We start from the raw sequence: 57,207 nt of genomic DNA, 5'->3' as shown, positions 1-57,207 counted from the left end.
GATGCCCGCGAACGGAGGCAGGTAGGCGAGAACGGGGATATCGGCAGTCGCCGTCAGATTCGACTTGGCGACCTTGATGAAAAGGCGATCGTTAGCGAGCGCGAGTCCAAACCCCAGATGCCAGTCGGCGTCTGCGTCATCCTGCCAGTGGAGAGTGATCTGAAGCGTGTACCCATCGGGATCGTCCTCACCCTTCTGAGAGCGTAGGTCGCTCCAGAGATGTTTGAGCGAGGGGATGTTGATCGGCGAGAACTCGTCGTCGCCCAGCCCAAACCCCTGAGAGCTCTCGCGATCCTCGCGCAACCGAGACGAGCCGCGTTGCGCAACTGTGGCTACTTTGCAGAACTCCCATACTGCGAGTCCCTGTAGCAACGAAGACTTGCCAGAGTTGTTCCCCCCGGCCACGATCGTCAATCCCTCCCGAAACGCAATGCTCGCCTCACGGAATTGCTTGAACCGCTGAAATTCAACCTTGGTGATACGCAACCTGACTCCAGCGGTGCTTGGGCGACGTCGGCGCTCTTGTGCGCGTATGACGTGCGATTTCTATGACCCTGCGAGCGGAGCCCGCATGAACATCGGTATCACGACGCCCTCTCGGCAGCTGCTCAATAGCCGAGTGTGTCGAGGAGACGAGACCCTTAACCACCCAGATTGGGCACGATTGCCGGCTGAACGCGGTGTCGCGGCGTTGGACCTTTGGTCGATACAGGCGACTGTTGGACGGCCGCATCCCGCCATACGCCGCGCGACCGCACCAATGCCGGAGGCTCCGCCCGTGAGACGGTCCCTCGGGCCAACGAGCGAGAGAGTTTGTAGGCGAGGGCGAACGCGCGCTGATTGTGACCGAAGAGCCCGCCCGAGTCTTTCGTCGTTGAGCGCTCTGCCACCGAGCGCCTCTACATCCCGATCCCGCGCCCCGCACCCGGAGCCCCGACCACCGGCCCCGTAGCCATCGCCGCCTGCCGGTTCCTCGCCGCGCGACGCATCTCCGCCTGGGCCGCGCGCACGGCGTCCTGCATCGTCAACTCCGAAGCGCCGCGCTGCATCGACTCGGCGAGGCACTCGCGGGCCGCGGCATCCGTCCGCGCGACGACGATCGCGACGTTGTGCACGCGCCCGCGGGTGAGGCCCACGTAAAGTCCCGCGGCATCCACATCCGGCCCGACCACCGACGCGTCGGCGGTGTCGCCCTGCACACCGTGCACCGTGGAGGCGTAGGCGAGCTGCAGGTGCTCGCGCGCGTACTCGGGCGTCACACGCGCCACCTCGCCGCTGTCACCCACCGACACAAGATCGACGAACGATTCACGGATGCCGCGCACGATCCACTGCGCGCGATTCTCGACGCCCGTGAGCCGGTCGTTGCGACGAGTTTGGACGGTGTCCCCGACGAGGATCCGCTGCTCTCCCATCCCCAACGCGACCGCGCAAAGATCCAGCTCGCCCCGATCGACCCGCCGCTGCTGGATGGCGTCGTTGATCGCATCCGCCTCAGCATTGGTACCGGAAACCAACACCGCCCGCTTGCCGCGCGCGTGCCACTGGAAGTACGCGCCGATCATCCGCTCACGCGCCGCGTCGTGATGATCAACCCGATCGACGTGACCGTGCTCGGCAAGCTCGCCCGCAACCACCAGCGCACGCTCGCGATGGCCCGCATCCCGCAGCCGCAACGTGAGCGCCGCGTAGTCGGGATCACGGAACCGGTGCACCGTGTCGAGCTCGACCGCAGCGTTCGCGTGCCGGATCGCAGAACCCATCGCGCCAGCATGTCCAACTGGCAACGCCTGATGCGTGTCGCCCACGAACGCCAGCCCGACACCCTGCTCGATCGCGAGCTCGACGAGGACGTTCGCCGTCTGCACGTCGACCATGCCGGCTTCGTCGACGACGATCCGATCGCGAGAGCGCAGCACGTACTCCGTTGGTCCGCCGTACACGGCGCCCGTGCTGGGATCGACCTCTCCCACTCGCAGCCTGGTCCACACCTTCGCACCGGCCTCGTCGGTGCCCCATCGGTAGCCATGATCCGAAAGCAGCGCATGAGTACTGGATGCCGCGGCCCCGACCTCGCGAGAGGCCACCGATGCCGCCTTCCGCGTGGGGGCAACAACGAGCATCCGTCGCCGCTGCGACGTGAGCGCCGCGAACGCAGCGCGCAGCATCGTCGTCTTGCCCGCGCCGGCGGGGCCGGTCACAGTCACGAGCCCGTCCGTGCCGGCGATGGCGCACGCCGCAACGCCTTGCGAGGCATCCAACATCGACAGATCTTGGTTCGGCGTGAGCCGGTGCAACTCGCGGGGGAGCAGCGAGCGCCCCGGCCGGGCGAGCACGTCCAAGAGGCCGGCGAGACGCACCTTGGCACGCACGGTATCGGTCGCCATGAACGCCTTGACGTGCGCGGGCGGATCATCCGCAACGAGCCGATAGACGGAACGCGTGGCGCGCTCCGTGATCTCGGCGATCACGCCGTCGAGCCGGTCGCGCTCCGCAACGACGCCCGTGCGCGAGAGCGCGCGAATTGCGCCCGCGCGGAGGTCGAAGATGCTGAATCGCCCGCCACATGAGGTGGACCGTTCATCCGCGTCGACGACCGCCTGTGCCGCAAGCAGATCTAGGTCGACGGCATGCGGATCTACTGGAGCAACCGGAATGGGTGCGCGAGGGGTGGCGAGACTCGGATCGATCGCTGCGATCTCGTCGCGGACGCGCGCCTCCCACGAGGCCTCATCGAGCTCGGCAGGATTGTTCGGACGTGACACCGCCCACGCGCGCCGATCGATCTGATGCAGCACCTCCACGCTCGGCGCCGATCCTCCGTGCGCTGCCGACCACTCCGCGATCAGGCGCGCACGGTTGGCTTCGATCTGTGCCGACCGACGTGAGACGGGGCGGACGGCGCCGGCGAGTTCGGCGATCTCGCCCGTGTCGTCGAGCGTGTATCCGTGCTGGGCGAGCGCGGCGATCCAGGCAGGATCGGTGCGGGCGGCGAGCTCGCCCTCGGCGTTCACCACGGTGTGCATCTTCATGGCGACGCGCGAGTCGAGGTTCGACCACTTGCCGTCCACACCGAGCACCTTGATGTTCAGCCAGAGGTGACGGTGGATGTGCGGGTCGAGCGCGCGCGAGCGCCGATGCTGCAGCTCGACGACCTCGATGCGGGTGACGTCTTCGCGGATAAGCCCGCCATGCCCGCGCCGCGCGTTGAGCTCCGTCTGCCACGTGAGCAGGATGCGGTCACGCAGCCGGTCCTGGAGCGCTTCGAACTCGGCGGCGAGTTCGGGATGTAGCAGCGCGGCGATGCTGTACGACTTCGGGTGGTTGATCGTTCCGTCGAGGAGAAGGTCGGCGTCGGGGCTCAGCCGCTGAAGGCCGCGCTCTTCGCCGGTGACCGGGTCGTGTCCGGTGAGCCAGACGCGAAGGCCGCCGGCGGTGAGCTCGTCTTTGCCGATCCTGCCGCTCGCGACGATGAATCGCGAGACGGTCGAATCGGATGCCGCACTGTACGCTTCGAGCGCGTCAACGCCGGGGGAGTGGTGCAGGTGGGCGTCGCAGGTGCCGATGAGCGCGTAGCCGATCGCCTGTCGAACCCCTCTGGAGTCGACACCTCGCTTCCAGCGCTCGAGGCCTCCTCGCATGGCGCCAGAGTAGAGTGTGTTTTGCCACTTATCCAGGTATTTTTCTGGGATGCAGGTAACTGCAGGTGGCTGGTATCAAATGGTGTCGCCCACCCAGGGTGCCTGCGTGCATTGCAGTTAGTCTCGCGGGTCGTGCGCTGGGTCGGAGTATCTCTCCGTCGAGCGCTCAGCGATGATTCGCGTTGAACTCGCTAGTCTTCGGGAGTGGCTACGGAGCTCGTCCAATCGCTTGGGTCTGCCTACTGGGCCGCCATCGCGCAGATCGTTCCTGTATTGGCCATACCGCTTGTGATCGAAGCTCGTCTGGTAGCACATCGTCTTTCGGAATCGGAAGAGAGCTTCAACCGGCGCGCGCGCCGAGCGGGGTGGGGCCTAGTGTTCACTGTGCTCGGTATCTCGATGCTCGGACTTGAGATACTGGCGCTCAGCGCAATCCCGCTCGGCACTGTCAATGCGTTCGATTATTGGTTCTCCATCGTGGTTGTCGTGGCCGCCCTATCCACGGTGTTCGCTATTCCGCTCGCGGGGATCGCCAACAGCTTGCTTACGGACATTGCATGGATTCTGCGAGCCCGGCTGCCCTGGGGTTACTTGAAGAGGACTCGGCGAGAGCTCCGCGTGATACTCGATCGACTCGAGACGCAGGTTCGCGGATCTCGTAGCCAGCGTCTCCAACTCAAGACCGGGCTCGCCGATGCGTGGCTCATGCGCTCGCAAGCGCGAGCCGTCATTTCTCGTGCGACGCCTGCTGCCATCTCAGAGGATCCCGCACTACTCAGTGCATGGAACGATGCGCTCGCCAAGGCGACTGCATCCATACCTGATCCGGCGGAGCTTGTGGCGAACTACGAATCTGCGATTGCGGATGTCGACGACACGGTGACTCTAGGCGAGCTCGCAGTCCAGCTAGCTCGGAGATCGCTCGACGAACTCGAAAGCCTTATTCACTCAGGAGCAACGCAAGCGCAGATCACCGAGCTACGCATCCGGACAGCCGCGCTCGCGCAAGCGGGTTCGGCTCAAGATAACCGGGTTCCTGTCGAGGCGCCACAACGCAGTCCGTGAGAACACCGCCAACACCCGCCCGTTCGTTGTCTCCAGCCGTCACATCACACATGGCATCGTAAAGTGGCAACGATCGGTGGACGAACGATGGTCCGCAATTGGTGCCCTGGCTAGTGGGCGTAAGACGGCTGAACATCAAGCGTCACAACCAAGGATTGGATCTTCTGTGGCCCCGACTCTCTACCGCGACACCGGTTACTCGCTGACTCACCTCGTGGAGGACATCAAGCACGGCAACATCGCACTGCCTGATATCCAGCGGCCGTTCGTCTGGTCATCGGCGAAGACGCGCGATCTGTTCGACTCGCTTTACCGGGGCTATCCCGTCGGGACACTCATGTTCTGGGAGACCGGAGCTGAGGTCGGAACGCGACAGGTTGGGGGCGGAGACAATGCAAGAGTGGCGAAGCTCCTTATCGTGGATGGCCAGCAGCGCCTGACGTCGCTCTATGCAGTTCTCACCGGCAAACCTGTCCTGACCAAGTCGTTCGAAGAGAAGCGCATCCGCGTTGCGTTCCGTCCCGCCGACGAGACGTTCGAGGTGACCGACGCTGCGATCGAGAAAGACCCTGAGTTCCTCCCCGACATCACGGCGCTATGGCATGGCGGCTATCGGCCGACCGTTCGGAGCTTTCTTTCACGACTCGCGGAGAGTAGGCGCGTTGAGCTTACGCAAGAAGAAGAGGACGCGCTCGAGGACAGGATCGACCGCGTCTACGACCTGCAGAACTTCCGATTTCAGGTCGTCGAGCTGAACTCTGGCGCCGACGAAGAACAGGTTGCCGACATCTTCGTCCGCATCAACTCCGAGGGCGTACAGCTCAAACAAGCCGACTTCATCCTCACACTGATGTCAGTGCATTGGGAGGCGGGGCGGAGAGAGCTCGAAAGGTTCTGCCGCAATGTGGTCGACGCCAAGGTGAGTGGTGCCTCGCCCAAGAACGCCTTCATCGACCCGAGCCCTGACCAACTACTCCGAGCGAGTGTTGGCTTGGCGTTCCGCCGAGGACGGTTGCAGCACGTTTACAACATCCTGCGTGGAAAGGACCTGGAGACAGGCGACGTCTCGCCCGAGCGTCGTACCGCCCAATTCGAGGCACTACGACGGGCGCAGGACGAGGTGATAGACCTCACCAACTGGCATGAGTTTCTCAAGTGCCTGACCCACGCAGGTTTCCGTAGCCGCCGCATGGTGACATCGGAGAACGCTCTGATCTACACGTACGTTCTGTGGCTTATCGGAAAGCGAGACTTTGGCCTCGACCTCAAGACGCTCCGATCAGTAATCGCTCGGTGGTTCTTCATGGCCCACACGACTGGTCGCTACACGTCATCGCCGGAGAGCGCCATCGAGGCTGACCTGGGCCGTATCGCCGACTTGGCACCCGGGGATGGTCATGCGTTCTGCGAGGAGCTCGACCGGATCGTGCGCTCGAACTTCACTGGCGACTACTGGGAGATCTCCCTGCCGAACCGCCTCGACACTTCGTCAGCGCGGTCCCCGGTCCTGTTTGCGTACTGGGCAGCGCTGAACTTGTTGGATGCCGAGTTGCTGTTTAGCGATCTGCGGATCAGGGAGTTGCTCGATCCCACAGTTGCGGCGCCACGTTCGATCGAACGTCACCACCTCTTCCCAAAGGCCTTCCTTTCGGCCACAGGCGTGACAAACACGCGTCAAGTGAACGCGATCGCGAACATGGCCTTCCTGGACTGGCCCGAGAACGCCACCATCAGCGCCGACGATCCAAGGGACTATTGGCATGCGATGACTGCGACCACCGACCCTGAAAGACTGAAGAGGCAAGCTCATTGGCACGCCCTCCCGATCGGCTGGGAACAACTGGACTATCCGACCTTCCTTGAGCGGCGTCGCGACCTAATCGCGAAAGTAGTGCGGGATGGCTTCGCTCGACTGGAGGAAAAGGGGACTCCGCACGGCAGGTCGGCCGCTCTCGCGGATCTCCTAGCTGTCGGTGAATCTCAAACTGTGGAATACAAGTCCACGGCGCGGTGGAATCTTCACTCGGGCCAGCCCGACAAGAAGATGGAGCACGTGATTACAAAGACCGTCTGCGGATTTCTCAATGCAGAAGGCGGATCGCTTTTGATCGGAGTCGATGACGACGCGAACGTCCTGGGACTTAGTGCGGACCTGCAGACTCTTGGGAGCAAGGCCAATCGGGATGGCTACGAACTCTTCCTGCGACAGCAACTTGACAACGGCCTCTCGATCCAGACCGCAGGGATTGTCCGGATCCGGTATGAGCGAGCAGGTGATGACGACGTATGCGTCGTTTCGGTGGCCGCCTCCGGCAAGCCCGTGTTCGCCAAGCCGTTGGAAGGAGGCGCAGGTGCGACGGACTTCTGGGTCCGCATAGGCAATGCCACCAAGCAGCTCCACGGAGACGACATGATCGGCTACCAGGCAGATCACTGGGGGTGACGCTGCGCCGTGGGGCGCAAGTATATGCCGGGGTCCTGGGTCAGGCACTCTTTCGGTACGTCGCGCGGAAGACCGCGTTCTCGAACCACTTCTTGAAGTCCTCGTTGTCCGAGTACTCCTTGAAGAGTTGCGTCTCGTCCTGGACAAGGCTCAACATTACTTTGCCGAGTGCATCGACCATCGCCACCTTGGCATTCGCTTCGTCGTTGTTGGCCATCGCGGTCTGGTAGACCGGGTCTTCGGCGACCTTGGCTGGGACCTCCTCCGTCACCCTCTGCCGAATGCGCTCCTCGTCCTGCCAGGAGATGTTGCCGAAGAGCGCATTGAACGAGGCCAGGATCTCGGTCAGGCGCTCCATTTCGGGCTCGGGACGGCCCGCGCCGCCGGAGCCCGGAACAGGGTCGATCTCGGCTTCACCATCCGCGAGCGCGATCGCCATCGCGGTGCGCTTCTCCACCCGGAACGAGTCGAGATCGATGGTCTCCAGCACGCCCGCCGAGAGATCTTCGCCTTCGGGCGAAGGCAGTTTCGGCACGAGAAAGCCTAGGTAGATCGAGAGCTTCTCCCACCAGACGTTCGAGTAAGGGAGGATTGCCGACAGAAACCCATACGTGCGCACGAAGGATTTCGCAGCGCCCTTGAACTCGATCTGTTCGTCTTCGTCCATGGTCTCGACGTACTCGGCCACCGAAGCGTCGAGTAGTGCGTGCAGCTCGTTGATCGGGGCGTCGGCCAGGTAGCGCTCGACGAAGTAGTCGACGCGCTCTTGCGTGAATACCGCAGCCTTGACGAGATCTGCGGCGAGGTCGTTGAGCTTGTCAGGATCGGTCTCGTCGGCGAGCACTGTGGTCTGGTAGTAGTCCTGGAACGCAAACTGGATGGTGTCGACATCGTTTGCGAAGTCGAGCACGGCGCAGTCATGCTTCTGCGGGTGCGCGCGATTGAGTCTTGACAATGTCTGCACGGCCTTCACCCCGGACAGTGTCTTGTCGACGTACATCGTGTGCAGTAGTGGCTCGTCATAGCCGGTCTGGAACTTGTCCGCGCAGATCAGGACCCGGTACGGATCCTCCTGGATGCGCGTAGCGATCTCTGAGCTCGGGAAACCGTTGTAATTGGCCTCGGTAATCTTGGCACCTTCGGCGTTGGTAAAGTCCGAGAACGCGACGATCGCCTTGTACGGCCGGTTCGTCTCGACGAGGTATGCACTTACCGCCTCGAAGTAGTCGATGGCCCGCGCGATCGAACCGGCAACTACCATCGCGCGCGCCTGCCCGCCGATCTTGCGGGGCTTCACCACCTGCGCGTCGAAGTGGTCCACCATGATCTCGGCCTTCTGCCTGATCGCGTGCTTCTGGCCCTCCACGTAGGTTCGCAGCTTCTTTGAGGCGCGCTTCGCGTCGAACTCTGGGTCGTCCTCTACAGTCTTTACGAGCTTGTAGTAGGTGTCTACTGGGATGTAGTTGGCGAGCACGTCGAGGATGAATTTCTCTTCGATTGCCTGCCGCATGGTGTAGCTGTGGAATGGGCGATGCTTCACAACACCGTCGACGGTGAACGGGTGCCCGAAGGTCTCGAGCGTTTTGTTCTTTGGCGTCGCGGTGAAGGCGAAGTAGGACGCGTTCGGCAGCATCTTTTTCGACTCCATGAGCCGATTGAGCGCATCTTCGGTGTCTTCCACTCCTGCATCCAACCCATCCTTCGATAGGGCCTGTGCGAGCGCCGCCGACACCTTGCCACCCTGGCTGGAGTGTGCTTCGTCGATGATGATCGCGAAGCGCTTCTCGCGCTGCGCACCCTGCAGACCCTCGACGATGTATGGGAATTTCTGCACGGTTGTGATGATGATCTTCTTGCCCGCCTCGATCGCGTTGCGCAAGTCTTTCGAGCTGTCTGCGTGTTGCACGGTGGACTTGACCTGCGTGAAGCCCTTGATGGTGTCGCGGATCTGACTGTCGAGGATTACCCGGTCGGTCACCACGATGACGGAGTCGAATGCACGCACGCCCTCGTGCTCGACGCCTGTGAGTTGATGGGCGAGCCAAGCGATCGAGTTGGACTTGCCAGAGCCTGCCGAGTGCTGAATCAGATAGCGGATGCCGGAGCCTCGGGCTTCAACGTCGGCCAGTAGCTTCCGTACCGCGTCGAGCTGGTGGAACCGGGGGAAGATCGCGGACGAAGTCTTCTTGCCGGTCTTGGGGTCCTTCGTCGTGACGATCGCCGCGAAGTTCTCGATGATGCCGGCGAGGCTACGTGGCTCGAGCACCTGCTTCCAGAGGTAGTCGGTCATTATGCCGTCCGGGTTCGGCGGGTTGCCTGCGCCGCCGTTATTGCCCAGGTCGAACGGAAGAAACCACGACGACGTGCCGGAGAGTTTGGGGCTGAAGCGCACGTGCTGGTCGTCGACGGCAAAGTGCGCCATGCAGCGCCCGAAGGCGAAGATCGGCTCCCGCGGGTCGCGATCGGTCTTGTACTGCTTGATTGCGTCTTCGACCGTTTGGTTGGTGATCTGGTTCTTGAGCTCGAACGTCACGATCGGCAGCCCGTTGATGAACGCGACGAGATCGAGCGATTTGCCCGTCTCCTTCGAGCTGTAGTGCACCTGTCGCGTAACAGTCAGCCGATTCTGAGCGAACTGGACCGCGGCTTTGGCGTTCTGCACCGTCGGAGTCGGGTAGTAGAGATCTATGTGGTGCTGCCCGTGGTCGATGCCGCCCCGCAGGCAGGCGACGATGCCGTTCTTGGTGATCTCGCCTTGGAGTCTCGCGAGGAACTTGTGCGTCGTCGGCGAGTCGCCATCGAGGTCGAGCACGTCGATGAGCGCGGGCTGGGTCTCGCGGATGAACCCGCGAAAGACGGCGAGGTCGAGGCAGTATGCGGCATTGAAGCTCTTCGGGTTGCCCTGTACCCAGCCAGGCGCGCCGCCGTCGGCCACCATCTGCGCGATGATGATCTCTTCGAGACTGGCTTCATCTAGGTTCGTCGGAGTCATTCGCCCATCCCCGTCTTGCCCCTACTCCTATGGACGTCAATCACGGGCACCAGCCAGCTCGGGTTCGGGAGCCATCAGTTCCTCGTCATCAACCTCATCATCAATACTGGCGACCGCGTCGCCAGGCAGATCGGGAAGCGATGCCGCGATCATGCGCACGTCAATCTGCCCGGTCACCACGTCGGACGTGAGGCGGGCACGGAACTCACGGAGCAGGTCGATCTCCTGCGTAATCCGGCGCACGAAGGTGCCCACTTCTCGTTCGTTCGCCGATAGAAACTCGACAATCGCTCTCTGCTCCGCGATAGGCGGGACAGGCAGTGCGACCGTGTAGAAGTCGTTCGTGTACAAACGCCAGAATCCCTCCACAATCCCCTTGGCGCGGATCCGAAGCTCCCTTCTCACAGCCTGGGACCTCAGGACGTACTCGAAGTACTGCGGATCAGCAAGCGATGTGGGGCGCAGCACAGTGTAGTCAGGGCTAACCACACCCGAATGCCGTGCCAACGCAAACACTCCCAGGTGAGCTTTGAGGCGGTTCAACACGACATCATTCGGTTCGCAGAGCTTTCCTCCGATCATCGACTCTGAACTTAGAGTGCGTTCGACCTGGTCCGACGGAACGAGACCGAGCTTCTGACTCATCGAGAGCGAGAGCTCGTCGCCTGCGACGGACTTTTCCACGACCTCACGGAATAGCGCGCCCGCCCTACGAACAGTCCAATGCGAGGGAATGTCGCCGAGCCATGGGACGCCGGAGTCCGTGAGCGGCACTGACAACTCGAGGCCACGGGTGACGGCGCTGTGGATGATCGCCTGCTTCTGCTCCTCGAGCAGCACGATGAGTCTGCGTTTAGCAGCGATTGCGCGGTCGATTCGCGTGTGGGCGTGCCCGAGGTACTTCACAATGGCGGACTGCTCGGCCGCGGATGGCACCGGCAGATCCTGTACGGCGAATGACTCGTATCTAAAGTCAGTTGACCGTTCACGGATCCCACGAGACAGTGCCGCGATCCAGCCCGTTCGAGCCATCTCACGGACCACGTACGCGTAGTAATGCGGATTAGCTGGACCTCGCGGGGTGCATGCGGCGTAGACCGGAGAGGATTTCCCGTCACTATCGGCGACCCCCACAGCGCCAGCGAAGGCATCCATCGCATGGATGACGAGATCGCCCTTCAGAATTCGCTGGTAACCGTGCTCTTGGATAGCTTCCGTGAAACCCGTAGTTCGACGCTTGGATCGCAATGTAACAACGCCATCTCGAAAGCATGTGACCACGCCATCACCGGGAAGAGGCTCACGTTTTTCACGCTGGAATAGCACTCTCCCTCGTGCTGTCTCCCAATGCACCGGCAACGGACCCATCCACGCGATAGACCGATGCTCCGCGAGAGCGTGCGCTTTGAGATCTGCAAACATCAGCCGATGATCTCGCTCAGGAGGTCGTCCGTTTCCGCCTCGAGCGCACGGATGTCGGCGCGAATCTCGTCGAGGGGGCGCATGGGTGCTGGCTTGTAGAAGTAGCGAGTGAAGCTCACCTCGTAACCGATCTTTGTCTTGGATTCGTCCATCCACGCATCCGGAGTGTAGGGAAGTACCTCCCGACGAAGGAATGCCTCGACGCCATTCTCCCCCTCTCCCGCGGGCTCGGTGAGGGAAACCTGCTCGAAATCACTCCGCTCTGCATCCCGCTCGTACTCGACGACCCTCGCCTTGCCCCCGACCTCCGCCTCGAAAAGCCCTCGCAGCGGGTCCGCGACAGTCCCGACCTTGTGCAATCTCTTGATTACGGGCGGCGCATCGTCCGCGCGTTCGCTTACTTGACGCATGGCCCTGATCTCGGCGGGCTTATAGACGCGGTCGGGCTCGGCACCGATCAACCGAAGCGGCCTATCAACCGCGACTTTGTAGTAACCGAACTCGGCGTTGTCGAAGATCTTCGAGACCTCGGGATCAGCGTCATCGAATGCGTGGAACGTATCCATGATCTTCGAGATGTTCGTTGAGGAAAGTTCACAGTTCTTGCTGCCGAGGTTCTTGCGCAGCGGCGTGAACCAGTTTGTCGCATTGATGAGCTGCACTTTGCCCTTGCGCCGATCTTGTTTGCGGTTACTCAGCACCCAGATGTATGTCGCTATGCCAGTGTTGTAGAAGAGATTGAGGGGCAGCGCGACGATCGCTTCCACGAGGTCGTTTTCGAAGACGTAGCGGCGGATATTCGACTCGCCCTGACCAGCGTCGCCAGTGAACAGCGACGAGCCGTTGTGGATCTCTGCAATGCGGCTGCCGATGACCGTGTCGCTCTTCATTTTCGCGATTAGGTTGGCGAGGAACAGCATCTGCCCGTCGCTTGAGCGCGTCACGAGGCTGAACTCAGGGTCGCCATCGTGCTCGACGATGAAACGCGGATCGGTTATCTTGTTGGCGCCGCCCATGCGTTCTTGGTCGGTCTTCCAGGACTTGCCGTACGGCGGGTTGGAGAGCATGAAGTCGAACTGCCTGTCCGCGAATGCGTCGTTTGACAGCGTAGAAAACTCCGGACCGCCTTTGATGTTGTCCGCGGCACGGCCGTCCCCCTTCAAAATGAGGTCGGCCTTGGCGATCGCGAACGTCTCGGCGTTGATCTCCTGCCCGTACAAGTGCGTGGCGATTTGCTTGCCCTCGGTGAGCTCGCCGAGGGTGTCCTCGGCCACGGTGAGCATTCCGCCCGTTCCCATCGCACCGTCGTAGAGCAGATAGGTGCCGTCGGGAATAGTGTCGGCGATCGGCTCGAACATGAGGCGGGTCATGAGCTTGACGACGTCCCGCGGCGTCCAGTGTTCGCCCGCCTCCTCGTTGTTCTCCTCGTTGAAGCGGCGCACGAGTTCCTCGAACACCGTGCCCATGCCGTGGTTATCGAGGCTCGCAGGCGACAGGTCGAGGGTTGGGTCGAGGAACTTCTCGATCAGGGTGCCGAGGGCATCAGCTTTGGTGAGACGCGGGAGCTGATTGCGGAACTCGAAGTTCTCGAGGATGTCCTGCACATTCGGCGAGAAGCCATCAAGGTATGCCTCGAAGTTCTGGCGCAGCTGCGTCTGCGTGCTCGCCGCGCGGAGATCCTTCAGCAGGAAAGCGCTGGTGTTATAGAAATCCTGTCCGGCGGCCTGGCGCAGCGCCGCATCCTGATTCACGATCTGTGCGGCATCCAGCGTCTTCTTTGTGCTGAGCACGTTCTGTTTGGTTTCGGCGAGTACGCTATCGAGCCGGCGGAGCACCGTCATCGGCAGGATCACGTCGCGATACTTGCCCCGTACGTAAAGATCACGAAGCACTTCGTCCGCGATGTTCCAGATGAGCTGGGCGAGGCGCTGGTGCGTGGTGCTGTTCACTGGGTGCTACTCCATCGTGTTGGGTGTGTGACAAGCGGGGATCACACCATCCAAACTCTAGAGGCGACACGCACCCGCAGCCGCAATCACCGAGTAACGGCCTCGCGCGTCGGTGGCACTCTTGAGTTTGCGCATCCTGGGTTTCTCGCGTCTCGGCTAGCCGTCCGGAGAACCCTCACAACGCAGCCTCTCGGACAATCCGCTGGCTCAGCGATCGGGTGCTGCGCAGTGCCCGGGTCGTGGAATGGCGGTTCGAGCGCGGCGAGGGAGCGCGACCGCTCGGACCGAGACGACTTGCATCGCCAAAACGGATCCTCGAACTCGAGGCCGAGCTCGATCAGAACATGGCACGCGTTCAGCGAGCTCGTCGAAGCCAGCGCGGCCGCCGAACTGCTCAGCAAGACGGGCATCGGGCCTGTCGCGGCAGCGAAACCCTCGTCTCGTGGTCTCACCCTGGCCGAGTCGCCAAGGAGGCCGCATTCGCTGCAATCGCAGGGGTGAGTCCCATCCCGCATCCTCCGGCAACACCACGCGGCACCGACTGAACCGCGGCGGAGACAGGCAGCTCAACCGAGCGCTGAACGTCATCGCGATGTCCGCGTGGTCCACGAGCCCGGCACCGGCGGCTCGCTGAAGGCAAGACCGACCGCGAGATCCGACGCATCCTGGAGCACTACCTCGCCCGAAGCATCTACCGACACCTCAACGCGGCCATCGCCACAAAACTCGGGGTCTACGAGATATAGGAGCTGCAAAGAAGCGTCGAAAGCTCTGAACGGAGCCGTGTCCGGCCGCTACACCCTCAGCGTCGGAGGACCGACTCGCCCCCGCATCAACATTTTGCGACAGTAGCCACCATCGCCCTGCACCCGGTCTTAGAACGATTGACGAAGCCGCCCGAGTGTCTGACACTTGGCCGATACTGGCCGTCGAGCCGGCACGAGCGGAGGTCGAGATGGGCACCATCAGCCCGTACGAAACGGCGAACGGCCGCCGCTACCGCGTGCGCTACCGCAAGCCTGATCGCACCGAGGCGCAGAAGCGCGGCTTCACGACGATGCGCGAGGCGAAGCTCTATCTGTCCATGGTCACCGTGTCCAAGTCGAAGGGCGACTACATCGATCCCGTGGCGTCGCGGGTGCCGGTCCGGATGTTCGCCGACAGCTGGCTGCGGTCGAAGCAGCCGCCGATGTCAAAGCCTTCGTACTACATGACGCTCGAGCGGGCGTGGAAGAACCACGTCGCTCCCGTCTGGGCTGACAGGGAGATCTGGTCGATCCGGCGGTCTGAAGTTCAGGACTGGGTGTCAGAGCTCGCGACGCAGAAGTCGCGCACCGTTGTTCTTCGCGCGCTGGGGGTCCTCGCAGGCATCCTCGATGTCGCCATCGATGATCGTCGCCTTGCGAACAATCCGGCGCGACACATCCGCAATCTCCCTCGGAGCGGACCCGGCAAGCGCCGCGTCTATCTCTCGCACGACCAGGTGGCGACGTTGGCGGCATGCTCGGCGCATCCGACAATGGTCCTGACTTTGGCCTACACCGGCCTGCGCTGGGGCGAGGCGACCGCGCTGCGCGTGCGGAGTGTGAATCGACTGCGTCGGCGCTTCGTCATCGAGGAGAACGCGGTGATGATCGCCTACGAGATCCATGTCGGCACGCCCAAGACGCACGAGAAGCGCTCTGTCCCGTACCCGGAGCGGCTCGCTCCGATGATTGAACAGGCTTGCGCCGGCAAGGGCCCGGAAGGACTGCTCTTCGGCGACGGCGTCAACCACATGCGCAACTCAGGTGCGCAGGGATGGTTCGCGAACGCGGTCCGCCGCGCGCAGGCTGTGGACCCATCGATCCCGCGGCTGACGCCTCACGACCTCCGCCACACCGCCGCGTCGCTCGCGATCAGCTCCGGCGCCAACGTGAAGGCCGTGCAGCGGATGCTGGGGCACGCGTCGGCGGCCATGACCCTCGACACCTACGCCGACCTCTTCGACGACGACCTGGATGCCGTCGCGACGCGTCTCAACGATGCGATGCCGCTGGTAGCACTGCCGTCAGGTCCGCAGACCCGCTACGCGCGACCGACGTAACGCCGAAGAGCAGACTGCTCAATTTTCGACGAGGCACAGGACGCCAGAAATGCTCGATTTCGTCGTTCTGAGACGTCGAACGACGCCCCGTGAAGGGCATCAAATCTGCGTCGGTTTCGGCTCACAGCTTTCTCAAATGCGGCCAAAAAGCGGCCAAAAACGCAATCTGAGTGGTCTGACCACAGAAGAAAATCCTGGTCAGAGGCAAAAAGTGACTGTGCCCCTGGAGGGACTCGAACCCCCAACCGTTTCCTTAGGACGGAACTGCTCTTCCATTGAGCTACAGAGGCTGGCCCCGCCATTCTACGGGTGCACACACGGAAACCCCGGCGCCGTGGCGGCGCCGGGGTTCCGGTGAGGGTGCAGACCACCCTGACTGATGCGGCCCCGGTCAGACCTGGCTGCCGAGGGCGAAGCGCACGGAGCCGTCCTGGGCGAGCTCGGCATCGAGGATGCGATCCTCGAGCGAAGCGGCCGCGACCTCGTCGAGGAAGACGCGGGCGCCGTCCGTGACGACGATGGTGTCCTGCGGTTCGGGATCGGGTGCGACGCTCAGCTCGAAGCCGCTAGGTGCTCCCGTGTCGCGGATCCGCACACCTCCGTCCTCGGCCTGCGGGACGCGGGCGACGATCTGCTTGACGGCCTCGGCGGCGGTCTGGGTCAGCGTGAGAGTCATGCTGGTTCCTTCCGTTTGCGGTTCCGGACCGGCCACGTTTCCGAGATTCGCGCGGGGACGCAAGGCTGCGCGCCCATTCGGAGACGATTCCCATGTTCCAGTCGGCTGATGTCGCGCCGGTCTGACAGGGTGGAGGCGTCTTCCCTGTCGGATCCCGCACCGCACACTGCCGCACCAGATCACGAGGAACGCATGACCCGCATTGGCATCGTCGCCGAAGCGCCCGGAGAGACCCGGGTGGCCGCAACGCCCACCACCGTCCCGAAGCTCATCGCGCTCGGCTATGACGTCGTCGTCCAAGCGGGTGCGGGTGCCGAGTCCTCATTTCCGGATGCCGCCTACGCGGCGTCTGGAGCGACCGTGGTCGACGCAGCCACCGCGTGGGCATCGCCGGTGGTGCTCAAGGTGAATGCGCCCACGCCAGCCGAGATCGAGCGGCTCGCGGACGGCGCGATCCTCGTCGCGACGCTGAGCCCGGCGCTGCGCCCCGACCTCGTCGAGTCGCTCGCCACGCGCGGGATCACGGCGATCGCGCTGGATGCGGTGCCGAGGATCTCGCGGGCGCAGTCGATGGACGTGCTGAGCTCGATGGCGAACATCGCGGGCTACCGTGCGGTGGTCGAGGCGGCCCACGAGTTCGGACGCTTCTTCACCGGGCAGGTGACGGCGGCGGGCAAGGTGCCGCCCGCGAAGGTGCTCGTCGCGGGCGCCGGAGTCGCGGGACTCGCGGCGATCGGCGCGGCGTCGAGCCTTGGCGCGATCGTCCGCGCGACGGACCCGCGGCCGGAGGTGGCCGATCAGGTCGCGTCGATCGGCGGCGAGTATCTCGAGGTCGTCGTGCCAGACGAGGCGAATGAGGTCTCGGCGGACGGGTACGCCAAGGCCACGAGCGCGGCTTACGACCAGCGCGCAGCCGAGATCTACTCCGAGCAGGCCGCTGACGTCGACATCATCATCACCACCGCGCTCATCCCAGGGCGGCCGGCACCTCGTCTCATCACGGCGGCCGACGTCGCCAGCATGAAGCCGGGCAGCGTCATCGTCGACATGGCGGCGGGGCAGGGCGGCAACGTCGAGGGATCGGTCGCGGGGGAGAGGGTGGTAACCGAGAACGGCGTCGTGATCCTCGGCTACACGGACCTTCCGGGGCGGCTCCCGCAGCAGGCGTCGCAGCTGTTCGCGACCAATCTCGTGAACCTGCTCAAGCTGCTGACCCCCGCGAAGGACGGCGTGCTCGCCCTCGACTTCGACGACGTCGTGCAGCGCACGGTCACGGTCGTTCGTGACGGTGCCGTCACGTGGCCCCCGCCACCGGTGCAGGTCTCGGCCGCCCCGGCGGCCGCTATCAAGGCCGTCGCGCCGACGCCGGTGAAGAAGTCGATGTCGTCGGCGAAGCGGACGGCGCTCATCGCGACGGGCATCGCGGCGCTCTTCCTCATCTGCGCCTTCGCGCCGCCACCGCTGCCACAGCACTTCCTCGTGCTGACGCTGGCCATCGTCGTGGGCTTCTACGTGATCGGCAAGGTCGCCCACGCACTGCACACGCCGCTTATGAGCGTCACGAACGCGATCTCGGGCATCATCGTCGTCGGAGCGATGGTCCAGATCACCGCACCCGATCTCACGGTGCAGATCCTGGCGGCGATCGCGGTGCTCGTGGCGAGCATCAACATCTTCGGCGGGTTCGCCGTCACCCGCCGCATGCTCGCGATGTTCCAGAAGGGGGAGACCCGATGATCGCCGTCGCCGGTGCCGTCGCGGGCGCTGCCTACATCGTCGCGGCGCTGCTGTTCATCCTGAGCCTCGCGGGGCTCAGCAAGCACGAGACCAGTCGTCGCGGCGTCACGTACGGCATCCTCGGCATGACGATCGCGCTGGTCGCCACCGTCTGGCTGACGGCGGCCTCCGCGTGGGGCGAGCCGTCGGCGGTCACGGGTCTCGTGCTGCTCGTCGCCGCCGTGCTGATCGGCGGCGCGATCGGACTGTGGCGTGCACGGCGCGTGGAGATGACGGGGATGCCCGAGCTCATCGCCCTGCTGCACTCCTTCGTCGGTCTGGCCGCGGTGCTGGTCGGCTGGAACGGCGCGCTGTACGAGACAGGGCTCGAGGGGGCGCTTGCCGACATCCACCACGCCGAGGTGTTCATCGGCGTCTTCATCGGCGGTGTCACCTTCACCGGCTCGATCGTCGCGTTCCTCAAGCTCTCGGCGCGCGTCTCGTCCAAGCCGCTCATGCTGCCCGGCAAGAACATCCTCAACGTCGGCGCGCTCGTCGCCTTCCTCGCCCTCACGGTCTGGTACGTCATCACCCCGGAGCTGTGGCTGCTCGTGCTGGTGACGGCGCTGGCGCTCGCGCTCGGGTGGCACCTCGTCGCCTCGATCGGGGGCGGCGACATGCCCGTCGTGGTGTCGATGCTCAACAGCTACTCCGGCTGGGCTGCCGCGGCGGCGGGCTTCCTGCTCAACAACGACCTGCTCATCGTCACGGGCGCGCTGGTCGGCTCCTCAGGTGCCTACCTCAGCTACATCATGTGCAAGGCCATGAACCGGTCGTTCCTGTCGGTCATCGCGGGCGGGTTCGGCATCGAGGCCCCCAAGTCCGGGGACGACCTGCTGGGCGAGCACAGGGAGATCGACGCCGAAGCAGCGGCCGACATGCTCGCGGGCGCGACGAGCGTCGTCATCACCCCCGGGTACGGCATGGCCGTCGCGCAGGCCCAGCACGGCGTCGCCGACCTCGTGCAGAAGCTGCGCGAACGCGGCGTCGACGTGCGGTTCGGCATCCATCCGGTCGCGGGGCGACTGCCCGGCCATATGAACGTGCTGCTGGCCGAGGCGAAGCTGCCTTACGACATCGTTCTCGAGATGGACGAGATCAACGACGACCTGTCACAGGCCGATGTCGTGCTCGTCATCGGCGCGAACGACACCGTGAATCCCGCCGCCGCGGAGGATCCGACCAGTCCCATCGCGGGAATGCCGGTGCTGCGGGTTTGGGAAGCCCGGAATGTCATCGTCTTCAAGCGCTCGATGGCATCCGGATATGCCGGCGTGCAGAATCCGCTCTTCTATCGCGAGAACGCCCAGATGCTGTTCGGAGACGCGAAAGAGAAAGTCGACGAGATTCTCATGCACCTCGCCACCGATGTGAAAGCGGCGACGAATCGCTCGTGAATTCGCTCGGGACGGCTTTCGTCAGTGCGCGGCTTCGTAGGCGTCCAGAACGGATGCCGGAACCCGGCCACGGTCCGAGACCTGATAGCCGTTCTTCTTCGCCCAGTCGCGGATCTCGCCGTAATCCTGCTGGCCGGAGCGGCGCCGGCGGCGTCCGGCGGCCGATCCCGCCGACGAGCCGCGTGAACCGGATACCGTGCGCGCGGCCTTGGTGTAGCGCTCGAGAGCACTGCGCAACGCCGCGGCATTCTCGTCGGTGAGGTCGATCTCATAGGCGACGCCGTCCAGGGAGAACAGGACGGTCTCGCCTTCGCCGGCGTCCAGGAGAGTTCCGTCGATATCGTCGACGAGTTGATGCACGATTCTGCGAGCCATGAAAGGCACAATAGCGTGCAATTGTCGCGCGGTGGTGTCGAATGTGGAAATGCGAAAAGCGGCAGGGCGAATTCCGCGCCGATATCGGTCTTCGTCGAAATGCCGCGTCAGGGCAGCAGGCCGGCTCGCCGCGCCGTGGCCACCGCCGCGTGGCGGGTCGAGGCATCCAGTTTCGACATCGCCGACTGGAGATAGGACTTGACCGTCCCCTCCTTCAGCTCCAAGGTCGCGGCGATCTCGGCGTTGGTCGCGCCGAGGGCCGCGCACGAGAGCACATCGACCTCGCGCGGCGACAGCCGGACGTCCACGTGGTCGGCGGGGCGCTGACCGTCCTGTGACAGCGCGGCGAGCCGCTGTTCGACCCGAGCGAGTCGCTCTCGCACGGCCGGGTCGTCGACGACGGCGGCGATGCTGCGCAGCTCGGCGTACGTGCGACGCAGCTCCTCCCGGGCGGCGGGCGCGATCGTCGCGCCCTCGGGCGACTTCGGTGCGAGGGCCAGGCGCCGCTGGACCTCTTCGCGGATGCGCAGCTCGCTCGACAGGGCGTCGGCCACGGCGAACGCTGGCCGTGCGACGACGTCGCCTACCGGCGCCTCGGCCCACGATCCGCAGTAGATGACGCCTCGTGCGCGCCCGCCGACCAGCACGGGCACGGCGAACAGCGTCGCGATGCCCTCGCCGAGCACGGCGCGGTCGTAGTCGTGCGTGATGCTGCGCGATGACCGGTAGTCCAGAGCCAGGCGGGGCCGCTTCTCGACGAGCGCACGGCCGCCGAGCCCGCGGGACTCCTGCACCACGAGCCCCTCCAGGCTGTGGGTGCGGGCACCCACGATCGAGGTGACGTGAATGGCGCCGTCGCGGGCGAGGCCGCCGAAGGCGACAGGGAACCGCGTGCGCCGCACCAGGTCGGTGACTGCGCGGTGAAGTGCCAGCGCATCGTCCGCCGCTTCGGGATCTGGCGCTCCCACGACTACCTACTTCCGGGGGTGACGGCATCCTCGCCGGTTTTCGTAGCGTCGACCATACCACTCGGGATATCGGCCGTTCGGGCAGTCATGTGCCGGTGCCCGGGCGTTTCCCCCCCAAGGGCGCACAGGTGCGTCCGACCATGAGGCAAGGAGGCCACATGTCCGATCCGAGAACCGATATCGCCCCGCCGGGCGGCATCGACTACGTCGCGGTGGAGGAGTCCCCGCGGTTCGTCGAACTGAAGAAGCGGCAGCGCGGGTTCGTGTTCCCGCTCGCGATCGCATTCCTCGTCTGGTACTTCGCGTACGTCCTGCTCTCGTCGTTCGCGCGTGAGTTCATGTCGCAGCGCGTGTGGGGCGACATCACCGTCGGGCTGCTGTTCGGGCTCGGCCAGTTCGTCACGACCTTCGCCATCACGATGGCCTACGTCTGGTACGCGAACCGCAAGCTCGACCCGATCGCCGAAGAGATCCGCGCCGACCTCGAGAAGCAGGAGGGCTTGTCATGAACGACGTTCTCGGAGCCATCCACACCGCCATCGAGAGCAGCGTGAGCACGGTGGAGAACAACCCGCTGCTGAACATGTCGATCTTCGGCGCCTTCGTCGCCATCACGCTGTTCATCGTCATCCGCGCCAGTCGCAACAACAAGACCGCGGCCGACTACTACGCGGCGGGGCGATCCTTCACCGGTCCTCAGAACGGCTTCGCCATCTCCGGCGATTACCTCTCGGCGGCGTCGTTCCTGGGTATCTGCGGCGCGATCGCTATCAACGGGTACGACGGATTCCTGTATTCGATCGGGTTCCTCGTGGCATGGCTGGTGGCACTGCTGCTGGTCGCCGAGCTCATGCGGAACACCGGCAAGTTCACGATGGCCGACGTCCTGTCGTTCCGTCTCAAGCAGGGGCCGGTGCGGATGGCTGCGGCGATCACGACGCTCGCCGTGTGCTTCTTCTACCTGCTCGCTCAGATGGCCGGCGCGGGGGGACTGGTCGCGCTGCTGCTGGGCATCGACGACGCCATCGGCATCTCGCTGGTCGTCGCGGTCGTCGGCGTGCTCATGATCGTGTACGTGCTGGTGGGCGGCATGAAGGGCACGACCTGGGTGCAGATCGTGAAGGCGTTCCTGCTCATCGGCGGCGCGCTGGTCATGACGATCTGGGTGCTCGCCATCAACGGGTTCAACCTCAACACGCTGCTCGAGAGCGCCGTCGCCCAGTCCACCTCCGATCCGCAGGATGCCATCCTCGGGCCGGGGCTGCAGTACGGCGCGAACCCGTGGGACTTCATCTCGCTCGCGATCGCCCTGGTACTGGGTACGGCGGGTCTGCCGCACGTGCTGATGCGCTTCTACACGGTGCCGACGGCGAAGGAGGCCCGCCGGTCGGTGGTCTGGGCCATCTGGCTGATCGGCCTCTTCTACCTGCTGACCCTCGTGCTCGGCTACGGCGCGGGCGCCCTTGTCGGCCCCGAGACCATCAAGGCGGCACCGGGCGGGGTCAACTCGGCGGCACCGCTGCTCGCCCTCGCGCTGGGCGGTCCGCTGTTGCTCGGCTTCATCTCGGCCGTGGCGTTCGCTACGATCCTCGCGGTGGTCGCGGGTCTCACGATCACCGCTGCGGCGTCGTTCGCTCACGACATCTACGCCAACGTGGTGAAGAAGGGCAACGTGCCGCCCGACGGCGAGGTCAAGGTCGCTCGGCGCACGGTGGTCGTGATCGGCGTGCTCGCGATCCTCGGAGGCATCGCCGTGCAGGGGCAGAACGTGGCGTTCCTCGTCGCGCTGGCCTTCGCGGTCGCGGCATCGGCGAACCTGCCCACGATCCTGTACTCGCTCTTCTGGCGCCGGTTCAACACCCGCGGCGCGGTGTGGAGCATGTACGGGGGACTGGCCGCGGCCATCATCCTCATCGTGCTGTCGCCGGTGTTCTGGGGGGCAGAGACGAGTGTCTTCAAGGTCGGCACGGCCATCTGGCCGCTGAACAACCCCGGCATCGTCTCGATCCCGCTCGGGTTCTTCCTGGGCTGGCTGGGCACCGTCACCTCGCGTAAACCCGAGGACCCGGTGAAGGCCGCCGAGATGGAGGTGCGCTCGCTGACCGGCTTCGGCGCCGAGAAGGCCACGCACCACTGATCCCGATCGATCGGAGGAATGCGGCCCGGGTGGACAGCTCCACCCGGGCCGCCCGGCGTGACGGACGGCCTACACGTCCGACGCCCGTTCGAGGTCGATGAGGTACTGCTTCATCTCGGGGCGGCCGCCGTACTCGCCGAGCGAGCCGTCTGCGCGCACGACCCGATGCACCGGCACCACGATCGAGAACGGTGTGGTCGCGCACGCGGTGCCCACCGCTCGTGCCGCGCGCGGAGAGCCGGCGGCGATCGCCACCTCGCCGTAGCCGGCCGTCTCGCCGTACGGGATCTCGCGCACGGCCTGCAGCGCTGCCCGCGTGAAGCCGCGCACCAGCCGCCAATCCAGGGGCACGTCGAACTCGCGGCGCGTCCCGTCGAAGTACTCGTCCAGTTGCACGGCGGCCGCCGCGGCCACCGGGTCGGGCCCGTCGTCCTGGCCGGGCTCGTCCTCGGGCACGGGGAGGGCTCGCAGTCGCAGAGCGATGCGCTCCAGTTCGGAATGCAGCGTGCCGTCGAACGGATGGAGGGTGACGATGCCCTCGCCGGTGGTGACGATCAGGATGTCGCCGATCGGCGACGGATTGACGCGATAGCGGGGCGGTTCCGGCGTGGTCATGTGCCCATCCTGGCCGCTCGATCCGACGCGGCGCTCGGTGCACGACCGGACTGTGGGCAACCCGCGTGTGGGAGCGCCTGGGGAGGAGCCGCCATCGCCCGGCGCGCCAATACCGCGAAACTCAGGTCCATTGCAAGTGCCCTGAGCGTGTCGCGCTTAGGGTGGCTCGTGTGTGGCGAGGAGAACGGAGCGCCGTGGTCGGCGCAGAGGACGCCGTGCCCGGGTACGACGTGACCCCCGGCGACCTCGGCCTCGCCGAACCGGACGTCACCGTCGTCCATGTCGCCGAGCCGGAGCGGGATCGGCTGCGTCAGCAGTCCGCGGCTCTCGGCGGCCGCTCGACGCTGCTGCACTTCGCGGACGCCGACGCCGCGATCGAGATCACGAAGGCACACCCGGGCAGCCTTCCCCAGTTCATCACCGGACGATCGACGCTGCTGTCGAACCTGTTCCGCGACGAGGTCGCGCTGCGCGGTGCCCGGCTCGCCGCCGAGCGCATCACCGCGAAGAACCTCGAACTGCGCACCACGCGCGGTCTCGACTCGGTGCGGCTCGCTGTCGGCCTCGCCTCGTGGCGCATCGGTGGGATGGCCTGCACGGCACCCGTGCTGCTGCGGCCTCTCGCGATCCGCCGCCACCATGGCGACTTCGAGCTGAAGCTGCACGGCACGTTCTCGGTCAACCCCGAACTGGTCCGTGCGCTGCGCACCCACTTCGGCATCTCGATCGACGCCGGCGGCCTGTCGGCGCTCGCGTACGACGGGGGCGTGTTCAAGCCGCAGCCGGTCATCGACCACCTACGGGCGCTGACATCCTCGATCGAGTCGTATGCCGTCAGCCCTCGTCTGCTGGTGTCGAGCTTCGCCGACGTCGGCGGGCCGATGGCCGCCGACGCCGCCGATCTGAATCACCCCGTTCTCAACGCGCTGGCGGGGCACCCCGCCGATCGCGAAGCCCTCACGGCGCGGCGCGAAGCGCCGGCGTTGACGAGCCCCGACGACCGGCCGCCTGCGGCGGACATGCTCCTGCTCGACGCCGACTCCGAGCAGGAGCAGGTGCTCGCACGGATCGCCGCCGGCCAGTCGCTCGTCGTCCACACGCTTCCGGGCACCGGCGGCACCCAGACCGTCATCAACGCCGTCGGCGCCCTCGTGCGCGACGGCAAGCGGGTGCTCGTCGTGAGCGCCCGCCGGTCGACCCTCGACGGCGTGCGGCACCGCCTCGCCGGCGTCGGGCTCGCCGGACTGGCGGTCTCGCCCGACCGGTTGCAGCGCGACCTCATCCGCGCCATCGGGCGCAATGAGAAGTCGCAGCCGCCCAAGGTCGCCGACATCGACGACGCGCTCGTGCGCCTGCGGGGAGTGCTCCGCGACTACCGCGCCGCTGTGACGGCGCGGCATCCGTCACTCGGCGTCTCGGTGCTCGAGATCCTGCGCGCGCTCGCGTCACTCGCCGAGGGGGATGCGCCGCCGCAGACCGCGGCGCGGTTCGACGTCGACGCGCTCGAGCGTCTGGCCACCACGCGCCGCGAGGCCGCGAGCAAGCTCGCCGCCGCCGCACGACTGGGTGAGTTCCGCTTCGGTCCGGACGACTCGCCCTGGTACGGCGTCACCTTCGCGACCGTCGACCAGGCCCGTGCGGCGCACGCGCTGGCGGGCAAACTGCATCGCAGCGATGTGCCGAGCCTGCTGGAGCGTGGCTACGAGCTGATCGGGCAGACGCGCATGCGGCCGTTCCGCACGATCGCGGAACTCGGCACCTACCTGCGGCTGCTGCAGGGCATCCGCGACTCGCTCGACCGATTCAGCCTGACCGTCTACGAGCGCCCGCTGGGCGAGCTGATCCAGGCGCACGGGTCGCGGCGCGATTCGCCGAACATGACGAATGCGAACCGCCGTCGCCTGCGCCGGCTGTCGCGGGAGTACGTGCGGCCGGGCGTGCACGTGCCCGACATGCACGAGGCGCTGGTGCGCATCCAGCAGCAGCGGACCGAGTGGCAGCGCTATGTCGATGCCGGTGTCAGCCCGGAGCTGCCCCTGGGACTCAGCGACGTGCACGTCGCGTGGCAGCGCGTGGACGCCGACCTCGCCGAGCTCGACGCGGTCCTCGGCCGCGAGGCGCCGGAGCAGCTGGCGAGCATGCCCGTGAAGCAGCTCGTGCGCACACTCGCGGGACTCGCCGCCGACTCCGACGTCTTCGACAACCTCAAGGAGCGCGCGACGCTGCGCACCGAGCTGGCCGCACTCGGCCTCGAGCCGCTGCTCACCGAGCTGTCGGTGCGGCACGTGCCCGAAGACCGCGTCGCCGCCGAGCTCGAGTTCGCCTGGTGGCAGTCGGCCCTCGAGCTGCTGCTGCGCACCGATCGGGCGGTCCTCGGCGCGAACACCGCCGTCGTCGACCGGCTCGAGCGCGACTTCCGGCTCGTCGACGAAGCCCATGCTGCGGCATCCGGCCCCCTTCTCGCGGCGCAGCTGGCGACGCAGTGGCGCATCGGCATCGTCGACCACGCCGATGAGGCCGATGCGCTCAAGAAGGCGTTGAAGCGCGGCACGATCTCGGCGGGCGAACTCGCCGCGGTTGCGCCGACGCTCTCTCGCACGCTCGCGCCGGTGTGGCTGGCCTCGCCCTACGACGTTCCTCGCATCCCCGCGTCGATCGGATTCGACGTCGTCGTGGTGGCGGATGCAGCGGCCCTGTGCCTGGCCGAGGCCGCGCCCGCGCTGCGCCGCGCTGTGCAGGTGGTCGCCTTCGGAGACCCGGTCACCCAGAAGCCGACGCCGTTCCGCGTCGCCGCGAGCTTCTCGAGTGCTCCGGGTCCGGGATCGACGACCGCGGCGCCTCAGGAGGACGAGTCCGAGGTGCCCTTCGACACGACGAGCGTGTTCGAACGCCTCGCCGAGCTGCTGCCTGTCGAGACGCTCACCCGCAGCTACCGCGCGGGCGGCGAAGACCTGGCCGAGCTCGTCAACGACGCGTTCTACGGCGGCGAGCTGGTGTCGCTGCCGTGGGCCGGCTCGTACCTCGGTCGCGGCAGCCTCGCGGTGGACTACGTCGAGGGCGGGAACGGCACGCCCGACCCGATCACCGGCGCCGTCGAGAGTCCCGACGCCGAAGTGGCCCGCGTCGTGACGCTCGTCGTCGAGCATGCCGTCAATCGTGGCAGCGAGTCGCTCATGGTCGTCACGGCGAGCACCCGGCACGCCGAGCGCATCCGCGCCGCTGTCGAGGCGGCCTTTGCGGGACGCTCCGACGTCGCCGACTTCGTCTCGCGCGATACCGCCGAGCCGTTCGCCGTGCTGACGCTCGAGGAGTCGGTCGCCGAGAGCCGCGACCGGGTCATCTTCTCGCTCGGCTTCGGCCTCACCAAGCACGGTCGCGTGCTGAGCGACTTCGGCGACCTCTCGACGCCGGACGGCGAGCGGCTGCTGACCGTCGGCATGACACGGGCCCGGCGCTCGATGGTGATCGTGTCGTCGATCCGCCCATCCGCCTTCGACGACGGCCGCCTCGAATACGGTGCCGCGACGCTCATGACGATCCTCGGCGGCATCGCCGCGCGTGCGCGCGAGGCGCGGCTCGAAGACCTCGCCGACCCGCTCACGCTGGCCCTCGCACGCGAGCTGCGCCGCGCAGGACTGTCTGTCGACGTCCACTACCGTGGCCGGCTGCCGCTCGTCGCCCAGTACGACGGCAAGGCGGTGGTGGTCGAGAGCGACCCCGAGACGATCGGCGAGTCGCTGCGCGAATCGCTCCGTCTGCGCCCGCAGGTGCTGCGGCGCCTCGGCTGGCACTACGTGCGCGTGCACTCGTTCGACCTCTATCGCGATCCCGCGGATGTCGCCAAGCGCATCGCCGCGATGCTCGGCGTACCGCCCGACGCCCCGCGCGTCGACAGCGAGACGCAGCCCATCGATGTCGTCGACTAGGCGTCAGCGGATCGAGCGGGTGCCCGGGTCCCGTCGGGCCAAGCTCACGCCTGCACCCGGGACCACGCCCGAACCGGTACCCGCAGACGAAGAAGAGATCCCGGACACCTCGGCCGAGGCATCCGGGATCTCAAAGGGTCCGAACGACGAGCGCCTCAAGCGAGACGTCCCGCCGCACTACTGAGCGGCGTTCCGGTCGTTGAGCGAGCGGAGCGAGACGAGCCCCTGACCCCGGTCGCTGAGCGAGCGGAGCGAGACGAAACGCGTCGAGGCTTCGCGGATGTTCCGGGGCGTTTCGTCTCGCTCGCTGGCGCTCGCTCGCTCAACGACCGGGATTCTTGCCGCTCGCTCAACGAGCGGGCGTGGTCTTCTCGAGCAGGTCGCGGATCTGCACCAGGAGCTCCTGCTCGGTGGGCAGCGGCTCCTCCTCAGGTGCGCCGGTGCCGGCCTTCGCAGCCTGGCGCTCCTTCCAGTGGTTCATCGGCATGACGAAGACGAAGTAGACGATGACCGCGACAGCGAGGAAATTGATGAGCGCGCCGACGATGGCGCCGATCGCGAAGCTGGAGACACCGCCCGACAGCGTCGGGACCTCCCAGACCCAGCTGCTCAAATCGCCGAGCTGGAAGATGACGCCGATGAGCGGATTGATGAAGCCCTCGACGAGCGCGTTGACGATGGCCGTGAAAGCCGCGCCGATGACGACTGCGACCGCCAGATCGATGACGTTGCCGCGGAGAATGAACTCCTTGAAGCCCTTGATCACGTGAATCCCCCTCACTTGCCCCGGCGGCTGCCGGTCATGAACCCGTGGATGCGGGGGAGGCCTTCGCCTCCGACTTCGATGATGTCGGAGCGGGCGCGGGGGCGCTACCCGAGGCATCCGACCCGCCGCCGGCGGTCTTCGCGCCGGCGCGGGAATCCGTGCGGTAGAAGCCGGAGCCGTTGAAGGTCACGCCGATCGAGCCGTACTCCTTGCGCAGCGGCCCGCCGCATTCGGGGCATTCGGTGAGGGTGGGGTCGGCGAAGGACTGCACCGCGTCGAAGCGGTGACCGCACTGCTTGCAGGCGTAGGCGTAGGTGGGCATGGCTCTCTCGGAGGGTTCGGGTGCGTTCAGCGCCGGGTCGGCGCGAGGGTGATGGTGCGAGTCGGTGTGACGATTCCGGTCACGCGCTGGTCGTGGACGTCGCTGGGGACCTCGTCGATCACCTCGGAGTCGTAGACGACCGCGTAGACCGGAGGGCAGCGCTGCATCGAGCCGAGGGTCTTGTCGAAGAACCCTCGCCCCCAGCCCAGGCGCATGCCGGTGTCGTCGACGGCGGCGGCCGGGATCACGAGCAGGTCCACGTCGTTGACCGCGATCGGCCCGAGCAGTTCGCCGACCGGCTCGGGCAGGCCGTACATGCCCTCCGCGATGTCGCCGTCGGCGGTGGCGACCGCCCAGTCGAGCAGACCGTCGGTGCGCGTCACAGGAAGGAGGATCCGGATGCCGCGGGCCACGGCATCCGTCACGAAAGCCCGGGTGCCCGGCTCCGCCGTCGTCGAGAGGAAACACGACATCGATCGGACGCCGAGCTCGTCGACGAGCGCGTCGAGCTGTGCGTGGATGCCGTCCGCGGCCGTCTCGCGCGCCTGCTCGGAGAGCAGCTGGCGCCGCTCGCGGATCTCAGCGCGCAGCGCCCGCTTGGCATCGGCGATGGCATCGGGCATGCCCCGATTCTACGTGGCGGCCGCCGGGCGACGGCAGGCGAGCGCGGGCGGAACCTCGGCTGAGCCTAGAATCGGTCCATGCCCCACACCTCGATCAAGGCCGTCATCCCGGCCGCAGGCCTCGGCACCCGCTTCCTTCCGGCGACGAAGGCGATGCCGAAGGAGATGCTCCCCGTCGTCGACAAACCCGCGATCCAGTACGTGGTCGAAGAGGCGGCCCAGGCGGGCATCGACGACATCCTCGTGATCATCGGGCGCAACAAGAACGCCATCTCGAACCACTTCGACTCGGTGCCCGAGCTCGAGGAGAAGCTGAAGGACAAGGGCGACGACGACCGGCTGCGTCGCGTGCTCGAATCCAGCGACCTCGCCGACATCCACTTCGTGCGGCAGGGCGAGCCCAAGGGCCTCGGACACGCCGTGCTGCGTGCGCGCGCCCACGTCGGCGACGCGTCCTTCGCGGTCATGCTGGGTGACGACCTCATCGACGAGCGCGACGAGCTGCTGACGACGATGATCGCCGCGCACGAGCGCACCGGCGCCGCGGTCGTGGCGCTGATGGAGGTCGATCCCGACCACATCCACCTCTACGGTGTGGCTTCCGTCGAAGAGACGGGCGACGACGGCCTGGTCAAGGTCACGGGGCTCGTCGAGAAGCCGAAGAAGGAAGAGGCGCCCTCAAATCTCGCGATCATCGGCCGCTACGTCCTCGCACCCGACGTCTTCGACGTCCTCGAGCGCACCGAGCCCGGCAAGGGCGGCGAGATCCAGCTCACCGACGCGCTGCAGGAGCTCGCAGCCGACCCGGACGGTCCCGGCGTGTACGGCGTGGTGTTCCGTGGCCGTCGGTACGACACCGGCGATAGGGTGGACTACATCAAGGCCATCGTGCAGCTCGCGGCCGATCGCGAAGACCTCGGTCCGGATCTGCGTCCCTGGTTCAAGGAGTTCGCGGCGAAGCTCTGACGCCGCCCGTTCGAGGGGGTCACATGGATCTGACGGCTCCCCGCAGGCATGGCCCGGTGTCGATCCGGCTGATCCGCCAGCGCGACGCGCGCGTGCTGCAGAACGAGCTGCTCAGCAACCGCGACTGGCTGCGGCCGTGGGAGGCCACCAGCCCTGACGGGCCGGTGTCGTTCGACATGCGCGTCGGCGTGCGCCGGCTGCTGCAGCAGTACCGCGACGGCGGCGGCGTGCCGTTCGTCATGGAGTACGACGGTGAGGTGGCCGGACAGCTGAACGTGTGGGGCATCGCGCGCGGCTCGCTGGCCTCGGCGACCATCGGCTACTGGGTGAGCCGCCGGTTCGCCGGTCGCGGCATCACCCCCACGTCGGTCGCTCTCGCGACCGACGTGTGCTTCTCGGAACTGCGGCTTCATCGCATGGAGATCTGCATCCGGCCGGAGAACCGCGCAAGCCTGCGCGTCGTCGAGAAGCTCGGCTTCCGCTACGAAGGGCTGCGGCGCCGCTTCATCCACATCGACGGCGACTGGCGCGATCACTACGCCTTCGCGCTGGTGCGCGAGGACGTGCCGGAGGGCGTGCTGCAGCGCTGGATCTCGGGCCGGGCGCCTCAGGACGCGGCTACGGTGCCGCCGTCCGACCGGCTTCACGCGTAATCCACAGCGAGCGGGGCGCGCCGACACGCGAGCGGATGCGGGGGCGCGGGCATCCGGTCGCTTACCGTGGTCAGCATGGACGGGCAGGTGCTGGGCGGGGGCGTCATCGTGCTCGTCGCCGTGCTCTTGTGGCTCGTCTATCTTCTGCCCTCGTGGCACAGCCGGCGCCAGTACGACGCCGCCGAACGCAACGCCGTCCGTCTGAACCAGGCCCTGCGTGTGCTGGCCGAGACGAGTGAGACGCCCGAAGAGGTGCGCCTCGAGCTCAATGCCCGTACCGCCGCTGCGCAGCAGCGTCTCGCCAAGCGAGCGCTCGCCGAGCGCGAGCAGGCCGCACTCGAGCAGGCCAGGGTCGATGTGGAACGAGCCCGTGCCGAGCGCATCGCGGCGGAAGCTGCGGCCCGGGTCGACCTCGAGCGCGCGCGTGCGGAGCGCGCGGCGGCCGAGGCCGCCGCCCAGGCCGAGCTCGCTCAGGCGCGGGCGCTTCCGGAATCCCGCCGTGCGCGGGCCCGACGACGACTGCGCCTGGTCGCCACACTCGCCGGCATCGCCGGGCTGGCGCTCACCGGATGGGGCGTTTTCGAGGTTCTCGCGGGTGGCGCGCAGCTGCTGATGTGGGGCGGCGTCGCGGTGGCCGCAGCATCCGTTCTCGTCCTTCACCGCATGTCGCGTGTGACCGCCCGTGCGACCGTCCGGATGGCAGATGCCGCACCGCGGCGTGCCACGCCGCTGCAGGACGTCGAACTGGAGCGCGAGCAGCGCGAGTGGGCGCCGCGCGAGCTGCCGCGTCCGCTCACAGCTTCGGCGGGGTCGCGTGCGGCTGCCGTGCTCGACGCCGCGGCGGCACGCGCGGCGCTGCGACAGGCGGCCCTCGAAGAGGCGATGCGGGCGCGCGCGGAGGCCGAGCGGCCGCCGTCGATCGACACCGCGCGCACGGCGCGGGTGGCCTCCAATGACACCGACTTCTCGCGCATGGGCTACGTCGACGACGCCGAGATCGAGGCGCACGTGCGGCAGCTTCTCGAGCGTCGCGCCTCGGGTCAGTAACCCCTCGGCGAAGGCCCAGCTCGATTCGGGAGGGGCGGGGGAGCCGTGATAATGTTGCGGAGGTTCACGGGCCTGTAGCGCAGTTGGTAGCGCGCCTCGTTCGCATCGAGGAGGTCAGGGGTTCGATTCCCCTCAGGTCCACCACCTGTCCTGAGCCGCGGCACTGTCACGAGTCGCGGCTCAGGACATTTTCGTCGGCGGATGCGGCCGGCCCGGGCCGCCTGGATTCGCGAGGTCGTAGGCACGCGCGACCTTCTGCGGCACCACCATGCGCCACGCGTCGACGACCAGTTCGCGCGCCTCGGCGGGGTCGAGCGCGGCGAGGTCGGCGTGGACCCAGTGGAAGCGCATGTCGGTCTCGGAGGGCAGCTGGAACTTGCGCGGCGAACCCCCCACGAGTGCTGCCCGCTCCTCCTTGGGGAAGGCGAAGCCCATGACCGTCTCGTCGAGCGAGAACGCGACGTAGACCATCTGCCCCACACGGAATTTCAGCCGGCCGCGCACGTACACCTCGTACGAGCGCTCCAGCTCGGTGCCCAGGGGGCGGACGTCGTCGAGTCGAGCCATGTGCAGCCGACACTAGTGCGAGCGGGGCGGTTTGTCGCGGGTCGTCGCAGCCGCTCCCGGATGCGTCGGCGTGCCAGTCGGTCGGCGCCTGCCAACAGGTCAACCGGGGTTCCACAGGAGAAATCGCGCGGCGAACGTCCTGTAGAGGGCTGGTTGACCTGTTCAACGAGGGGGATGGCGGATGTTTGGGGTGCCGGCGCTACTGCTCCTCCTCGGAGCAGATCGCCTCGAGCTCGGCGTAGTAGTCGGCGAGGGGTGCCAGTCCGACCTCGGCGCGGCGGGCATCGACGCCCGCCTCATCACGAATGGGGGTGGCGGGCGCCGGACCGTCCTCGCCGCAGCCGATCTGCGTGCCGTACTCCTGGGGCCGGCCGGCACCGACGGCGATCCGGTCGGTGAGGTAGGCGAGGTTGCCCGGGGATGCGTCGCCGGCCTCCACGGCTGCGCGAAGGTGGCGCAGCGCGAGTCGCTGGAACTCGGGGTCGTGGTCGGAGTGCTGCGCGATCGCCCACGCGGCGTCCTCGGCCTCCTCGCCGACCAGGGAGTACGACGGCCAGCCGTGCTCGGCGAGGATCTCGGCGAGCCGTTCGGTGCGCTCCTGGTCGGTGCCGCCGCTCCCACCGGCACCACCGTCGCCGGAGAGGCGATCGGCCTGGTCCTGTGCGAGCATCGCGAGCAGCTCGTCGCGCAGTGCCGTATCGATCGCGTCGGCGGTCTCGTGGCGGATCTCGGTGATGGTGGGTGCCGGGGTGGACGGCGCCGTCGCGTTCACCGCAGGACCGGCGGTGCCGGCAGGGCCGGCGCAGCCGACCAGGATGCCGGCGAGCAGCGTGACGACGATGACCAGCGCACGGCGGCTCATGGCTGAGAAGGCTACGCCGCGGGCGCGGCGAGCGATAGCCGAGGCATCCGTCCCCCTCAGGAGCGCGCGAACAGCGCCTCGAGCCCGCCCGCCGACTCTGGGAAGCGATCCAGCATGGCGCGCAGTTCGCCGGCCGTCACGTTGGCGCCGAACGCCTCTGCGCCGGGCTGGAGACGGATGCCGTCGGCCAGGGTGCCCGCAGGCACCGGGTCGAAGCCCACGTCGTCGACGAGCCGCGCGACCGCCGCGAGGTGGTCGGGGTCGTCGCCGGCCAAGGCGATCGCCTTGCGGCCGGGCTCGCCGCCCGGACGCGCTTCGGCTTCGAGATCGTGGTAGCCCATGTGGTTGAAGGCCTTCACGACGTGCGACTGCGGCAGGAACTGCTGCACGATCCGGCTCGTCGACGTGGCTGGGTCGCTGAAGTCGGCTCTCACGCCGTCGACCTCCCACCAGTAGTTCATCGCGTCGATCACGAGTTTGTCGCGCAGCTCCTCCACCGGCAGGGCACGGTGCTTTCCGAGAGGCAGAGCGAGGATCACGATGTCGGCGCCCGCGGCGGTCTCGCGCGCCGTCGCGGCGACCGCGCCGGGAGCGAGGACGTCGACGGTGAGCGCGATGCGCTCGACCTCGCCGGAGCCCGCGATCAGCACGCGGTAGCCGGCGGCGACGGCAAGGCGGGCGAGCACCGTGCCCACCTTGCCGGCGCCGAGGATGCCGAGCGTCATGGCGCGGGGCGCTGCCTGGTTGCTCATGACCGGACGTCGACCGACGCGCCGACTGAAGCGTCGGCGAGCAGCTCGCGCACCATCGGGATCACGCGTGTTCCGTAGAGCTCCACAGCCCGCAGACGAGCGCTCGCCGGGATGGTGCCGGTCGTGTAGATCAGGTCGAATCGTCCGACGTCGAGCGCACGGATGGCGTGCGCCATCTTGCGCGCGACGGTCTCGGGCGAGCCGATGTACATCGACCCGTGGGCGATATCGGCGTCGTAGTCCTCGCGACGGATCGGCGGCCAGCCGCGCAGCGCCCCGATCCGGTCGCGGATGACCCGATACCGCGGCCACACGAGCTCGCGCGCCTCTTCGTCGGTCTCGGCGATGAACCCGGGGGAGTGCATGCCCACCGGATGGGCGATCGTGCCGAACTGCTCCGACGCGCGCCGGTACAGGTCGACGTATGGTGCGAAGCGCTCCGGAGCGCCGCCGATGATGGCGAGCATGAGCGGGAATCCGTAGCGCGCCGTGCGCACGACGGACTGCGGGGAGCCGCCGACACCCACCCACGTGTTCAGCCGTCCGGACTCGGTCTTCGGAAAGACGTCGGCGTCGACCAGCGGCGCGCGCTTCGTGCCCGACCAGGTCACCGGCCGCTCCTTGACGAGCTCGGCGAAGAGCTCGATCTTCTCCTCGAACAGCACGTCGTAGTCGGCCAGGTCGTAGCCGAACAGCGGGAAGGACTCGGTGAACGAACCGCGGCCGAGGATGACTTCGGCGCGTCCGTTCGAGAGCGCGTCGAGGGTTGCGAAGCGCTGGAACACCCGCACCGGGTCATCGGACGAGAGCACCGTCACCCCGGAGCCGAGACGCATGCGGGAGGTGCGCGTGGCGATGCCGGCGAGCACCGTCTCGGGGCTCGAGATGGCGTACTCGGGGCGGTGGTGCTCTCCGACGAGGAACACGTCGATGCCGAGCTGGTCGGCAAGCACCGCCTCGTCCACCGTCTGACGGATCGCAGCGGCGTAGCTCACGAGCGCGCCGTCATCGCCTTCCGGCACGTCTCCGAAGGTGTTCAGTCCGAACTCGATGTCGTTCATCGTGTGTTCCTCACGTCCAGGCTCGGTTCGCGAGCCGTCCACAAGATTGACGTGTCAATCTCTTTGCGATCCAGTATGGACCCGATATAGTTGACGTGTCAATCAAGGAGGCGCCGTGAGCACGAGTCGAACAGGCCGTCGAACCCCGAACCGGCAAGAACTGGACATCTGGCGCGCCTTCGTTGAGACGACCGAGGCCGTCCGCACCGAGCTGGGGCGGCGGCTGCAGAACGACACCGGGCTGTCACCGGGGGACTACGTCGTGCTGCTCGGTCTCAGTGAGGCGCCAGGGCATCGGCTGCGCTCGTCGGATCTGGCATCCGAGATCGGGTGGGAGCGCAGCCGGCTCTCGCATCACCTGGCGCGCATGGAACGACGCGGCCTGATCTCGCGAGAGGACTGCGCCACCGACAACCGCGGCGCAGAGATCGTGCTCACGGATGCCGGAGCGGCGGCGTTCCGCGGCTCGATCACGCCGCACTTCCACGCGATCAGGGAACTCTTCGTCGACGCCCTGACCCCCGACCAGCTCGTCGCCGTCGGAGAGATCGCGCGCGCCCTCCAGGCTCGACTCGATCGCTCCTGAACCGCTGCGGTCAGCCCGGGGTCGCGGCCGCGGCGGCGCGAGCGGCGGCGGGCAGCGCATCCACGATCCGGGCCACCGCCGCGTCGTCGTGCGCGGCAGAGACGAACCACGCCTCGAAGACCGACGGCGGGAGCGAGACGCCCTGCTCGAGCATCGACCGGAAGAACGGCGGATAGCGGAACGCCTCCTGCGCCTTGACCGTGTCGTAGTCGTGCGGCGCCGTCTCGGCGAACTGGATCGAGAACAGGTTTCCGCTGCGCTGCACGACGTGCGTCACGCCGGCTTCCGAGAGGGCGGATGCCGCGGCATCCGCGATCGTCGTCGACGCGGCGTCGATGCGGGCATAGGCCGCCGCATCGAGGTGGTCGAGCGTCGCCCGGCCGGCCGCGACCGCGAGCGGATTGCCGCTCAGCGTGCCGGCCTGGTAGACCGGGCCCAGCGGCGCGAGCAGCTCCATGAGCGCCGCGGACCCGCCGAGCGCGGCGAGCGGGAGCCCGCCGCCGACGACCTTGCCGAACGTGATCAGATCGGGCGCGAACGGGACCGGGTCGATGCCGTACCAGCCGGCGGGGCCGACGCGGAAGCCGGTCAGCACCTCGTCGAGGATGAGCAGAGCGCCATTCGCGTGCGCGATGTCGGCGAGCGCGGCGTTGAAGCCGTGCGCCGGTGGCACGATGCCCATGTTGGCGGGCGCGGCCTCGACGATCACCGCGGCGATCTCGGCGCCTCGCGCGGCGAACACCTCGCGGACGGCGTCCAGGTCGTTGTACGGGATGACGAGGGTCTGCGCGGCGATCGGCGCGGGGACGCCGGCAGAGCCCGGGAGCGCGAGCGTCGCGACCCCGGAGCCCGCCTCCGCGAGCAGACCGTCGGAGTGCCCGTGGTAGTGGCCGGCGAACTTCACGACGAGGTCGCGCCCGGTCGCGCCGCGGGCGAGGCGGATCGCGGTCATCGTCGCCTCGGTGCCGGTGGAGACCAGGCGCACGCGCCCGACGGGCGCCTCGGTCGTTGAGCGAGCGAAGCGAGACGAAACGTCCCGAGCCTGCGAGTCGTCGCCAGTCCAAGGCGTTTCGTCTCGCTCGTTCCTCGCTCGCTCGACGACCGGGGGTCGGACGACCCGTGCGGCGATGAGCTCGGCCAGCTCGGTCTCGCCCGGGGTGCTCGCGCCGAAGCCGAGGCCGTGGGCCGCAGCATCCTGCACCGCCTTCACGACGGCGGGATGCGCGTGCCCGAGGATCGCGGGACCCCACGACCCGACGAGGTCGACGTACTCGCGATCCTCGACATCGGTGACGTACGCGCCCGACGCCGAGACGAAGAAGCGCGGGGTCTCATGGACCGAGCCGAACGCGCGCACCGGCGAGTTCACTCCGCCCGGCATCGCGCCCCGGGCGCGGGCGAATTCCTGTGCATTCGTCGTCATCGGATCCATCCCGCGAGCTCGGTCGCCCAATAGGTCAGCACGGCGTCGGCGCCGGCGCGGCGGATGCCGAGCACCGACTCCTCGATCGCGCGACGCCGATCGATCCAGCCGTGGGCCGCGGCCGCCTCGATCATCGCGTACTCGCCCGACACCTGGTACGCCCACACCGGGACGGGGCTCGTCGCCGCCGCGTCTGCCAGCACATCGAGGTAGCTCATGGCGGGCTTGACCATGACGATGTCGGCGCCCTCGGCGAGGTCGAGGTCGAGCTCGCGCATGCCCTCGCGGCGGTTGGCCGGGTCCTGCTGGTACGTGCGCCGGTCGCCCTCGAGCGAGGACTGCACCGCCTCACGGAACGGCCCGTAGAACGCCGAGGCGTACTTGGCCGCGTAGGCGAGGATCGGGGTGTTGCCGAAGCCGGCGCCGTCGAGCGCGTCGCGCACCGCGGCCACCTGGCCGTCCATCATGCCGCTGAGCCCCAGCAGCTGCGAGCCGGCCTCGGCCTGGGCGACGCCCATGTCGCGGTATCGCTCGAGCGACGCGTCGTTGTCGACGTAGCCGTTCTCGTCGAGCACACCGCAGTGGCCGTGATCGGTGAACTCGTCCAGGCACAGATCGGTCTGCACGACGAGCGCGTCACCGGCTTCGGCGACCGCGATGCGGGTCGCCACGTTCAGGATGCCCTCGGGATCGGTCGCCCCCGAGCCGGTCGCGTCCTTGTGCTCGGGCACGCCGAACAGCATGATTCCGCCGATGCCGGCGGCCGCGGCATCCGTCACTGCCTTCTTGAGGGATTCGGTCGAGTGCTGCACGACGCCCGGCATGGACGAGATCGGAATCGGCGCGGTCGTGCCCTCGCGTACGAACATCGGTAGGATCAGGTCGGCGGGGTGCAGGCGGGTCTCGGCGACCAGGCGCCTCATCGCGGGCGTCGCGCGCAGGCGGCGGGGGCGGTTCGCGGGTCCTCTCCGGGGGTCGAGGGGGCGAGCCTCCTCGGAGTAAGGGCTGCTCATGGGCGGGCTCCGGTCAGGTCGGCGGCGCCGGCGTCAAGCAGTTCACGGGCGACGGATGCCGCGACCTCGCGCGACGGATCGCCCTGGTCGTCGGGCCAGGACGTGGCGTGCGACGAGGTCAGCGCGGTCGCGCCGTCGAGGCTGTAGACGCTGGCCGAGAGCAGCAGCAGACCGGCGTCCACGACGGCACGGGCGCCCACGGGGGCGGAGCATCCCGCCTCGAGGAGCGCGAGGACCTCACGCTCCGCCTCGACGGCGGCGCGCGTCTCGGGATGATCGAGGGCGCGGACGAGGTCTTCCTCGCCACGACGGACCTCGACGGCCAGTGCGCCCTGGCCAGGGGCCGTCGGCCACACGTCGGGGTCGAGGAGCTCGGTGATGACCTCGGTGCGCCCGATCCGGTTGAGCCCGGCGGCGGCGAGGATGACGGCATCCAGCTCGCCGCTGGTGACCTTGCCGAGGCGCGTGTCGACGTTGCCGCGGATGTCGACGACCTCGAGGTCGGGGCGTCGCCGGCGCAGCTGCGCCATACGGCGCGGCGACCCGGTGCCGACGCGAGCGCCCGCAGGCAGGGCATCGAGGGTGAGCCCGTCGCGTGCGCAGAGGGCGTCGCGGGGATCCTCGCGTGCCGGGATCGCGGCGACGACCAGCTGCTCGTGAGGGGCGGTCGGCAGGTCCTTGAGCGAGTGCACCACCACGTCGCAGCGTCCGTCGACGAGGGCGTCACGCAACGCGCCGGTGAACAGGCCGGTGCCCCCTGCGCGCGAGAGCGGCTCGTTCGAGCGGTCGCCGTCGGTCGTGATCGTGACGAGCTCGGTCGCAGCCCCGGTCGCATCGGTCAGGTCGTCGGCCACCATGCCGGTCTGCGTGAGCGCCAGCACGCTGCCCCGCGTGCCGATCCTGAGCACACTCATGCCAGCACCTCGGGGATCTGGTCGAGCTCGATCCGGCGGCCGGTGAAGAAGGGGACCTCTTCGCGCACATGGCGGCGCGCCTCGGTCTGGCGCAGATCGCGCATGAGATCCACCAGGTCCACCAGCTCGGGCGCTTCGAGAGCGAGGATCCACTCGTAGTCGCCGAGGGCGAACGAGGCCACCGTGTTGCTCAGCACACTGCGGTGGCCCGCGCCCTTGCGGCCGTGGTCGGCGAGCATCTGCCGCCGCTCGTCGTCGGGCAGGATGTACCAGTCGTACGAGCGCACGAACGGGTACACCGTGAGCCAGGTCTCCGGCTCCTTGCCGCGCATGAACGCCGGCAGGTGGCTCGAGCTGAACTCCGCGTCGCGGTGCACGCCCATCGCGTTCCAGACCGGCAGCAGCGACGCCAGCGGCTCGGTGCGACGCAGCTTGCGCAGACCCGCCTGCAGCACCTCGGGGGCGGTTCCGGCACCGTTCTCGTCGGTCGTGCCGTGCAGCCACACCATGATGTCGGCGTCGGCGCGCATGCCCGACACGTCGTAGAAGCCGCGGACGGCGACACCGGATGCTTCGACCCACTCGACCGCAGAGACCATGTCGCCGCCGGTCGCCGACGGCGCGGGTCCGCCGGCCGACATGGCGGGATCGCGGCGGAACACGGCCCACAGCGTGTAGCCGAGGGCTTCGGAGGCAGGCTTCGCCGAGACGTCAGTCATGGGTTCCATCCTTTCACGGTGCCCGCGTGGGCGAGGTGGGGTTCGGTCCTCGAGCGCGGCTAAGAGGGGCGGCGCTGCCGACCCGTGTCCCCGTTGCTGCGCACAGGAGCGGGGGCGTCAGCGGCCGAGCAGCTGGGCCGCGGTGCGCTCGGCGTGGGCGACGATGCCGGCCAGACCCGAGCCGGCGACGGTCTCGCCGACGACCGTGGTGCCCGTGGGCGGCGCAGCGGGAGCGGGTCGCGTCCACGACACCACCGCCGCGCCGGCCACGACCGGCAGTCGCACGCCCAGCATCGTCTCGGCGTCGGCGCGCGCCGATGCGACCGGATCGGCGGGCGTCGCGTCATACGACAGCCGCAGCACATGGCGTCCGGCGGCGGCTTCGCGCAGCCACGCCCACTTCGCGGTCGCGTGCGTGAGTGCACGTGCGCCCACGGGTGCGCCCCGGGCCACGAGCATCCCGCTGCCGCGTGGCGCGACATCCAGTTCGTCCTGCTCCACGACCAGCGTGACGAGGTCGATACGGCGGCCAGGCCCCGCCGGGGCTGCGATGCCGGGGCCCGCGACGACCACCGTGCCGCCGAGTGCATCGAGGTCGCCGACCCGCGTGCCGAGGCGGATGTCCCCGCCGAGGTTCCCGAGATCCTCAGCGAGCGCGGGAACCAGCCGATGGATGCCGCGGCGGATGCCGGCCACCGCCGAGCCGGGGGGAGCGGCGGCGCGCAGCCGCGAGACGGCACCGCTGAGCGAACCCGCCGCGGTGACGGCATCCGTCAGTCCCGGGTGTGCGCGGGCGACAGGAACATCGTCCGGATGCTGCGAGTGCACGCCGTGCACCACGGGCGCGACGAGCCGATCGAGCACGTCACTTCCGAGCCGTTCGCGCACGAGCGCACCCAGCGTCGGAGGTACGGCGGCGACCGGCGCCGCGTCGAGCGCGACCGCGCGCTCGGCGGCTTCGCGCCCGATCACCCGCACCACGTCGTCGGCGAGCGGATCGGAGGGGATGCCGAGGAGCGCGGTGGCCGGCAGCGGCACCGCATCGCCGTCGGCCGGCTGCAGCCACGCCGGGCCCGGCGCCGGAGCGACGATGTCGCCCGCCATGCCCAGCTCGGTCAGCAGCGCCTCGACCGCGCCGCCGCGGACGGCGAAGCTCTCGGCTCCCGCATCCAGCGTGATTCCCGCGACCTCGTGCCGCGCGACCGTGCCGCCCAGGCGATCGGATGCCTCGAAGAGCGTGACCGCGGCGCCCGAGGCGGCGAGCCGCCGGGCGGCGACCAGGCCGGCGACGCCGCCGCCGACCACGGAGAACTCAGGCATCTCGGTGGACGAACTCCACGATGCGCGTCAGCACGGTCGGGTCGGTGTCGGGCGGGACGCCGTGGCCGAGGTTGAGGACGTGCGCGCGGGCAGCCCGGCCGCGCTCGATGACGTCGCGCACATGCGCCTCGAGCACGGGCCACGGCGCGTGCAGCAGCGCAGGGTCGATGTTGCCCTGCAGGGTCACGTCGCCGCCGAGGCGTCGTGCCGCCTCATCGAGGGGAAGACGCCAATCGACGCCGACGGCATCCACTCCGATGTCGCGCATCGCGGCGAGGAGCTCGCCGGTTCCGACGCCGAAGTGGATCAGCGGCACGCCCAGTTCGCGCACCGGCTCGAGCGCGCGGACCGAGAACGGTGCGACCTGCGCGGTGTAGTCCGCGAGGCTGAGCGAGCCGGCCCACGAGTCGAACAGCTGACCGGCCGATGCCCCCGACTCGATCTGGGCCGCGAGGAAGGCACCGGTGATCCCGGCGCACCACGACAGCAGCGCGGTCCACGTCGCGGGGTCGGAGTGCATGAGCGCGCGGGTCTTGAGCTGCTCCTTCGACGGGCCACCCTCGACCAGATACGACGCGAGCGTGTACGGCGCCCCCGCGAAGCCGATGAGCGGTGCCGGGCCGAGCTGGGCGACGGTGAGCGCGACGGCCTCGCGGATGGGGGCGAGCGCTGCGGGATCGAGAACCGGCAGCGCCGCGACATCCGCCGCCGTCCGCACCGGATGCTCGAGGACCGGTCCGCGACCGGCGACGATGCGCACGTCGACGCCCGCGAGCTTGACGGGAATGACGATGTCACTGAAGAAGATGCCCGCGTCCACTCCGTGCCGGCGGACCGGCTGGAGGGTGATCTCGCTGGCGAGCTCGGGGTTCAGGCAGGCGTCGAGCATGTCGGTGCCGACCCGCAGCTCGCGGTACTCGGGCAGTGAGCGTCCGGCCTGGCGCATGAACCACACCGGGGGCGTCTCAAGGCGCTCGCCGCGGTACGCGCGAACGAGCGGGGGAGGCGTGTAGCCCTCTGCGAGCATCGGGTGGGAGGAGTCGAGCGGCACGCCTTCCACCTTAGGCTCCCGCTCTGTGGGACCCCTCTCGCAGCCGGTGTCCGGAGCGGTGCCTTAAGATGGGGGTGTGCTCCTCTGTCTGACCGCGAACCACCGGAACGCGAGCCTCGACATCCTGGAGCGTCTCTCCGTGGGCGCACCGTCCGCCACGCGCGCCCTCGTCCACGACGAGATCTTCGTCTCGGGCGCCGTCGTCCTCGCCACGTGCAACCGGTTCGAGGCCTACCTCGACATCGATGAGCCGCTCACCGGCGGCGAGGCCGTCGCAGTCGAATCCGTCGTGGACGCGCTGGCCGGGGCATCCGGAATTCCCGTCGACCACCTGCGGTCGTCCGTCGCCGTGCATCAGGGGGCGGATGCGGCTGCCCACCTCTTCGCGGTGACGAGTGGTCTCGAGTCGATGGTCGTCGGCGAGGACGAGATCTCGGGCCAGGTGCGCCGCGCACTCGACGCCGCGCGGGCCGACGGCCTGACCAGCGGCGAGCTCGAGCGCCTCTTCCAGCGGGCGACCCACACCAGCCGTGGCGTGCGCAATCGCACGCAGCTGCGAGGTGCACACCGCTCTCTGGTTCGCCTCGCTCTGGAGCTGGCATCCAGTCGCGTCGCCGACTGGGCCGCCGCCCGGGTCGTCGTCGTGGGCACGGGGCGGTACGCCGCGCGCACCGTCGACGCCCTGCGCGCTCGTGGTGCCGGCGACATCCACGTCTTCTCGCCGTCGGGTCGCGCCGAGGCGTTCGCCGTCAAGCATTCGCTCGTCCCGATCACGGACTTCCGCGCGGCGGCGGCTGAGGCCGACGTCGTGATCACCTGCACCGCCGACGCCGTCGTGCACGCCGAGGCGTTCACGCCCGGACACCGCGTACTGGTCATCGACCTGGGCCTGCCGCGCAATGTCGACCCCGACGTGGGCGGTGTGGCCGGGGTCGAGCTGCTGGACCTCGAGACCATCCGGCTGCACGCGCCGCTCGCCGAGTTCAGCGCGCACGCCGACGCACGGGCGATCGTGGGGGATGCCGCGACCGAGTTCCACGCGGACCGCCTCGCCGGGCCCGCCATCACGGCGCTGCGGAGCGACGTGCTCGCGCTCGTCGAGGACGAGATCGCGCGGGCCCGCGCCCGCGGCGCCGGCGATGAGACCGAGGCTGCGCTGCGGCACCTCGCCGGCGTGCTGCTGCACCGCCCGTCCGTGCGGATCCGCGAGCTCGCGGTCGAGGGGCGGATCGATGAGGCCCGCGCAGCGCTCGAGCTGCTGCACGGGCTGACCGTCGACGTCGATCCAGCCAGTGGCGCTGCCGCGGTCGACGACGACCCCTGGTCGGCGACGGCGTAGCCGGCGAAGGCCGCCGTAGAAGGATCCGACCCTTCCGGTTGACTCTCGCACTGTGTCAGGGTCGAACGTGGTCTTCACCATGTACACCATCGGAGAGTTCGCTGCGATCGGACGCGTCAGCGTGAGGATGCTGCGTCACTACGACGCGATCGGCATCCTGCCGCCTGCGGATGTCGACGAGCGCACCGGGTATCGGTACTACGCCGATGCCCAGCTCGCGGATCTGCTGCGGCTGGTCGAGCTTCGCGACCTCGGTTGCGGGCTCGATGAGATCGGCGCCGTGCTGTCGGCGGCGGATCGGTCCTCAGCGATGCGTGAGGTGCTCGTGCGGCGCCGCGCGCAGATCGAGACATCGATCGCCGACGACCGCGATCGGCTCGCCCGCATCGACGAACGCCTCCACATCCTCGAAGGGGCCACACCCATGTCCACCGTCGAATACCGCCCGATCGGGGCCGTCACCGTCTATGCCGTCGAGGGACGCGCGCCCGGGATGGGCCCGGAGAACGTGTCACCGGCGATCGATCCGCTGATTGAACGACTCACCGGCGCAATCGGAGCAGCAGGTCGCGAGCCTCGAGAGCCGGGGGTCTTCTGGTACGAAGCCGTGCCCGACTCGGAGGAGCTCGCCGTGCACGTGAGCTTCACCGCCGACCCCGAGCCGGTCCCCGGTGAGGGATACGACGTCGTCGATCTGCCGCCGATCGCGACGGCCGCCGTGCTCACGCACCGCGGCGACATGCCGAGCATCGGGCGATCGTGGATGGCCCTGATGGATCAGGTCGTCGCCGACGGCTACCGGATCACCGGGCCCACCCGCGAGGTGTACCTCGAGGCGGGTCCCGAGCTGTCGCAGGACCAGTGGGTCACGGAGCTCATCGCTCCTGTCGCGCGGGACTGAGGTCAGCGCGCGAGCCTCCACCACCTTTTGCCACGCGGCCGGCTCTCGGGAACCGGGACTGCCAGGATGTGAGCATGTCGATCGCGCTGACTCCAGAACCGCCGTACACCGCTGTCATCTTCACGTCCCTCCGCACCGGCGGCGACAACGGCTACGGCGTGATGTCGCAGCGGATGGTCGACCTCGCCTCGCAGCAGCCGGGGTTCCTCGGTGTCGAGTCCGCGCGCGAAGGACTGGGGATCACCGTCTCCTACTGGGCGGATGACACTTCCGCCGCGGCGTGGAAGCGGGTGACCGAGCACGTCATCGCCCAGGAACGCGGGCGTGCGGTCTGGTACGAGGACTATCAGGTCCGCGTCGCGACCGTCAGCCGCTCATACGGGCCGGACGGCCCGCGCTAGCGGCTCCGTCAGCCGGCGAGCTCGTGCAGGAGGAACGCGCCGAGGAAGCCGAATGTCGCCCACAGGCCGGTGAGCGCGTGCTGCTCGTCGAACGCCTCGGGGATCATCGTGTTGCACACCATCGCGAGCAGACCGCCGGCCGCGATCGTGGTGATGAGCGCGATGAGGTTCGCCGGCGCCGCCTGCAACGCCACGAATCCCAGCACTGCGGCGACCACCGTGACGAGCGCGATCCCCGTCCACAGCAGCGCGACCGACCGCCCGCCCGAGCCGCTGCGCTTGAGTGCGGCCGTCGAGCCGAGTCCCTCGGGAAAGTTGCTGATCGCGATGGCCGCCACGATCGGGATGCTGATGCCGCCTTGGAGCACCGAGAGTCCCATCACGATCGACTCCGGGATGCCGTCGATGAGGGCGCCGATCGCGATCGCCACGCCGGTGCCGCCCGCGAGCTTGGCGCCGGCGCGGCGCGCCACGATGTTCGCCGGCGGATCGGCGGGTCTCTGCTTCGGACGCGATACGAGCCAGTCCGCGACGATGTAGAGCACGGCGCCCGCGAGGAACCCGACCGTCGTCGGCACCAGGCCGCCGTCCGCGGCGGCCTCCTCGACGAGCTCGAACGCCAGGGTCGAGATGAGCACCCCGGCGCCCAGCGCCATGATGCCCGCCACCAGGCGCTGCGGGATGTCGACGAACCATGCGACGGCAGCCCCGACCAGCAGCGTGCCGCCGCCGATCAGCCCGCTCAGCGCCGCGAGCCAGATGCCGTCCATGGCGCCAACCTAGCGGTCGGCCCGGATCGTGCGGTCCAGGTTCGGCCGGTTTGCGGCATCCGTATCCTGCCGAACCTGGACCGCAGTCCGCGTGAGGTCGGGTCAGGCGGCGCCGTGCACCAGCGCCGGCCGGCGGTTGCCGGCCGCCAGACGCTCGGCGGCCAGGCCCTCGGCGGCTTCGAGCGGGGTCACGCCGCGCGAAGCCGCCTCGTCGAAGACGCGGCGCACGGTGTCGCCGATTCGCGCGACCCGCTCCATGATCTCGCTGCGCGTGCCGAGCTTCTTCGCCTCGAGGTCGAGGTAGATCACGCCCCCGGCGTTGACGACGAAATCGGGTGCGTACAGGATGCCGCGCCGGGCCAGCCGCTCGGCACCGGCACGCTCGGCGAGCGGGTTGTTCGCAGGGCCGCACACGGCCTTCGCGTCGAGTGCGTCGATGACGTCGTCGGTCAGGAGGCCGCCGATCCCCGCGGGAACGAACACGTCCGCCGGCACGAGATGCTCTTCGCCGGGCGTCGCCCATTCGGCGCCGAGCTCGCGCGCCAGGTCCCGTTTGGCGGGGTTGACGTCGGTCACGGTGAGCGTCGCGCCTTCGGCGGACAGACGGACGGCCAGCCGGCTGCCGACCTGGCCGAGTCCCGAGATCGTGACGCGACGCCCGGCCACGTCCGGCGAGCCGGTGACGCGCTCGAGGGTCGCACGCAGCGACTCGTAGACGCCGAGGCTGGTGGGTCCCGCCGGCTCGCCCGAGCCGCCGACCGTGTCGGGCAGGCCGACGACGTGCTCGGTGCGCTCGCTGACGACGAGCATGTCGTCCGTGGTCGAGCCGACGTCCTCGGCGGTGCGATACAGGCCGTGGAGGGATTCGACCGCGTCGCCCAGGTCGAGGAACGCGGCGCGGCGGCGCTCGGCGTCGAGCACCGTCCCCTCGGGCAGGGCGATCACGGACTTGCCGCCGCCCGCATCGAGTCCCGCCGCCGCGTTCTTGAGCGTCATCGCGGCCGAGAGGCGCAGCGCGTCGCCGAGCGCGTCGCTCCAGTGCGGGTAGGTCCACAGGCGCGCGCCGCCGAGTGCGGAGCCGAGCACGGACGAATGCAGCGCGACGGCGATGAACAGGCCGCTGCGTCGTCCGGTGATCACCTCCACGCGTTCGTGGGTGAAGTCGGGCAGGGGCAGAGTGTGCATCATCGCGGGTCTTCCTTCGGCGGGCCTCGTGGGCAGTGCGCTGCAGACGCCGCGGCTTTGCGGCATCCGTCTCCATTGCACACCGTCGCGACGAATTGTTCAACCGTCCCCGCGGCGATTGCGCACATTGCGTCGCGCCCGGCGACAATGACCGCGCGGAATCGTCAGAGTGTGAATCCTCGGTAGCATCGACGAATGCCCGACGCGTACACGCACGGTCACCACGAGAGCGTGCTGCGCTCGCACCGGTGGCGCACCGCCGAGAACTCCGCCGCGTACCTGCTTCCGCACCTGAAGCCCGGCATGTCCATCCTCGACGTGGGCAGCGGTCCCGGCACGATCACCGCGGATCTCGCGGCGCGGGTCGCGCCCGGCCGGGTGGTGGGAACGGATGCCTCGGCCGATGTCGTCGCACAGGCCGCGGCCGATCACCAGGCTCCGGGCCTCTCGTTCGAGGTGGGCGACGCCTATGCCCTGCCGTACGCCGCAGGCGAGTTCGATGTCGTGCACGCGCACCAGGTGCTGCAGCACGTGGAGCGGCCCGTCGACATGCTGCGAGAGCTTGGTCGCGTGGCCGGCTCCGGCGGTCTGGTCGCGGCGCGCGACGTGGACTACCTGGGCGTGATCTGGTACCCGCTCATCCCCGCCCTCGACGAGTGGCTCGCTCTGTACATCGCGACGCACCGCAGCGTCGCCGGCGAACCCGCTGCCGGGCGCCGGCTGAAGGCCTGGGCGCGCGAGGCCGGCTTCACCGACGTCCGCGCGACGGCCTCGACGTGGCTCTTCGAGGACGGGGCCGACCGTGCGTGGTGGGGCGGCATGTGGGCCGACCGCGTGCGGCAGTCGGCGTTCGCGGATGCGGCGCGCGAGACGGGCGCCGACGACGCGCTGCTGCAGCGCATCTCGGACGGCTGGCGCGAATGGGCGGCATCCGAGGACGGCTGGCTGCTGATGCCGCACGGCGAGATCCTCGCGCGCGGTCTGACCGCTCCCTCGTAGGGTGGAGCCGTGACAGAGACACCCGCCCCCGTCGACCTTCCCACGCGCAGCCGGCTCGTCCATGACGCCCTCCGCGCCTCCGGCATCGCCGGCGACATCGTGGTGCTTCCGGATGCCGCGGCCACCGCTGCGCTCGCCGCAGCGGCGCTCGGGGTCGAGGTCGGCGCCATCGCGAACAGCCTCGTCTTCTGGAGCGCCGGTGAGCCGCTGCTGGTGATGACCAGCGGCGCGCACCGCGTCGACACGGCAGCGCTGGCGGAGCGCCTGGGCCGCACCCGGATCACGCGGGCCACCCCCGAACAGGTTCGGGATGCCACCGGCCAGGCGATCGGCGGCGTCGCCCCGACGGGGCATCCGGCTCCCCTCACGACCATCGTGGACGAGGACCTCGCGCGCTACCCCGAGATCTGGGCGGCCGGCGGCACGCCGCATACCGTTTTCCCGCTGACCTACCACGAGCTCGTGCGACTCACCGGCGGGACAGTCGCCAAAGTCGACTGACGCGCAGTCCGGCGCAGCGGTCTATGAGACGCTCCGGTCCAGGATCTCGCGGCACGTGATGGCGGCCGCAGCCGACCAGGCCTGTGGCCGGCACGCCGCCGGGTAGGGGACCGGCGTCGAGGTCGCCGAGGCGGAATCGCCGGCATGCAGCTCAGGGACGCGATAGCCGAAGCCTTCGGCGGCGGCGAGCAGTTCATCGACGACCGCGCGAGCAGGCGTGAGCAGACCGGCGCGCGCCATGCCGTGTGCGCAGATCGCGGTGTCGTGAGTCCAGACACTGCCACCGTGGTACGACAGCGGCCAGTATCCGTCCGCCTGCGTCGACATGGTGCGGATACCGAACCCGCTCGACATCGCGGGACCGGCAAGGAGAGCAGCCACGTGCGCCTCTTCGTCCGGGTCGAGCAGCCCCGTTCCGAGCAGGTGACCGATGTTGCTGGTCAGCGTGTCGACCGGGCGCTTGTGCCGATCGAGCGCTATCGCGGGGTAGCGCCCTTCGGACGTCTCGACCCAGAACGACTCCGCGAACCGGGCTCGGAGGTCCGCCGCCCAGGCGCGCAGCGCGCCGGGATCGGGAGCGGCGATCGCCCGGGCATCGGCCGCGAACGCCTCGAGGAGGTCGGCACCCGCACGCATCGCCTCATACGCGTAGGCCTGCACCTCGCACAGCGCGATCGGACCCTCGGCGAGGGACCCGTCGCGCCACTGGATCGAGTCGCCCGAGTCCTTCCAGCCCTGATTGGCCAGACCGCGGCCCGTGCGGTCCACGTAGTCGAGGAATCCGTCGCCGTCGCTGTCGCCATGCTCGAGGATCCAGGTCAGCGCCCCGGCCAGCGCCGGCAGCAGCTCACGCACCTCGGCCTCGGGCATACCGGCTCGCCAGGCGTCTGCGAGCAGACACACCCAGAGCGGGGTCGCGTCCACGCTGCCGTAATACCGAGGCGGCAACGAGATGCCCTCACCCGGCAGCTCGAGGCTCGTCGCCCGGAGCTCGTGCAGGATCTTGCCGGGCTCCTGCGCGGTGTCGACGTCGTCAGCGGTGCCCTGCAGTCGCGCGAGGACGCGGAGCGTGGATGCCGCCATCCGCGTATCGAGCGGCAGCGCGAGCCGGGCGGCCCACAGCGAATCCCGGCCGAACAGGGTGAAGAACCACGGGGCGCCGGCGGCGAAGAACTCGTCGTCAGGCTCGTCGGGCAACGCGAGCCGCAGGGCGTCCAGGTCGTCGAGCGCGACCTCGAGCCAGCGGCCGAGCCGGGGGTCGTGCGCCCGCGCGGTCGCGCTCGCCGCGGTGGCCTTCCACGGAGCCGGCGACCCGGGAGCGCGCACGACCAGGGCGTCGTCGTGAAAGTCGAGCTGCCAGCTCACCGTCGCGGACCCCCGGGCGGGCACCGTGAGGTCCCACTCCGCGATGAGGGCGCCCGACTCGTCGCGAACCGTCGCGCCGGGAGCCTGGAGCGCGAACCGCTGGTCTCCGGCAGCGGCGATCGCGGTGGCTGCGCCCACGCCGCCGGAGGCTCCGCTCGACGCGTCTGGGCCCACGCGGCCGGAGGCTCCGCTCGACGCGCCAGCGGCGAGTGGAGGGGCCGTGGGGACGTCGAGTGGAGGGGCCGTGGGGACGGCGAGTGGAGGGGCCGTGGGGACGGCGAGTGGAGGGGCCGTCGGGACTGTCACCTGCAGCAGGGCCGTGCGGGGCCGGGCGTCGCCGGACTTCACTTCGTGCAGCCACGCGAAATCGGGTTCCAGACGCAGCGACAGCGCGGTCCGGAGGGGCGCACTGAGATGCGAGCTGACGGTGACCGTTTCGACGACGCTTCCCGGGGTCACGCGCCGATCGCGGGTCAGACGCACCTTGGGATCGGGCCACGCGTCGTCCAGACCGCGGAGCAGCCCCTCGAAGACCACGCGGTCGGCGCCGTGAGCGGCCGTCGAGATCCACTCGATCGCAGACCCGTCGCACGTCAGCCGCTGCGCCCGGACGTGCCGCACATCGCCGTGGTAGATGCCGTCGATCGGCGCGGCGCCGATCTCTCCATCGCGGCCCGACCACACCTGCGTCGGCGCGCGGAAGGCGATCACCGCGTCGCTCAGCAGCGGCTGCAGTGGCGGTGTGCTCGAGGTGGGGGAGTTCATTCCTTGACGGCTCCTTCGCTGGCGTTCAGGATGCGCCGCTGGAAGATGAAGAACATCACGGCGACCGGGACCGTCATGATGAGCGCGGCGGCGAGTTTGAGGGGGTACTGCGTGCCCTGACTCAGCTGGCCCGAGGCGAGCGACGCCACGCCCTTGGTCAGGGTCGTCAGCTCCGGGGACTGCGTCGACACGATGAAGTGCGACAGCTCGTTCCACGATCCCTGGAAGGACAGGATCACGATCGTGATCAGCGCCGGCCGCGCCATGGGCAGCACCACCGACCAGAACAGGCGGAAGGTGCCCGCGCCGTCGATGCGCGCCTGCTCCTCGACCGAGACCGGGATCGATTCGAAGAAGTTCTTCATGATGAACACCCCCGCCGCATCGACGAGCAGCGGAAGGATCATGCCGGCGTACGAGTCGTAGATGCCCAGCTGGTTGATCACGAGGAACTTCGGGATGAGCAGCACGACCGTCGGCACCGCCATGACCGCGACCACGGCGGCGAAGACGACACCGCGGCCCCGGAAGTGCAGGCGAGCGAGCGCGTAGCCGGCGAGCGAGCAGAAGAACACTCGGCCGAGCGTCACGAAGACGGTGACGATCGCGGAGTTGGCGAACCACACCGGAAAGTCGCTGCGCAGGAAGAGCTGCTCGTACGCCGCGGTCGACCAGGTCTGCGGAATCAGCGAGACGGGGTTGACCGCCGCCTCGGCATCCGTCTTGAACGAGGTCGAGACCTGGACCAGGAACGGATAGATGTAGACGATGGCCAGCGCGATCAGCAGCGCATAGAGAGCGATCTGCCACCCCATGCTCGCGCGGAATCGGCGCGGTGACCGCTTCGCAGGCGCCGGCTGACGCTGGCGGACGAGCACGTCGGTCTCGGTCACGGTCGTGCCGGTCACTGCGCGTCACCTCCTCCGGTGGGTGCCGGGCGCCTGGGCTGATACTGGCGTGCTCGCCGCTTGGACACCGGTCGCTCGCGCAGCACCCAGCGCTGAAGGATCGTGAACAGCACGATGATGCCGAAGAGGATGAACGCGATCGCTGCCCCCTGTCCCCAGTCCTGATCGAGGAAGGCCGACGAGTAAGAGAGGTAGGCGGGCGTGAGCGTCGTCTTGCCCGGCCCGCCCTGCGTGCCGGTGTAGATCTGGTCGAACACCTGCCAGCAGCCGATGAGGCCGAGCGTGAGCACGGTGAACAGGGTCGGCCGCAGCTGGGGCAGCGTCACGCGCCAGAATCGCTGCCACGCGTTCGCACCGTCCATCATGGCGGCCTCCTGGATGTCGCCGCCGATGTTCTGCAGCGCGGCGATGAAGAGCAGCATGAACGTCCCGCTCGTGGTGAACACCGCCATGAAGATGAACGCCGTCATGGCGACCGACGGCCCCGCGAGCCAGTTCCACCACGACAGCCCCAGGAAGTCGTTCTCGGTCAGGAATGCGGGGCCGGACGTGACGCCGACCGCACCGAGGGCATTGTGAAGGATGCCGCTGGGATCCTGGAACCAGTTGGGCCCGTTGATGCCGACCCACGACAGGATCTCGTTCACGACGCCGGACGCCGAGAAGAGGAACAGCCACAGCACCGTGATCGCGACGGACGCCGTCACCGAGGGGAAGTAGAACGCGGTGCGGAAAACCCCTCGCCCCCGCAGGATCGCCCGGTTCACGAGAACAGCGAGAAAGAGCGACAGCGCGGTCTGGAGGGGGACGACCAGCAGCACGTACCACGCGTTGTTGCGCAGCGCGGTGCCGAAGTCGCGCGTGGGCAGCCCGCCGTCGACGGTGATCGCCGCGTAGTTCTCGAGACCGACGAAGCCGACATTCCCCGACAGTGGGCTGCCGCGGCCGGACCAGTCCGAGAAGCTCACCCACAGCGCCATCAGGACCGGGACGAGAAGGAACACTCCCAGGATGACGATCACCGGGGCGGTGAACAGCCATCCGGCGAGCGCCTCCCCGCCCCGGATCCCCGAGCGGGGCGCCCGGCTGCGGGGAGGCGCCGAAACGGCCGAGGCCATGCGATCAGCCCACGACCGATTCGACGTTGCTCTGAACGGTGTCGAGGATCTGCTGCGGATCGCCCGTCTTCAGACCCTCGAGCTGGGCGTTGAAGTCCGTGATCACCGCCGCGATGCCGTCGTTGGTCGGAACGCCCTGCGCGTAATCCGCGCCGGCGAGGAACGGCGCGAGCTCGGGATTGTCGCTCGTCCACTGCTCGGCGGCCGACTCGACGGACGGCATGGGGCCGAACGCCTCCGAGAACGCGAGCTGCTGCTCGGCACTCGTCAGGTACTCGATGAGCTCGAGCGCACCCTGCTGATTCGGGCTGTCGGCCGCCATGCCCCAGCAGTTCGTGAACTGCATCGTGCCTTGACCGGCCGGACCCTCGGGCAGCTCGGCGACGACGTACTCCACATCCGGGAAGTCGTTCGTCATGGCGCCGGTGATCCAGTTGCCCTCGATGGTCATCGCGGACAGCTGCTTGCCGAACGCCTCGCCACCCCAGCCGGCGCCGAGGTCGGAGGAGTACGCGAAGCTTCCGGCGTTCATCTGCTCCTGCACGTACGTGAGCGCCTCGACGTTCTCGGAGCTGTTCGCGACAGCCTGCGTGCCGTCGTCGCTGACGAGCTGCCCACCCGCCTGCGCCATGAACGCGCCGATGCGCTGATACTCCGGTCCGAATGCGAGCCCGGTGACGCCTCCGGTGGTGAGCGTCGCCGCGACCTCGGCCAGCTGGTCCCACGTCGTCGGGATGTCGGCATCGGTCAGGCCTGCGGCATCCCACAGTCCCTTGTTGATGATGAGCTGCAGTGTCGAGAAGTCCTTCGGGGCGCAGTAGAACTCGTCCTCGAAGGTGAAGTTCTCGACGAGCGACGGATAGAAGTCGTCCTTGTTCTCGAGCAGGTCGCCGTAGGGGAGGATCGAGCCGTTGCCGGCATAGCCCGCAAGGGCCTCGGTGGCGAGATAGAACACGTCGGGCGGGGATCCGGCAGCGAATCCCTGCGACAGCTGCTGAGGCAGGTCATTGGCCACCTGCACCTCGGCGTCGATGCCGGATTCTTCGGACCAAGCGGCCACCGCTTCTTCGACGGCCGCCGTCTCGGCCTCGCCGGAGGAGCCGATGAGGACCGACAGCGCGTCGTCGCTGGAGGTCAGCTCGCCATCGCCGCCGCCGGCGGTGTCGTCGGTGAATCCGGAGCCGCAGGCGGTCAGCGCAAGTGCTCCGGTGAGCAGGAGGGCGCCCGTGCCGAGGAGGGCGCGCGTGGTGTGCCGTGTCATGAGTCTCTCTCCTTCGATGAGTCGTGACGGATCGATCAATGCGGAATTGGAACGATCAAAATCTGTTGCCACCCTCACGTTAGGAAGGCGGTCGGCGCGCTGTCAATGCCCGCGGGCGGGTCATAGGATAACGATTTGAACGATCTCATCCGGCGCGAAAGGTCGAGTATGGCGAAGACGCCCACCGTCGAAGACGTCGCGCGCGCAGCTGGCGTGTCTCGCCAGACGGTGTCGAATGTGCTCAACACGCCCGAGATCGTGCGCGAAGCGACCCGGGAGCGGGTGCACGGCGCGATCGCCGAACTCGGCTATCGCCCTCACGCGGCGGCGCGAAGGCTGCGCACCCGGCGCAGCTCGACGATCGGCATCCATCTCGATCCCTACGCCGGCGGGATCTCGGGCGTGGTCCTCGACCGCTTCGTGCACGCCCTCACCGAACGCGCCGGCGACCGCGGGATGCGCATCCAGCTCTATGCGGCGCGCACGCCCATCGACGAGATCGACCGGATGCGGGAGCTCACCGAGAGCGGCGAGGTCGACGCCGTCATCATCACCGGCACCTTTCACGGGGATCCGCGCACGCGCTGGCTTGCCGAGAACGCCGTTCCCTTCGTCTCCTTCGGCCGGCCGTGGGGAGAGGACGACGTCGCCTCGCCCGCGCACCTCTGGGTGGACGTCGACGGCGCCGCGGGTACGCGCGCCGCCACCGAGCATCTGCTGGCCCATGCGGGGGAGCGCATCGCCTTTCTCGGCTGGCCCGCCGGATCGGGTACCGGCGATGATCGGGAACGCGGCTGGCGAGAGGCGATGGCTGCGGCGGGTCGGAGTGCGACGCGGCTGACATCCGAGGAGAATGTCGGTCGCGCCCGGGCCGTCGTCGCCGCGGCCCTCGCAGAGGATCGCGAGGACCGAGCCGCCATCGACGGGATCGTGTGCGTGAGCGACTCGCTCGCGATCGGTGCGCATCTCGCGGCCGCATCCGCCGACAGGCCTGACCTTCCGGTGATCGGCTTCGACAACACGCCGGCGATCGAGGCGATCGGCCTCTCGAGCGTCGAACAGCTCCCCGAGCGCGTGGCGTCGGGTGTGCTCGAGCTGCTGATGGGGCCGACCGGAAGCGTCGTCGCTCCCCGGGTCACGGCATCCGGTGAGGCCCACGTGCTCGTCGAACCGCGGCTGGTCCTGCGGTAGCGCCCACGCCGAGGCCGGCAGAACGTCAGCGAGGCGACGCGACCGGGATGCGCAGCGTCGCCGCGACAGGCGAGCCGTCGACGAGGTCGCGGTTGCGAACGGCGCGCACGCGGCCTCCGCTGTGGAGCACGCGCGAGACGATCTCGTCGACGAGGCGCGGCGCGTCGGCCGCATCGCCCGAATCGGCGTCGGCCCGGCGCACCTGCCCGAACTCGTCGACGGTGCCGGTGTCGTCGGCGTCCAGGTCGAAGCGCAGCTCGTCGATCGCGGCCTGAGCGGAGGCGGCCGCGACCTCGGAGAGGCTGCTCGTGGCCAGGCCCTGCGAGCGAAGCGTGCCGAAGCGCTCCTTCCACTCCGCGGTCTCGGCCGCACGCAGGCCATCGAGCATCTCCCGTGCGAGGCGATCGATCTCGGCGTCGTCGAGCGACTCCGGGTGCGCCGTGATCCCCTCGGGCTGGAGCGCGGCATGGGTGTTCACCGCGCGATAGGCGGGCTCCAGCGCCGCCGAGGCCGACAGCACGAGCGGGACGTGATCCGGAGCGATCCGGACGACCTCGTCGTTGACGACACGGCAGTACCGCTCCTGCTCGACGCGGTCGCCGTTCGCGCCCTGGGCTCGTCGCCGGTCGAGCTGGCCGTCGTTCACGGCGTGGACGAGCATCAGCTCGTGGTCGTCGGGCAGGTCCAGCGGGTGCTCGACCGGTCCGTGATCGGGACCGATCTCGGTCAGCCGGACCAGTCCTTCCGCGAGCTGCAGCACGAAGGCACGTTCGGGATACGTGGTGGCGCGAAGCAGCGGGGCGACATCGAAACGGTCGCCCACGGTGATCACATCGCGCAGGTGGTGGGGAAGGCGGAAGGCCTCCAGCCGGCCGGGCGAGGCGAACGCGACGATCGATCGCGACTGGCGCGACCAGAACTCGTCGTCGGTGAGGAGCGACCCGAGCGCATCGATGACCGCGCGGCCGGCGCCGTGCGGGAGATCCTGCCGCTCCAGCCGCCGTTCCGCCTCATCGATCGCGTCGCGCAGGGCGATCCTGACCCGCTCATGATCCTGCGGCAGCGGAGAGGATCCGAGCGCGATCGTGACCGACGGGATGTCACGGTGGTCGATGAGTTCGATGAGGTGCGCGTCGTCGGGAATGTCTGCGGGCAACATGTGGCGACTCAAGCACGCGCGCACGGGACGCCACAGGGGGTTGCGGACCGGCCACGATCGGACTAGCCGTGGCTATCGTCCGGCCCCCGCGCTGAACGGGCCAGGTCGACAAGGCGATCGGGACGCGTCAGCGCGAACGGCCGCGGCCGATCCGGCGCTCGAGCTCTGCCGCCGCCGTCGCCGCGAGCGTGGTCAGCGCGTCAGGGTCGTGCTCGGCGTCTGCGCCGACCTGCCCGGTCCCGTCCTCGGCGACCGGCCAGGTGACCGCGATCGCCGCCGCGGGCCACCCGGTGTGGTCGCGCACGACGACGCCGATCGAGCGCATCCCGAGCGTGATCTCGCCGTCCTCCGACGCGTGGCCTCGTGCGCGCACCTCGCGCAGCAACGCCTGGAGTTCGCCGGGCCGGCCAGGACCGCGCCCTGTGCGATCGGAGAAGGCCGTGGCATCCGGGAACAGCGCCCGCACCTGCTCGCGCGGAAGCGCCGCCAGCATCGCCCGCCCCGTGGCGGTGAGATGCGCCGGCAGGCGCACTCCCACGTCGGTGACGAGGGCCGGTCGCCGCGGCGCCCGCTCTTCGACGATGTACAGGACGTCGCGGCCGTGCATCACGGCGAGGTGCGCGCTCTCGTGCGTGCGGTCGACGAGGTCGGCCAGGACCGGACGGCCGAGCCGTGCGAGGGGCTCCTGGCGCGCGTAGCCCCCGGCGAGCTCGAAGGCGGCGATGCCGAGACCCCACCGGCGGTCCTCCGGCAGATGGACGACGAACTGGTGCTCCTGCAGCGCCGCGAGCAGGTGATACACGGTCGAGCGCGGAATGCCGAGAGCCGTCGCCATGGTCCGCGCCGGCACCGGTCCACGCTGGCGTGCGAGGAACGACAGGATGCGCAGCGTCTGATCCGCCGCGGGCACCTGGGGGCGACCGTCGGTCGCGAATTCGTCTGGCATGACAGACACAGGATGCCACGGCCCGGTGTCGCACGGCAGCCCGGCGGTGTGGAATCGACGCATGAGCACAGTGCACGAGACTCGCGAGAACACCGTCGTCGTGATCGGCGCCGCTCCGCTGCGCCCCGAGGACGTCGTCGCCGTCGCGCGGCACGGCGCCCGCGTCGAGGTCGCTCCGGAGTCGCTCGAGCGCGTCGCCACGACACGCGCGCTTGTCGAGGGGCTCGCCGACGACCCTGAACCGCACTACGGCATCTCGACGGGATTCGGTGCGCTGGCCACGAC

General features: G+C 68.4%; 49 protein-coding genes and 2 tRNA genes (2 of these 51 only partly in view). 20 read left to right on the top strand and 31 right to left on the bottom strand.

Annotation, left to right across the window (positions count from 1 at the left end):
* Window positions 1–486, bottom strand: the start of a protein-coding gene (locus HF576_RS01320) for an ATP-dependent nuclease (protein WP_168910983.1). Its footprint begins 1,260 nt before the window's first position; the window shows 486 of its 1,746 coding nt (coding positions 1–486); its start codon is at window positions 484–486; the stop codon falls past the left edge of the window.
* A 413-nt stretch (window positions 487–899) separates the two neighbouring features.
* On the bottom strand, window positions 900–3,641 hold the full coding sequence (locus HF576_RS01315; protein ID WP_168910982.1) for an AAA family ATPase: 2,742 nt from the start codon (window positions 3,639–3,641) through the stop codon (window positions 900–902).
* Between the two features lie 204 nt (window positions 3,642–3,845).
* On the opposite strand from HF576_RS01315, the gene HF576_RS01310 reads away from it, so the two are divergent.
* Entirely contained in the window at window positions 3,846–4,706 is an 861-nt protein-coding gene (locus HF576_RS01310; RefSeq protein WP_168910981.1) for a hypothetical protein, read from the top strand.
* Between the two features lie 166 nt (window positions 4,707–4,872).
* Complete coding sequence (locus HF576_RS01305; protein ID WP_168910980.1) at window positions 4,873–7,149, top strand: GmrSD restriction endonuclease domain-containing protein; 2,277 nt, start codon at window positions 4,873–4,875, stop codon at window positions 7,147–7,149.
* 40 nt (window positions 7,150–7,189) lie between these two features.
* Here HF576_RS01305 and HF576_RS01300 read toward each other — a convergent pair whose 3' ends face one another.
* The 3 genes from HF576_RS01300 to HF576_RS01290 all read right to left on the bottom strand — a co-directional run bounded on the left by HF576_RS01300 (window position 7,190) and on the right by HF576_RS01290 (window position 13,512).
* On the bottom strand, window positions 7,190–10,141 hold the full coding sequence (locus tag HF576_RS01300; protein ID WP_168910979.1) for a type I restriction endonuclease subunit R: 2,952 nt from the start codon (window positions 10,139–10,141) through the stop codon (window positions 7,190–7,192).
* A 36-nt stretch (window positions 10,142–10,177) separates the two neighbouring features.
* Window positions 10,178–11,077, bottom strand: coding sequence for a restriction endonuclease subunit S (locus HF576_RS20095; RefSeq protein WP_205834612.1), 900 nt, complete (start codon window positions 11,075–11,077; stop codon window positions 10,178–10,180).
* 485 nt (window positions 11,078–11,562) lie between these two features.
* Complete coding sequence (locus tag HF576_RS01290; RefSeq protein WP_168910978.1) at window positions 11,563–13,512, bottom strand: N-6 DNA methylase; 1,950 nt, start codon at window positions 13,510–13,512, stop codon at window positions 11,563–11,565.
* A gap of 955 nt (window positions 13,513–14,467) precedes the next feature.
* Here HF576_RS01290 and HF576_RS01275 point away from each other — a divergent pair.
* The gene (locus HF576_RS01275) at window positions 14,468–15,598 is read left to right on the top strand and encodes a site-specific integrase (protein WP_168912018.1); all 1,131 of its coding nucleotides are present in this window, start codon (window positions 14,468–14,470) and stop codon (window positions 15,596–15,598) included.
* A gap of 218 nt (window positions 15,599–15,816) precedes the next feature.
* Here the strand turns inward: HF576_RS01275 and HF576_RS01270 are convergent.
* Window positions 15,817–15,888: transfer RNA gene (locus tag HF576_RS01270), tRNA-Arg, on the bottom strand.
* Between the two features lie 101 nt (window positions 15,889–15,989).
* Window positions 15,990–16,274 carry a Fe-S cluster assembly protein HesB gene (locus HF576_RS01265; RefSeq protein WP_168910976.1) on the bottom strand — a complete coding sequence of 95 codons (285 nt, stop codon included), beginning with the start codon at window positions 16,272–16,274 and terminating at the stop codon, window positions 15,990–15,992.
* 192 nt (window positions 16,275–16,466) lie between these two features.
* Between HF576_RS01265 and HF576_RS01260 the strand changes: the two genes are divergently transcribed.
* Together HF576_RS01260 and pntB are read left to right on the top strand one after the other, a co-directional pair.
* Window positions 16,467–18,011, top strand: coding sequence for a Re/Si-specific NAD(P)(+) transhydrogenase subunit alpha (locus tag HF576_RS01260; RefSeq protein WP_168910975.1), 1,545 nt, complete (start codon window positions 16,467–16,469; stop codon window positions 18,009–18,011).
* Window positions 18,008–19,447: a Re/Si-specific NAD(P)(+) transhydrogenase subunit beta gene (gene pntB, locus HF576_RS01255; protein ID WP_168910974.1), complete on the top strand. Its 1,440-nt coding sequence runs from the start codon at window positions 18,008–18,010 to the stop codon at window positions 19,445–19,447. The genes HF576_RS01260 and pntB overlap by 4 nt, the downstream gene beginning before the upstream one ends.
* 21 nt (window positions 19,448–19,468) lie before the next feature.
* On the opposite strand, the gene HF576_RS01250 is transcribed toward pntB, so the two are convergent.
* On the bottom strand, window positions 19,469–19,822 hold the full coding sequence (locus HF576_RS01250; RefSeq protein WP_168910973.1) for a histone-like nucleoid-structuring protein Lsr2: 354 nt from the start codon (window positions 19,820–19,822) through the stop codon (window positions 19,469–19,471).
* Window positions 19,823–19,929: 107 nt separating this feature from the next.
* Entirely contained in the window at window positions 19,930–20,790 is an 861-nt protein-coding gene (locus HF576_RS01245; protein ID WP_168910972.1) for a LuxR C-terminal-related transcriptional regulator, read from the bottom strand.
* Window positions 20,791–20,948: 158 nt separating this feature from the next.
* Here HF576_RS01245 and HF576_RS01240 point away from each other — a divergent pair, with 158 nt between their 5' ends.
* Together HF576_RS01240 and HF576_RS01235 are read left to right on the top strand one after the other, a co-directional pair.
* The gene (locus HF576_RS01240) at window positions 20,949–21,299 is read left to right on the top strand and encodes a DUF485 domain-containing protein (RefSeq protein WP_168910971.1); all 351 of its coding nucleotides are present in this window, start codon (window positions 20,949–20,951) and stop codon (window positions 21,297–21,299) included.
* Window positions 21,296–22,927: a solute symporter family protein gene (locus HF576_RS01235; RefSeq protein WP_168910970.1), complete on the top strand. Its 1,632-nt coding sequence runs from the start codon at window positions 21,296–21,298 to the stop codon at window positions 22,925–22,927. The genes HF576_RS01240 and HF576_RS01235 overlap by 4 nt, the downstream gene beginning before the upstream one ends.
* 69 nt (window positions 22,928–22,996) lie before the next feature.
* Here HF576_RS01235 and HF576_RS01230 read toward each other — a convergent pair whose 3' ends face one another.
* Complete coding sequence (locus HF576_RS01230) at window positions 22,997–23,542, bottom strand: methylated-DNA--[protein]-cysteine S-methyltransferase (protein WP_168910969.1); 546 nt, start codon at window positions 23,540–23,542, stop codon at window positions 22,997–22,999.
* Between the two features lie 194 nt (window positions 23,543–23,736).
* Between HF576_RS01230 and HF576_RS01225 the strand changes: the two genes are divergently transcribed.
* Window positions 23,737–27,468 carry an AAA family ATPase gene (locus HF576_RS01225; protein WP_168910968.1) on the top strand — a complete coding sequence of 1,244 codons (3,732 nt, stop codon included), beginning with the start codon at window positions 23,737–23,739 and terminating at the stop codon, window positions 27,466–27,468.
* Between the two features lie 349 nt (window positions 27,469–27,817).
* Here the strand turns inward: HF576_RS01225 and mscL are convergent, their stop codons facing one another.
* From mscL to HF576_RS01205, 3 genes are read right to left on the bottom strand one after another with little or no spacing between them, the layout of a single operon-like run.
* A complete protein-coding gene (gene mscL, locus HF576_RS01215; protein ID WP_168910966.1) occupies window positions 27,818–28,234 on the bottom strand; it encodes a large conductance mechanosensitive channel protein MscL in 417 nt (138 codons plus the stop codon).
* A 34-nt stretch (window positions 28,235–28,268) separates the two neighbouring features.
* Entirely contained in the window at window positions 28,269–28,556 is a 288-nt protein-coding gene (locus tag HF576_RS01210; RefSeq protein ID WP_168910965.1) for an FmdB family zinc ribbon protein, read from the bottom strand.
* Between the two features lie 26 nt (window positions 28,557–28,582).
* Entirely contained in the window at window positions 28,583–29,179 is a 597-nt protein-coding gene (locus HF576_RS01205; protein ID WP_168910964.1) for a 5-formyltetrahydrofolate cyclo-ligase, read from the bottom strand.
* 78 nt (window positions 29,180–29,257) lie between these two features.
* On the opposite strand from HF576_RS01205, the gene galU reads away from it, so the two are divergent.
* The 4 genes from galU (at window position 29,258) to HF576_RS01185 (ending at window position 31,989) form a co-directional block, all read left to right on the top strand.
* Window positions 29,258–30,145 carry a UTP--glucose-1-phosphate uridylyltransferase GalU gene (gene galU, locus HF576_RS01200; RefSeq protein ID WP_168910963.1) on the top strand — a complete coding sequence of 296 codons (888 nt, stop codon included), beginning with the start codon at window positions 29,258–29,260 and terminating at the stop codon, window positions 30,143–30,145.
* Between the two features lie 23 nt (window positions 30,146–30,168).
* Window positions 30,169–30,798, top strand: a complete 630-nt coding sequence (locus HF576_RS01195) for a GNAT family N-acetyltransferase (protein WP_168910962.1) — start codon at window positions 30,169–30,171, stop codon at window positions 30,796–30,798.
* Window positions 30,799–30,873: 75 nt separating this feature from the next.
* Window positions 30,874–31,845 (top strand): large exoprotein, encoded by a 972-nt coding sequence (locus tag HF576_RS01190; RefSeq protein ID WP_168910961.1) that lies wholly within the window; start codon window positions 30,874–30,876, stop codon window positions 31,843–31,845.
* A 68-nt stretch (window positions 31,846–31,913) separates the two neighbouring features.
* Window positions 31,914–31,989, top strand: a tRNA-Ala gene (locus HF576_RS01185).
* Window positions 31,990–32,025: 36 nt separating this feature from the next.
* On the opposite strand, the gene HF576_RS01180 is transcribed toward HF576_RS01185, so the two are convergent.
* From HF576_RS01180 to HF576_RS01165, 4 genes are all read right to left on the bottom strand, one after another.
* On the bottom strand, window positions 32,026–32,412 hold the full coding sequence (locus tag HF576_RS01180; RefSeq protein ID WP_168910960.1) for an MmcQ/YjbR family DNA-binding protein: 387 nt from the start codon (window positions 32,410–32,412) through the stop codon (window positions 32,026–32,028).
* Between the two features lie 199 nt (window positions 32,413–32,611).
* Window positions 32,612–33,274, bottom strand: a complete 663-nt coding sequence (locus tag HF576_RS01175; protein ID WP_168910959.1) for a DUF6624 domain-containing protein — start codon at window positions 33,272–33,274, stop codon at window positions 32,612–32,614.
* A 56-nt stretch (window positions 33,275–33,330) separates the two neighbouring features.
* A complete protein-coding gene (locus tag HF576_RS01170; RefSeq protein ID WP_240948609.1) occupies window positions 33,331–34,026 on the bottom strand; it encodes an NADPH-dependent F420 reductase in 696 nt (231 codons plus the stop codon).
* Complete coding sequence (locus HF576_RS01165) at window positions 34,023–35,087, bottom strand: LLM class flavin-dependent oxidoreductase (protein ID WP_168910958.1); 1,065 nt, start codon at window positions 35,085–35,087, stop codon at window positions 34,023–34,025. Before HF576_RS01165 ends, HF576_RS01170 begins: the two co-directional genes overlap by 4 nt.
* Before the next feature lie 115 nt (window positions 35,088–35,202).
* Between HF576_RS01165 and HF576_RS01160 the strand changes: the two genes are divergently transcribed.
* On the top strand, window positions 35,203–35,673 hold the full coding sequence (locus HF576_RS01160; RefSeq protein ID WP_168910957.1) for a MarR family transcriptional regulator: 471 nt from the start codon (window positions 35,203–35,205) through the stop codon (window positions 35,671–35,673).
* Window positions 35,674–35,683: 10 nt separating this feature from the next.
* Here the strand turns inward: HF576_RS01160 and hemL are convergent, their stop codons facing one another.
* The 6 genes from hemL to hemE form a co-directional block, all read right to left on the bottom strand.
* A complete protein-coding gene (hemL, locus tag HF576_RS01155) occupies window positions 35,684–37,096 on the bottom strand; it encodes a glutamate-1-semialdehyde 2,1-aminomutase (protein ID WP_168910956.1) in 1,413 nt (470 codons plus the stop codon).
* The gene (hemB, locus tag HF576_RS01150; RefSeq protein WP_240948670.1) at window positions 37,093–38,019 is read right to left on the bottom strand and encodes a porphobilinogen synthase; all 927 of its coding nucleotides are present in this window, start codon (window positions 38,017–38,019) and stop codon (window positions 37,093–37,095) included. Before hemB ends, hemL begins: the two co-directional genes overlap by 4 nt.
* Window positions 38,020–38,105: 86 nt before the next feature.
* Window positions 38,106–39,023: a hydroxymethylbilane synthase gene (gene hemC, locus HF576_RS01145; protein WP_168910954.1), complete on the bottom strand. Its 918-nt coding sequence runs from the start codon at window positions 39,021–39,023 to the stop codon at window positions 38,106–38,108.
* Window positions 39,020–39,742, bottom strand: a complete 723-nt coding sequence (gene hemQ, locus HF576_RS01140; RefSeq protein ID WP_205834610.1) for a hydrogen peroxide-dependent heme synthase — start codon at window positions 39,740–39,742, stop codon at window positions 39,020–39,022. The genes hemC and hemQ overlap by 4 nt, the downstream gene beginning before the upstream one ends.
* 117 nt (window positions 39,743–39,859) lie before the next feature.
* The gene (locus HF576_RS01135) at window positions 39,860–41,062 is read right to left on the bottom strand and encodes a protoporphyrinogen/coproporphyrinogen oxidase (RefSeq protein ID WP_168910952.1); all 1,203 of its coding nucleotides are present in this window, start codon (window positions 41,060–41,062) and stop codon (window positions 39,860–39,862) included.
* On the bottom strand, window positions 41,055–42,113 hold the full coding sequence (gene hemE / locus HF576_RS01130) for a uroporphyrinogen decarboxylase (protein WP_425522962.1): 1,059 nt from the start codon (window positions 42,111–42,113) through the stop codon (window positions 41,055–41,057). Before hemE ends, HF576_RS01135 begins: the two co-directional genes overlap by 8 nt.
* 76 nt (window positions 42,114–42,189) lie before the next feature.
* On the opposite strand from hemE, the gene HF576_RS01125 reads away from it, so the two are divergent.
* The 3 genes from HF576_RS01125 to HF576_RS01115 all read left to right on the top strand — a co-directional run bounded on the left by HF576_RS01125 (window position 42,190) and on the right by HF576_RS01115 (window position 44,754).
* On the top strand, window positions 42,190–43,452 hold the full coding sequence (locus tag HF576_RS01125) for a glutamyl-tRNA reductase (RefSeq protein ID WP_168910951.1): 1,263 nt from the start codon (window positions 42,190–42,192) through the stop codon (window positions 43,450–43,452).
* Window positions 43,453–43,504: 52 nt separating this feature from the next.
* Complete coding sequence (locus HF576_RS01120) at window positions 43,505–44,353, top strand: MerR family transcriptional regulator (protein WP_343234137.1); 849 nt, start codon at window positions 43,505–43,507, stop codon at window positions 44,351–44,353.
* Between the two features lie 74 nt (window positions 44,354–44,427).
* Entirely contained in the window at window positions 44,428–44,754 is a 327-nt protein-coding gene (locus HF576_RS01115) for an antibiotic biosynthesis monooxygenase family protein (RefSeq protein WP_168910950.1), read from the top strand.
* 8 nt (window positions 44,755–44,762) lie between these two features.
* Here HF576_RS01115 and HF576_RS01110 read toward each other — a convergent pair whose 3' ends face one another.
* Together HF576_RS01110 and HF576_RS01105 are read right to left on the bottom strand one after the other, a co-directional pair.
* Window positions 44,763–45,524, bottom strand: coding sequence for a ZIP family metal transporter (locus tag HF576_RS01110; protein ID WP_168910949.1), 762 nt, complete (start codon window positions 45,522–45,524; stop codon window positions 44,763–44,765).
* 102 nt (window positions 45,525–45,626) lie between these two features.
* Window positions 45,627–46,712 carry a Glu/Leu/Phe/Val dehydrogenase family protein gene (locus HF576_RS01105; RefSeq protein WP_168910948.1) on the bottom strand — a complete coding sequence of 362 codons (1,086 nt, stop codon included), beginning with the start codon at window positions 46,710–46,712 and terminating at the stop codon, window positions 45,627–45,629.
* A gap of 192 nt (window positions 46,713–46,904) precedes the next feature.
* Here HF576_RS01105 and HF576_RS01100 point away from each other — a divergent pair, with 192 nt between their 5' ends.
* Window positions 46,905–47,708, top strand: a complete 804-nt coding sequence (locus HF576_RS01100) for a methyltransferase domain-containing protein (protein WP_168910947.1) — start codon at window positions 46,905–46,907, stop codon at window positions 47,706–47,708.
* A gap of 9 nt (window positions 47,709–47,717) precedes the next feature.
* The gene (locus tag HF576_RS01095; protein WP_168910946.1) at window positions 47,718–48,209 is read left to right on the top strand and encodes a YbaK/EbsC family protein; all 492 of its coding nucleotides are present in this window, start codon (window positions 47,718–47,720) and stop codon (window positions 48,207–48,209) included.
* 21 nt (window positions 48,210–48,230) lie between these two features.
* Here HF576_RS01095 and HF576_RS01090 read toward each other — a convergent pair whose 3' ends face one another.
* The 4 genes from HF576_RS01090 to HF576_RS01075 form a co-directional block, all read right to left on the bottom strand.
* A complete protein-coding gene (locus HF576_RS01090) occupies window positions 48,231–50,339 on the bottom strand; it encodes a glycogen debranching N-terminal domain-containing protein (protein ID WP_168910945.1) in 2,109 nt (702 codons plus the stop codon).
* Window positions 50,336–51,154, bottom strand: coding sequence for a carbohydrate ABC transporter permease (locus tag HF576_RS01085; RefSeq protein WP_168912014.1), 819 nt, complete (start codon window positions 51,152–51,154; stop codon window positions 50,336–50,338). Before HF576_RS01085 ends, HF576_RS01090 begins: the two co-directional genes overlap by 4 nt.
* An 89-nt stretch (window positions 51,155–51,243) precedes the next feature.
* Window positions 51,244–52,365: a carbohydrate ABC transporter permease gene (locus HF576_RS01080; protein WP_168910944.1), complete on the bottom strand. Its 1,122-nt coding sequence runs from the start codon at window positions 52,363–52,365 to the stop codon at window positions 51,244–51,246.
* Between the two features lie 4 nt (window positions 52,366–52,369).
* Window positions 52,370–53,626, bottom strand: a complete 1,257-nt coding sequence (locus HF576_RS01075) for a sugar ABC transporter substrate-binding protein (RefSeq protein WP_168910943.1) — start codon at window positions 53,624–53,626, stop codon at window positions 52,370–52,372.
* 168 nt (window positions 53,627–53,794) lie between these two features.
* Here HF576_RS01075 and HF576_RS01070 point away from each other — a divergent pair, with 168 nt between their 5' ends.
* Entirely contained in the window at window positions 53,795–54,817 is a 1,023-nt protein-coding gene (locus tag HF576_RS01070; protein WP_168910942.1) for a LacI family DNA-binding transcriptional regulator, read from the top strand.
* Window positions 54,818–54,842: 25 nt separating this feature from the next.
* On the opposite strand, the gene HF576_RS01065 is transcribed toward HF576_RS01070, so the two are convergent.
* The gene (locus tag HF576_RS01065; protein ID WP_168910941.1) at window positions 54,843–55,976 is read right to left on the bottom strand and encodes a baeRF11 domain-containing protein; all 1,134 of its coding nucleotides are present in this window, start codon (window positions 55,974–55,976) and stop codon (window positions 54,843–54,845) included.
* A 127-nt stretch (window positions 55,977–56,103) separates the two neighbouring features.
* Entirely contained in the window at window positions 56,104–56,922 is an 819-nt protein-coding gene (locus HF576_RS01060) for an IclR family transcriptional regulator (RefSeq protein WP_240948608.1), read from the bottom strand.
* 61 nt (window positions 56,923–56,983) lie between these two features.
* On the opposite strand from HF576_RS01060, the gene hutH reads away from it, so the two are divergent.
* Window positions 56,984–57,207 carry the start of a histidine ammonia-lyase gene (gene hutH / locus HF576_RS01055; RefSeq protein ID WP_168910939.1) on the top strand. Its footprint extends 1,342 nt past the window's final position, so only the first 224 of its 1,566 coding nucleotides appear in the window; it begins with the start codon at window positions 56,984–56,986; its stop codon lies beyond the right edge, outside the window.

Source organism: Microbacterium salsuginis, assembly GCF_012524205.1.
GTDB lineage: Bacteria > Actinomycetota > Actinomycetes > Actinomycetales > Microbacteriaceae > Microbacterium > Microbacterium salsuginis.
The sequence above is the reverse complement of the archived record's forward strand: the minus strand, read 5'-3'. Positions and strand labels throughout refer to the sequence as shown.

Bases quoted from the DNA above. Each gene is read 5' to 3' on its own strand.
- HF576_RS01090 (WP_168910945.1), bottom strand. From the start codon at position 50,339: ATGAACTCCCCCACCTCGAGCACACCGCCACTGCAGCCGCTGCTGAGC.
- HF576_RS01260 (WP_168910975.1), top strand. From the start codon at position 16,467: ATGACCCGCATTGGCATCGTCGCCGAAGCGCCCGGAGAGACCCGGGTG.
- hemL (WP_168910956.1), bottom strand. From the start codon at position 37,096: ATGACGACGAATGCACAGGAATTCGCCCGCGCCCGGGGCGCGATGCCG.
- hemB (WP_240948670.1), bottom strand. From the start codon at position 38,019: ATGAGGCGCCTGGTCGCCGAGACCCGCCTGCACCCCGCCGACCTGATC.
- HF576_RS01135 (WP_168910952.1), bottom strand. From the start codon at position 41,062: ATGCCTGAGTTCTCCGTGGTCGGCGGCGGCGTCGCCGGCCTGGTCGCC.
- HF576_RS01175 (WP_168910959.1), bottom strand. From the start codon at position 33,274: ATGAGCCGCCGTGCGCTGGTCATCGTCGTCACGCTGCTCGCCGGCATC.
- HF576_RS01275 (WP_168912018.1), top strand. From the start codon at position 14,468: ATGGGCACCATCAGCCCGTACGAAACGGCGAACGGCCGCCGCTACCGC.
- HF576_RS01300 (WP_168910979.1), bottom strand. From the start codon at position 10,141: ATGACTCCGACGAACCTAGATGAAGCCAGTCTCGAAGAGATCATCATC.
- HF576_RS01075 (WP_168910943.1), bottom strand. From the start codon at position 53,626: ATGACACGGCACACCACGCGCGCCCTCCTCGGCACGGGCGCCCTCCTG.
- HF576_RS01205 (WP_168910964.1), bottom strand. From the start codon at position 29,179: ATGCCCGATGCCATCGCCGATGCCAAGCGGGCGCTGCGCGCTGAGATC.
- HF576_RS01060 (WP_240948608.1), bottom strand. From the start codon at position 56,922: ATGCCAGACGAATTCGCGACCGACGGTCGCCCCCAGGTGCCCGCGGCG.
- HF576_RS01240 (WP_168910971.1), top strand. From the start codon at position 20,949: ATGTCCGATCCGAGAACCGATATCGCCCCGCCGGGCGGCATCGACTAC.
- HF576_RS01210 (WP_168910965.1), bottom strand. From the start codon at position 28,556: ATGCCCACCTACGCCTACGCCTGCAAGCAGTGCGGTCACCGCTTCGAC.
- HF576_RS01080 (WP_168910944.1), bottom strand. From the start codon at position 52,365: ATGGCCTCGGCCGTTTCGGCGCCTCCCCGCAGCCGGGCGCCCCGCTCG.
- HF576_RS01230 (WP_168910969.1), bottom strand. From the start codon at position 23,542: ATGACCACGCCGGAACCGCCCCGCTATCGCGTCAATCCGTCGCCGATC.
- HF576_RS01110 (WP_168910949.1), bottom strand. From the start codon at position 45,524: ATGGACGGCATCTGGCTCGCGGCGCTGAGCGGGCTGATCGGCGGCGGC.
- HF576_RS01195 (WP_168910962.1), top strand. From the start codon at position 30,169: ATGGATCTGACGGCTCCCCGCAGGCATGGCCCGGTGTCGATCCGGCTG.
- hemQ (WP_205834610.1), bottom strand. From the start codon at position 39,742: ATGACTGACGTCTCGGCGAAGCCTGCCTCCGAAGCCCTCGGCTACACG.
- HF576_RS01250 (WP_168910973.1), bottom strand. From the start codon at position 19,822: ATGGCTCGCAGAATCGTGCATCAACTCGTCGACGATATCGACGGAACT.
- HF576_RS01265 (WP_168910976.1), bottom strand. From the start codon at position 16,274: ATGACTCTCACGCTGACCCAGACCGCCGCCGAGGCCGTCAAGCAGATC.
- hemC (WP_168910954.1), bottom strand. From the start codon at position 39,023: ATGAGTGTGCTCAGGATCGGCACGCGGGGCAGCGTGCTGGCGCTCACG.
- HF576_RS01100 (WP_168910947.1), top strand. From the start codon at position 46,905: ATGCCCGACGCGTACACGCACGGTCACCACGAGAGCGTGCTGCGCTCG.
- HF576_RS01190 (WP_168910961.1), top strand. From the start codon at position 30,874: ATGGACGGGCAGGTGCTGGGCGGGGGCGTCATCGTGCTCGTCGCCGTG.
- HF576_RS01235 (WP_168910970.1), top strand. From the start codon at position 21,296: ATGAACGACGTTCTCGGAGCCATCCACACCGCCATCGAGAGCAGCGTG.
- HF576_RS01165 (WP_168910958.1), bottom strand. From the start codon at position 35,087: ATGAACGACATCGAGTTCGGACTGAACACCTTCGGAGACGTGCCGGAA.
- galU (WP_168910963.1), top strand. From the start codon at position 29,258: ATGCCCCACACCTCGATCAAGGCCGTCATCCCGGCCGCAGGCCTCGGC.
- HF576_RS01105 (WP_168910948.1), bottom strand. From the start codon at position 46,712: ATGATGCACACTCTGCCCCTGCCCGACTTCACCCACGAACGCGTGGAG.
- HF576_RS01085 (WP_168912014.1), bottom strand. From the start codon at position 51,154: ATGGGGTGGCAGATCGCTCTCTATGCGCTGCTGATCGCGCTGGCCATC.
- HF576_RS01315 (WP_168910982.1), bottom strand. From the start codon at position 3,641: ATGCGAGGAGGCCTCGAGCGCTGGAAGCGAGGTGTCGACTCCAGAGGG.
- HF576_RS01115 (WP_168910950.1), top strand. From the start codon at position 44,428: ATGTCGATCGCGCTGACTCCAGAACCGCCGTACACCGCTGTCATCTTC.
- HF576_RS01170 (WP_240948609.1), bottom strand. From the start codon at position 34,026: ATGAGCAACCAGGCAGCGCCCCGCGCCATGACGCTCGGCATCCTCGGC.
- HF576_RS01070 (WP_168910942.1), top strand. From the start codon at position 53,795: ATGGCGAAGACGCCCACCGTCGAAGACGTCGCGCGCGCAGCTGGCGTG.
- HF576_RS01065 (WP_168910941.1), bottom strand. From the start codon at position 55,976: ATGTTGCCCGCAGACATTCCCGACGACGCGCACCTCATCGAACTCATC.
- pntB (WP_168910974.1), top strand. From the start codon at position 18,008: ATGATCGCCGTCGCCGGTGCCGTCGCGGGCGCTGCCTACATCGTCGCG.
- HF576_RS01180 (WP_168910960.1), bottom strand. From the start codon at position 32,412: ATGGCTCGACTCGACGACGTCCGCCCCCTGGGCACCGAGCTGGAGCGC.